The sequence below is a fragment of the Neisseria viridiae genome (assembly GCF_962747995.1).
GTDB lineage: Bacteria > Pseudomonadota > Gammaproteobacteria > Burkholderiales > Neisseriaceae > Neisseria > Neisseria viridiae.
Window position 1 is genome coordinate 115,344 of record NZ_CAUJAJ010000003.1, and the last position, 51,132, is coordinate 166,475.

A 51,132-nucleotide genomic window follows, 5' to 3' on the forward strand; every position below is an offset into this window, starting at 1 on the left:
TGGGCAAGGTGTTGCTTGAGTGCGGCGATAACGGCGGTGCGCCCCTGTTCCAGCCACGCCGTGATGCCTTCCGTATCGAGTGCCGCCCAAACGGCAATGCGTCCGTGTTCCGGATGCAGGGCGCAATGTGCGTCGGCAATCCAAGGGTGTTTCAGTAATTCGTGTTCGATTTGGTTGAGCGAAATGCGTTTGTCTGCCAATTTGATTATCCTGTCCTGCCTGCCCAGCAGGGCAAAACCGTCTTCGTGTGTTTCGATGCAGTCGGCAATGTGCTGCACGCCGCCTGTCCACGGCGAGGATATTTCCACCGATTTGCCGGTATTGCGGATGGAGACGTTGGGGAACGGTTGCCACAAGGTCTGTTTTTGGCGGGATGCAATGATGCCGGTTTCCGTACTGCCGTAAACTTCATAAGGGCGGACTGCATATTGTTCCAACAGGGCGGCAGTTTCCGGTGGGAGTTCCCCGCCTGCGGAAACGATGCCGGCCATCCTTCCGTTTAACGCCGCCCAATCCCGATTTTCGCCGAAACGGTTGAGCAGGGCGGGGCTGGCAATCCAGACATTTTGATAATTGGACGGCACGTTCAGGCTTGCCGACAGCAGCAGTTCGGGATAGGCGTTTTGCCTGCGGACCATCGCCCACCCCATCAGCAGCGGAAGCGCGAAGCGGAAGGTCAGTCCGTACATATGTTGCGGCGATACGCTGCCGAGGACGGCGGTTTTGCCGCGTCCGAACGGGATTGCCGCAGCCAGCGTGCGGGCTTCCGATTCGATTTGCGCGGCGGTTTTGACGATTGTCTTGGCTTCCCCGCCGGAACCCGAAGTACGCAAATGCACTTCGGATTCGGGCGGGATGTCCAATGCTTGCGGTATGCGGTTTTCAGACGGCATACCGCCGCAAGGGGTTGGTATTTGCCAAACGTGGATGCCGTCTGAAACAATATCGGTGTCGGTCAGCAGGATTTGTGCGGATTTCGCCCAAGTCAGGTTTCCGGGCGCGGTATTCGGCAGCAGCAGGGCTTTGCCGCCGCTATTCCAAACGGCAAGCAATGCGGCTGCGAACAGCGCGGCATCGTCAAACCACAATGCCGCCGAACGGATGTTGTTTTGCTTTAATTTTAACGACAGGGCGTGTACCGTGCGTATAAAATCGGCGCGGGTCCACAGCGGGTCGAAGGCAATCGGCGTATTGTCGGAGAAGTTGATGTCAAACATTCGGGTCATATATTCCAAATGGCAGAACGGAGGGTGTCGTGCCGGATAAAAAAACAGTATTGCAGTGCCGCCTTGCCGATGCGTCGGTCGCCGCCGCCTATCGGGAATCCTGTCTGGACGATGCGGACAGGGCACGCCTGCTGCGCGCGCCGGAATTGGCAGGGCGGACGGATTGGCGGGTCAGCCGCTTCCTGAAGCAGCAGGGCGGCAAGATATGTTCGCTTTCGCACAGCAAAGGGCGGGCGGCGGTTTTGGTCTGCGGCGGCGGCACGGTTTGCGGTGTCGATATTGAAACGGTCCGTCCGCGCAATTTTCAGGCACTTGCCGAATGGGTTTGCTCCCCTGAAGAACGGGTTCTTTTGGCACGTTCCGGTTGGCAGGCAGAGGCTTTTTATCGCCTGTGGTGCATCAAGGAAGCACTACTCAAAGCCTGCGGTTTGGGTTTTCCGCAAGATATGGCGAAAGTCGGTTATCTGACCGACGGTTCGGTAGTTTGCGGCTTGCGTGCGGATGGCGAAACCGGTTGGCACGCCGTCAGCGCAATCTGGTGCGGCGACGCGGTTGTCGCCTGCGTGTGGCGCGGTGCTGCCGAATTGGCGTGGCAGTATTGCGGAACGGATGCCGTCCGGACGGTTTGCCATATCGAGCGGATAGGCGGCAAGGAAGTCGAAGTCTGAAAGCGGCAGTTTGTTGTTTTATTCCGTTTTAAATCAATATGATGTAATCGGATTATGCGGCTTTATCCGTCCTTCCAGCGTTTGAACACCAGCGAGGTATTCACGCCGCCGAAAGCGAAATTGTTGCTCATCACATAATCCGTTTCGATTTCACGTCCGCCGCTCAAAATATAGTCCGCCTTGCCGCAGCGCGGATCGATGTCGTTCAAGTTCAGGGTCGGGGCGAACCAGCCGCCGTTCATCATTTCAATCGAGAACCACGCTTCCAGCGCGCCGCACGCGCCGAGCGTGTGCCCCAAATAGCTTTTTTGCGAACTCATCGGCACAAATCCGAACACGGCTTCGGTTGCCAGCGTTTCGGCGATGTCGCCTTTTTCGGTTGCCGTGCCGTGCCCGTTCACATAGCCGATTTTGTCGGGCGTAATGCCCGCGTCTTGCAGCGCGAGTTCCATACATTTCTGCATGGTTTCTTTTTGCGGCTGGGTAACGTGGCTGCCGTCGCTGTTGGCCCCGTAGCCGACGAGTTCGGCGTAAATTTTCGCACCGCGCCGTTTGGCGTGTTCCAACTCTTCCAGTACAAAAATCCCTGCGCCTTCGCCGATGACCAGCCCGTCGCGGTTCACGTCGTATGGGCGCGGGGTTTTTTCCGGTTCGCCGTTGCGGCGGCTGGCGGCATAAAGCGAGTCGAAAACATACACTTCGGACGGGCAAAATTCTTCGCCTCCGCCCGCCAGCATCATGTCTATCATGCCGTATTTGATGGCTTCGTAAGCATAACCTATGCCTTGGCTGCCGGACGAACACGCGCTCGATGTCGGGATGATGCGTCCTTTCAGTCCGAAAAAGATGCCGATATTGGCGGCGGTCGTATGCGGCATCATACGCACATAGGTGTTGGCACTGAAGTTGCGCGACGTGCCGGTCAGCAACAATTCGCCCACATCGCCGATGTCTTTGGTGCTGCCGCTGGAAGAGCCGCAGGCAACGCCCATCCGCCCGTCGGTAATGCTTTCGTCTCCGAGCAAACCGGCATCCGTCAAAGCCTGCTCCGCCGCATCGACGCACAAATACGATACGCGCCCCATACTTCTGAGCTGTTTGCGCGTCCAATGTTTCGGCGGCGCGTAATCCTCAATCGGCGCACCCAGTTGCGCTTCCAATTCGGGGAAACGTTCGTGCCAATCCATATATTTGACGGCGTTCTTTTCGGCTTTGAATGCTGCCTGTATGCTTTGCCAATCCCGGCCGAAGGCGGTAATGCCGCCTATGCCCGTTACTGCGACCCTTCTAGTATTCAACACAAACCTCCGTTCACCGCAATCACCTGGCGCGTGATATACGCCGCTTTTTCATCCATCAGGAAACGCACCGCGTGCGCCACTTCTTCGGGCAGTCCCATACGCGCGGCGGGGATGGCTTTCAAAATTTCTTCGACAGGTACGTTTTCATCGACAATCTCCGTATCGATCAAACCCGGCGCGACACAGTTGACGGTGATTTTGCGTTTCGCCAGTTCGACCGCCAAGGCTTTTGCCGCGCCGATAATGCCCGCTTTTGACGCGCTGTAATTGACCTGCCCGCGGTTGCCCGTCAGACCGGATACCGATGCCATGCACACAATCCGTCCGGCTTTGCGGCGGCGTATCATCGGCATAACCAGCGGATGCAATACATTGTAAAAACCGTCCAAATTAGTCCGCAGCACCACATCCCAATCGTTGTCTGAAAACGCGGGGAAGGCGTTGTCGCGCGTCAGTCCGGCGTTCAACACCACGCCGTAATACGCGCCGTTTGCTTCGATGTCGGCAGTCAAAATATCGCGGCAGGCTGCGCGGTCGGACACGTCAAACTGCAACACGCGCGCATTTCTGCCCAAAGCGCGGATTTCTTCCGCTACGGCTTCGGCTTCGTCGCGGCGGCTGCGGCAGTGGACGGCGATATCAAAGCCGTCTTCCGCCAAACCGAGTGCAGCGGCTTTGCCTATGCCCCTGTTGGAGCCGGTAATCAGGACGGTTTTGGTCATCGTTGTTCTCCGTATGTGTGTGCCTGTTCAGACGGCATTAAGTTGTTTTGACAGGGTGTTCGGGGCTGTACACGTTGAGTGAGGCGCGCGCCAAAATGCCGTCTGAAGGGAGTGTTCCGGACGAAGTTTCCGGCGCGTCTGTCCAACGCAGTTCGCAGTCGAATACACCCATCCCCCCGGCATCTTGAATAGACATATGCGCCGTTGCCAGCAGATGTGTGCCGACAGGGACGGATTGGGCGAAGATTTCAAGTTTGCGCGTGCCGAGCAGGAAGCCGAGCCGGACCGGCCGTGCGTTTTTTCGGGCTTGGATGCCGGCATATGCGCCGACAGCCTGCGCCATCAGTTCGATAAATGCCGTGTAGGGCAGCATGCCGCCGTCCAGCAGGATGTGGTCGGGTTTTATCTGCGCCCCTGCTTCGACAAAATCATCGCCGTATCGGGTAATGCGGTCTATCAGAACCATACGCCCGCTGTGCGGCAGCAGGGAGGCGGTGTCGGTAATCGGGCATTCTGGCAGTGTGTCCATATATTGCGGCGGCAGGCTGGCAAATACGGGCATTATAATGATAAATGTAAATTCAGGCTAATTCCGGAGGTTTGCCGAGGGGCGGCGTTGTCGGAGAAAGGGGGCAGAAATGCGTTTGAATTTCGGCATTGTCAGGGGGATGGGCTTTGGTTAGAATGCGGCACAGTGTAAATTTTTGAAAGAAACTATGCCGCCGATTATTTGCCGGTTCCACTTCGACATCGCCGACTGGCGGGTTTCGGGCAGCAAAATGCGCGATATGGCGCAGTGGGCAAAATGGGCGGAATGTCCGGATTTTGCCGACGGTTTGCCCGATGTCAGGCCGGAATTGCCGTTCCTGCCCGCTATGCAGCGCCGCCGTTTGAGTAAGGCGGCGCGTCTGGTGTGCGACGCGGCTTGGGACATTGCCTCCGCCCATCCCGGCAGTCCGGTAGTTTATGCCTCGCACGACGGGGAAATGGCGCGTAGTTTCGATTTGTGGTTGGAACTGTTGAAATCGCATACCGTGTCGCCGACTTCGTTCGGTTTGTCGGTGCACAATGCAACGGCTGGGCAATGGTCGATATTGCGTCAGGATATGGGCGAGCAGACGGCATTGGCCGTGTGTGCCGACGGTGTGGAAACGGCATTGGCGGAAGCGGCATCACTGTTGGAAGAGGGATGCGGGTCGGTTTTGGTTTTGGTGGCGGACGATCCGCTGCCGGAAGGATATACCGTATCGGCAACGCGCGCGCCGTTTGCTTATGCTTTGGCGATGGTTCTGACCAAAGGGACGCGTTACAGCCTGACTTTATCTGCTTCGGACGATATGCCGTCTGAAGCCGGTATGCTGCCCGAGGCATATTGGAGCGGTTTGGAATGGGTGCGCTTTCTGCTGAACGGCAGTCGGGAATGCCGCCGGGTATATCGCAATCGTGAATGGCTGTGGCAGCGGAATGGATAAATTGGATTATTGCCGCCGTTTTTTGGCGACTTGGTTAGGATTTGTGATTTTCGGTGTCGGCGGCATTATGATGAAATTGGTTTTGCTGCCTTACACTTTAAACGGCACTTCAGAGTCTGTCGCCCGCCAATTGGCGGCGCGCCGGATTATCGGAACATCTTGGCGTTTGTTTGTCGCTTATCTGAAATGGTCGGGCGTGTTGGAGGTATCGTTCAAGGGTGTTGAAAAACTCAACCGCCCGGGACAGTTGATTTTGGCAAACCATCCGTCTTTGCTGGATGTGGTGCTGCTTGTCGGCCATGTGCCCGAAATGAACTGCATCGTGAAAAAAGATTTGCGGCACAATCCGGCAATGAGCAGCCAGATTAAAGGTGCGGGCTATATTCCGAACGAAGAGTCGGAAGCAATGCTGGAAACGGTAAAGGCAGTTTTTGACAGCGGGCAGAGCCTGCTGGTGTTCCCCGAAGGAACGAGAACGGGCTGGGACGGACGGGTAAAAATGCACCGGGGCGCGGTTTCTTTGGGGCTGCGGTATGCCGAAGTGCTTACACCCGTATGTATCAAAATGAATCCGCCTAATTTTAAAAAGGGGCAGCCGTGGTACCGCATCCCCCCGAAAAGGATACGGTATGAAATTACCGTCGGAGACGACATCCTCCCCCAAGACTGGCTCGCCGAGAAACCGTTGCCGATTGCGGCGCGGCGGCTGAATGAATATCTGCAGGACTATTTTACAAGGAAAACCATATGAACGACTTGGAAAACCAAATCAAACAACTGATTATCGACAGTTTGGCTTTGGAGGATATAACCGCCGCCGACATCGGCAGCGAAGACGCGCTGTTCGGCGACGAAGGGCTGGGCTTGGATTCCGTCGATGCGTTGGAATTGGGCTTGGCGGTGCAAAAACATTTCGGTTTCCGATTGGACGGCGAACAGGAGAACTTGCGCGAACATTTTGCCAATGTCAAAACACTCGCCGCCTTTGTCAAAAGCCGCCAAGCATAAGGATGAAACATATGACCGAACAAGAAATCTACCGGTTGTTGAGCGATACCCTGACCGAGTTGTTTGAAATCGAACCGGAACGGATTACGCCCGATACCAACCTTTACGAAGATTTGGAAATCGACAGTATCGATGCCATCGACCTGATTGACCGCATCAAACGTGAAACTGGCCGTAAGCTGCAGGCTGAAGATTTCCGCAATGTCCGCACCGTCAACGACGTAGTACAGGCGGTATTGAAGATTCAGGCGGGGTAGGCGGCATCTCTGATTATTTTTCAGACGGCATATTTTAATTGGATGCCGTCTGAAAACATTTGTGCGGATTCAAAATGAAACCCGGTTTTTTCGGACATATTTTTCTGACCGTATTAAGCATTGCCTATCCGGCTTTATGGTATTACGGCAGGGAGGCGGGCTGGTTTGTCTGGCTGGCGGCGGCGATGTGCGGGTTGTGGCTGCTGCGCGCCCTGACTGCCAAACTGCCCCAACAGCGTTATGCGGCTTTGTTTATTACACTGTTTTTTGCCGCAGTATTGGTGTTCGGGCGGCGCGACTCAATGTATTGGTATCCCGTCCTCGTCAATCTGATGATGTTGGCGGTGTTCGGGGGAAGCCTGTTTGCCGGGCAGACGGTGATTGAAAAACTTGCGCGGCTGCAACAGCCCGACCTGCCTGAAAAAGCCGTGCGCTATACCCGCCGGGTAACGCAGGTTTGGTGCGTATTCTTTATAATCAACGGGACGCTTGCTGCTTTGTTGGTGTGGTTGGGGCGATATGACTGGTGGGCGGTTTATACCGGCGTGATTGCCTATGTATTGATGGGGATGCTGTTTGCCGGCGAATGGCTTTACCGCAAACTCGTTTTGAAAGTCTGAAACCTTATGTACACTTGCACTTCCTGCGGCGAAAACCACGAAGAAATGCCCGCAATAGGCTTTACCGCCCCCTATCCCTATAACCAACTCAGTGAAGAAGAACGCATTGCTTATCAAGCGGAATGCGATTCTGATTTCTGCATCATCCGCTATCCCGACCAAACCGACCGCTTTATCCGCGCGGTGCTGCCTATTCCGATTATCGGGCATCAGGAAACGCTGGAATACGGGGTGTGGGTGTCCGTCAGCGAAAAGAGTTTTAACGACTATCAAAGCCGCTTTCACGACAATCCGGAAAACGCTGTTTATTTCGGTATGATTTGCAATCGGCTGCCCCCTTACGAATCCGACACCTTCGGTTTGCATTGCAATGTCGTTACCCAACCCGATGGTCAACGTCCTTTGTTGCAACTCCATCAAGGCAGCGGACATCCGCTGGTACGCGACTTTTATCACGGCATAGAATATGCCGAAGCGCAGGCAAGGATAGGAGCGGTATCAACGGCATAATGAATCTAAAAAGCTGTTTCTCACTTATAAAAATACCTGTATCAGAGGGATTATATTGCCTCAGATACAGGTATTTGCACAAAAATTGCGGTAGGGACACTATTTTATCATCGGGTCAAACCCTGCATTAAAGGGCTTGTTTTACAGCCACATCCAGACCGGATGTCGGACGGACAAGCAATTTCTCAAGGGTTTTGTCTTCTGAGAATAATGCACCGTTTGACGCATCCACATCCCATTGTGCGATTAAGCCTGCAAAGCCTTCATCTAATCCCGCCTGCACAAGGGCTGCGGCATAATCTGCCGCAGGAATATCTACATAAGGGATATCTTTACCTGTTTGTTTGCTGATTTCTGCGGCAAGGTCAGCTAATGTCCAGCCGATTGATCCGGCAAGCTCGTAAGTTTGGTTTTCATGCCCTTCGCTTAATGCGACGTTTACCGCTGCTTCCGCAAGTTCTGCACGGAGTACGGACGAAATTTTGCCGTTTTTTGCCGAACCGTAGAAAGCATTGTTTGCTAATGCTGCCGGAATTGAAGCCGTGTAGTTTTCGGTGTACCAGCCATTGCGTAAAATGGTGTAAGTAATGCCTGAGGCTTTTAATGCGGTTTCTGTTTCAACGTGTTCGCCGGCAAGGGATTTTACGGTATTGTCATTGGTCGCGCCGAGTAAGCTGGTGTAGATAATATGTTTCACACCTGCTTTTTTCGCTGATTCAATCACGTTGTTGTGTTGTACAAAACGCTGACCGATTTCATTACTTGATACCAAAATTAAGGTATCTGCGCCTTGCAAGGCTTCTACTTGTCCTTCTGTTTTTGAATAATCAAATTTGCGGGCTTCTACACCTGAAATTTTTTCCGGAGCGCGTACAAGCGCGATGATGTTTGTTTGTTTTGCTTTTAATAAGTCTAATGCGATTACGCCAAATTGACCTGTCGCACCGGTAATTGCGATGGTTTTCGTTGTCATGATGTTTTCCTTCTCGTTAAGTTGAAATGATGTTTGAACATTTGATTGTCCGCTTGATGTGGCGTATTATATTTCAATACTTACTTTTTAGAAGTACTTACATAAACGTAAGTTTTGGAATTTTTTAAAAATATTTTTTAACTTATTAAATTTTAAGGAATTAAAAATGGAAAAAAATCTAAATCGTGGGAACGTACTGGCTTCAGCTTGCCCTTCCCGCCAAATTTTGCAACATTTGACCAGCCGTTGGGGCGTATTGGTGTTGGTGAGTTTGCATTCCGGCACCAAGCGGTTTAGCGAACTTCGCCGCGCTATAGACGGGATAAGCGAACGTATGCTGACGAAAACCTTACAGGAATTGGAAGCCGATGGGATGCTAATCCGTAAATCTTATAATACCGTACCGCCGCAAGTGGATTACACATTAACTGAATTTGGCGCACAGGCATCAAATAAGATGTTTGAGTTGGTGGATTGGTTGGAAACAAATTTGACAGGAATTTTGGCTGCAACAAAAAAACATTAAGGAAACCTGCCGTGCTTTTAAGTAGAATAGTGCGTTTTTAAAGGGATAATAAATATGAAAGCCAAATTGGTTCAAGCAAATATAAAAATAAGCAATCCACCAATCCGGCAGGTCAATTTACTTAATCAATGAAATAAAGCCTATAAGGATCAAATGGCAAATCTACCCTCTATTTAACCCGCCGTGTCAAATCGTCCGCTTGGGCAGCGTGCCTGCCGCCTTTGTGTTTGATGAGATGGCAAGTAAAACGAGGATGGGTTTCTGTTTTAAACATCGGTATTTGCCGCCCATATGGCGAATATTGGTTTTTGCCGCAAACAGAGAATGAAGATTCAGGCCGTCTGAAAGCCAGAATCCGGTTTTCAGGCGGAATCAAATAAGGATCAACATGAAATACAAAGACCTGCGCGACTTCATCGCCATGCTCGAGCAGCAGGGCAAACTCAAACGCGTCGCGCATCCCGTTTCCCCGCATTTGGAAATGACCGAAATCGCCGACCGCGTGCTGCGCGCCGAAGGGCCGGCGTTGTTGTTTGAACACCCGATTAAGCCTGATGGTACGCGCTACGATTATCCCGTGTTGGCAAACCTGTTCGGCACGCCCGAACGCGTGGCGCTGGGCATGGGCGCGGACAGCGTGTCCAAGTTGCGTGAAATCGGTAAAACTTTGGCATATCTGAAAGAACCCGAACCGCCCAAAGGCATTAAAGACGCGTTTTCCAAACTGCCGTTGCTGAAAGATATTTGGAGCATGGCGCCGAACGTGGTGAAAAACGCGCCGTGTCAGGAAATTGTGTGGGAAGGTGAAGACGTTGATTTGTATAAACTTCCGATTCAGCATTGCTGGCCGGAAGACGTTGCGCCTCTGGTAACATGGGGTTTGACCGTTACGCGCGGACCAAACAAAAAACGCCAGAACTTAGGCATTTACCGTCAGCAGTTAATCGGCAAAAACAAGCTGATTATGCGCTGGCTGTCGCATCGCGGCGGCGCGCTGGATTATCAGGAATTCCGCAAACTCAATCCCGATACGCCGTATCCCGTCGCTGTCGTGCTCGGTTGCGACCCTGCCACCATTTTGGGCGCGGTAACGCCTGTTCCCGATACCTTGAGCGAATACCAGTTTGCCGGACTGCTGCGTGGTTCGCGGACGGAACTGGTGAAATGTATCGGCAACGATTTGCAAGTGCCTGCCCGTGCCGAAATTGTATTGGAAGGCGTGATTCATCCGAACGAAACCGCGTTGGAAGGCCCATACGGCGACCACACCGGCTATTACAACGAGCAGGACCATTTCCCCGTATTCACGGTTGAACGCATTACCATGCGCGAAAATCCGATTTACCATTCCACCTACACAGGCAAACCGCCCGATGAACCCGCTGTTTTGGGCGTGGCGTTGAACGAAGTGTTCGTACCGCTCTTACAAAAGCAGTTTCCCGAAATCACCGATTTCTACCTGCCGCCCGAAGGCTGCTCCTACCGCATGGCGGTGGTCAGCATGAAAAAACAGTACGCCGGACACGCCAAGCGCGTGATGATGGGCTGCTGGTCGTTCCTGCGCCAATTTATGTACACTAAATTCATCATCGTGGTGGATGACGATGTGAACGTGCGCGACTGGAAAGAAGTCATCTGGGCGGTCACCACGCGCATGGATCCCGTACGCGACACTGTTTTGATGGAAAATACGCCTATCGACTATCTGGATTTCGCCAGCCCTGTCAGCGGACTCGGCGGCAAAATGGGTTTGGATGCGACCAACAAATGGTCGGGCGAAACCAACCGCGAATGGGGACGGGTGATCAAAAAAGACCCTGCCGTTACGGCTAAGATTGATGGGATTTGGGGGGAACTCGGCTTATAGTAGATTCAAATAGGATTCCTCGTGTCGTCATTCCCGCGCTGGCGGAAATGACGATAATTGAGTATTTTTTATTTTAAATCAATATATTGAAAGTTAGTTTGATACGCAATGCCGCCCTACGGTTGCAGGGCGGCATTGCTATGCCGCCGTTTGGATTTTTAGACGGCATTTGTGTGTTGCCTGTGTGGTTTTGTGTTGGGATGGCAATTTCGAGGCAGCCGATGCCGTCTGAAAGGCGGTTGTCTGGCGGGACAGGCGCGTTCTGTTTGTCTGTTTGGAAACGGTTGGGAAAAAGGCGTATGTCGGCGGATTTGTTGGGCGTAGCGGCTGGGCTTTTTGCGGCAAGCTGCGATTTTGTCCGTTACGGATTGCGGCGGCTGAAAATCCTGTACCGCGCCTGGAAACGAGGCGGCTGGCGGAATATGCGGCGCGTGTCGCTGCGGCGGAAGATGGCGGTCTCGGCATGGTCGGTGTTCGCCGCACTGCTTGCGGCGGCGTTGATATTCGGCCGGTGGCTGGTTTTTTGTCGGTTGGGCCGGTTTTTAGGATGGCATGAGGGGAAGACACATGGACGAACTGTTCAAATGGGCGGTCAGGATTTTGGCGGCGGTGGCGGACTGGATACTCGAGCTGATGTGTTCGGCATTCCTGTTTGCGGAACCAAGCCGTTTTTTCCATCGGACCGCACGTATCGTTGTGCCGGTTTTGAGCTTGGGTCTGTTTCGTGTCGAAGATTATGGAAACACGGAATGTTTGGACTGGCGGACGTTTTCTGCCGATATGGGCGAATGGATAGGCGGTTGGTTTTGGTTCGCGTTCTTGCTTGCCTTTTCAGTATGGGCAGCCTATGCCCTGTCGTGAAATATAACTGACATACTTTGTTTTTGATGCGCCAACGAAAAATCGCTGCGGTTTGACGAAAATATAAATGGCGGTATTGCCAGCCGACACCAAACCAAACAGATGTGGGGCTTGTGTTTCCGATGTGGTACGGTCGGAAAGGTCATGCCGTCTGAAGCTTAATGTGTTTCAGACGCATTTTTGTACGCAGGGTATTTACGGTTCTTTAGGTTTGAGCCACTGCCATTGTTCCAGCAGGGTGTCTTCGAGGATTTTCTGTTTCTCTTTGCGCGAATTGATGCCGCCGGTCAGCCTGCCGTAATCGACGGTAATGGACGGCTTGTCCACGGTACCGGTGATTTTCAGGGGAATCGGTTTGTTTTTCGGATGGACGGCGTTGCGGATAAGGACATCTTCAGACAATTCCTGCGTATCCAGATTGGTATAGCCGTTGCTGGTAACATAGAGGCTGTCGGAGAAGAGTTCGGTATCGATGTGGCGGCTGATGCCGTCTGAAATTTCGCTGTTGAGCGTGAATCGGTGGAAGGGTGTGCTGGGTGCGGCACTGTCGGCAGTTTTGCCCGAAATGCCGTTTTTCAGGATATTGTCCATGTCGATACCGTGCCACGCGCCGTTGGAAATATTCAACGACAGGCTGCCTTGAAGCGAGCGGATAAGCTCTTTTCGGGTTTCGCCGCTCGCGGTCAGGTCGATGACCGCGTCGCCGTTGCCGCTGAAGCTGTGGAAGCCGAACAGGTCTTGCAGCAGCGGTTGGATTTGGATGTTGCTTGCATTCTGTTGCAGGCGGTAAGTGGCGGGGCGGGTGTTGGCGATGCTGATGCCGCCTTCGGTATGGCCGCCGTAAAGCCCTGACTTGAAACGGCTGAGCGCGATATGGCCTTTGTCGGCGCGGAGGTAGGTTTCCATATCGTCCAGTTGCAGGCCGGGGAGTTGGACATTGCCGATTTTAAGGTGGGCCTCGATATCTCCGGACAGCCTGCCGAGGGTGTTGGGAAATATTTTGCCGTTTTGTTGCCGCACGTCGTCAAGATAGGGGGTCAGGTTTAATTTTTGCAGTGCGACGGCGGCTTCCAGGTGCGGTGCGTCTTCATGTGTGTATCTGAATTTCGCGGCAACGGTTTGGCGGTCGAACGAACCGTTGAGTTCAGCATGCCACTGATGAAGGTTTTTTATGGACATCGAACCGTCGAGCCGGCTGATGAAACGGGGTTGCGGCAGGCGGTTGACGGTATCCTGAAGGGTCGATACATGCAGGCGCGGTGCCTCCAGACCATTATTCCGGCTCCAAACCAATGGCGAGCCGAGGGAAAAGTTGGTTTGAAGGCGGGGTGTTTTGACGTTGCCGGAGATTTCGGCGTTGCCGATGTTGCCGATACCGGGGTGAAGTTTGGCCTTATCGAGTTTGAACGATCCGCCCCATTGGGAATTCCCGTCGTCGGCGGTAGCGGTAAATGTCCCGTTGACGGTTTCAATTTTAATGCTGTTGTTCCTGAGTGCCAGCGTAGGGATTTGGGCGGTCAGGTGGAGGTTACGGAAGGAAGTGTCTGCACGCAGGCCGAGGCCGGTGGCATCCGCTCCGCCGGCATTGAAGCGGATCGTGGGGCTGCCGGTGGTGGAAACGGCAATGCGGTGTCCGTTTAGGGCGGTCTCGGCTTCGAAATGGAACGGTGAGATTTCGGGCGGATTGATGCCGTCTGAAATGAAAAGCCCTTTGCTTTTCCATGAGGCAGACAGGTTTTCGCCGGTCAGTGTGCCCGAACTTTCAAACTGTTGTCCCGATGAAACGGGGGATTGCAGGTTGAGGCGGACTTCCTTCAGGGTGAACCGCTCTTGCAGGAAGTCGAGGTGGACGGTGCTGTTTTCGATAATGATGCGGTTTACCGAGGCTTTGCGTTTTGGGTTGTCGATCAGGTCTTGGATGTTCCAAACACCTTTTCCGTCGCGCGTCAGGGCAAGTTCCGCACCTGAAACCACCCATTTTTCAACCTGTATCTGATCCGACCACAGATTTTTCCAGCTCAATCCGATTTTGGTTTCTTTGACGGAAACGGCAGTCCGGTTGCTGCCGGGTTCGGTAATGGTCAGGTTTTTCAGGATGACGGTCGGCCGGGGCAGAAGCCTGCGCTGTATATCCGCATCAAACGAGATTTTCCGGTGCGTATGGGCAATGCTTTGCTGGAGGCGGCTTCGGATGTTTTCAGGTGTGAAGATGCGATATACGGAAGCGTGCAGCCCGATTGCCGCCAAAAGCAGTATCGTCAGCACGGCTACCGCATATTTCAGACGGTATTTGTGGAAGACCGATAATAAATCCATAGCCTGAAAAGTCTGTAAAACACGCCACAGTATAACACGGCTTGTGGCAATCCTATTTTGTGCGGGCGGATTATCTTGTATAAAGGGGTAATGCCCATAAGCAGGCATACCGCCGGATCAGGTATCGTGGGCGTTGCCGCGTTTGCAGGGGCAGTGTATGTTTCATACGGCGGCGGATTCTGCAAGATACTTTTTTGAAATACTGATGCCGTCTGAAACGGACAAGTTTTGTTCAGACGGTATATAATTTGCTTTTTATTCCGGAGGCACGGATATGGTCGGATGCGTTTGGCAGGCAGGACGGTTTGAAATCGGTTTGGACAAACCGAAAATCATGGGTGTCGTGAATCTCACGCCCGATTCTTTGCCCGACGGCGGCGCGTATTCGCAAAACGCCCAAACAGCTTTGGCGCATGCCGAACGGCTTTTGAAAGAGGGCGCGGACATTCTCGACATCGGCGGCGAATCGACGCGGCCGGGTGCGGGTTATGTTTCGCCTGAAGAAGAATGGGCGCGGGTTGAGTCTGTATTGGCGGAAGTGGCAGGGTGGGGCGTTCCCGTCAGTTTGGACACGCGCCGCACGGTGATTATGGAAAAAGCGTTGGCACTCGGCGGCATCGATATTATTAACGATGTGGCGGCGTTGACCGACGAAGGCGCGGTCGAATTGCTGGCGTGTCAGGCGGATACGGGCATTTGCCTGATGCACATGCAGGGTGTGCCTGAAAACATGCAGATTAATCCGAAATATCAGGATGTTGTCGGTGAAGTGGCGCGGTATTTGAAAGCGCGGGCGGCGGAATGCATCGCGGCAGGCATCGCCCCGCAACGCATCGTGCTTGACCCCGGTTTCGGCTTCGGCAAAACCTTGCAACACAATATCGCACTGATGCGGCATTTGCCCGAATTGATGGCGGAAACCGGTTTGCCGCTGCTGATCGGTGTGTCGCGCAAAACCATGATAGGCGAACTGACCGGCGAGGCAAATGCGGCGGAACGCGTACACGGCAGCGTGGCGGCAGCGTTGGCTTCCGTAGCGCGCGGCGCGCAAATCGTGCGGGTGCATGATGTGAAGGCGACGGCGGATGCGTTGAAGGCGTGGGAAGCGTTGGGCATCAATCTGTAAAGAGCGGTTCACATACTTCATGCCGTCTGAAAAGGACGGGGCGGCTTCAGACGGCATCAACGGTGCAGACAGCAAGGCACAAACTGACTGTATAATCTCGGACAACGGTTCACATTCTCGGAGCAACACATGGCAAAAAAATATTTCGGCACGGATGGTGTACGCGGTGAAGTCGGGCAGTTTCCGATTACGCCCGATTTTGTATTGAAACTCGGCTATGCGGCGGGTCAGGTTTTGGTTCAGCACGACACCGACCAGAAACCGACCGTTTTAATCGGCAAGGATACGCGTATTTCCGGTTATATGCTGGAAGCCGCTTTGGTGGCAGGTTTTACCGCCGCAGGTGTCAACGTTATCCAAACCGGTCCGCTTCCTACGCCCGGCGTGGCTTATCTGACCCGTGCGCTGCGTTTGTCCGCCGGTGTGATGATTTCCGCGTCGCACAATGCTTATTCCGACAACGGCATTAAATTCTTTGCCGAGGGCGGCGTGAAGCTTTCCGATGAAATCGAGTTGGAAATCGAAGCCAAAATCGACGAAGAAATGAAAACCCAGCCTTCTGCACGCCTCGGTCGCGCACGCCGCATCAGCGGTGCGGACGACCGCTATATCGAATTTTGCAAATCCACCTTTCCCAGCCATTCCGACCTTCGGGGTTTGAAGTTGGTTATCGATACCGCCAACGGCGCGGGGTACGGTGTCGCACCCAAGGTGTTTCACGAACTGGGAGCACAAGTCGTCAGCATCGGCGACGAACCCAACGGCTACAATATTAATGAAAAATGTGGTGCGACTTATACCAAGACACTCCAGGCCGCCGTTTTACAGCATGAAGCCGACTACGGCATCGCCTTAGACGGCGACGGCGACCGCCTGATGATGGTCGATAAAAACGGTAAGGTTTACGACGGCGACAGCCTGATTTACGTCATCGCCAAAGCCCGCGCCCGAGAAGGTATCAACATCGGCGGCGTGGTCGGCACGGTCATGACCAATATGGCGATGGAAATCGCCCTGAAAGAGCAGGGTGTCGATTTCTGCCGCGCCAAAGTCGGCGACCGCTATGTGTTGGAACAGCTGAACCAACGCGGCTGGCTCATCGGCGGCGAAGCCAGCGGCCATATTTTGTGCATGGACAAACACAACACCGGCGACGGCATTATTTCCGCGCTGCAAGTTTTGGCGGCGCTGCAAATCCTGAACCAAGACCTCGCCACCGTTTGCGCCGACTGGCAGCCGTATCCGCAAACTATGATTAACGTGCGCATCCAAAAGGGTCAGAAATGGCAAGAAGCTTCGAAAGACGTGTTGGCCGAAGTGGAAAAAGAACTCGAAGGCAAAGGAAGGGTTGTGTTGCGCGCTTCGGGAACCGAACCCGTCGTGCGCGTGATGGTTGAGGCACGACAGGCCGATTGGGCGCGCGAAGGGGCGGAACGTATTGCTTCCGCCATCGGCAGCCTTTAGGCAAAATTCAGGAAAAACCGTTTTCAGAACCGGCCGGTTTTCTGTTTAAATGCCGTCTGAACATGCGGAGGATATGCGAATCTGCCTTTTTTCCGCTTTCAGACGGCATAATCTTTGATAGAATGCCTGCTTCATGTAGAAAATGTTTCGGTTTGTTCTGACTTTTTATCTCCGACAATGGAATATCCGCCATGTTTGCTTTTTTAGAAGCCTTTTTTGTCGAATACGGCTACGCGGCCGTGTTTTTCGTTTTGGTCATCTGCGGTTTCGGCGTGCCGATTCCCGAGGATTTGACCTTGGTAACGGGCGGCGTGATTTCGGGTATGGGTTATACCAATCCGCATATTATGTTTGCGGTCGGTATGCTCGGCGTGTTGGCGGGCGACGGCGTGATGTTTGCCGCCGGACGCATTTGGGGGCAGAAAATCCTCAAGTTCAAACCGATTGCGCGCATCATGACGCCGAAACGTTACGCGCAGGTTCAGGAAAAATTCGATAAATACGGCAACTGGGTTCTGTTTGTCGCCCGTTTCCTGCCCGGTTTGAGAACGGCCGTATTTGTTACAGCCGGTATCAGCCGCAAGGTTTCATACTTGCGTTTTATCATTATGGATGGACTGGCCGCGCTGATTTCCGTCCCTATTTGGATTTATCTGGGCGAATACGGTGCGCACAACATCGATTGGCTGATGGCGAAAATGCACAGCCTGCAATCGGGCATCTTCATCGCATTGGGCGTGCTGGCGGCGGTGCTGGCGTGGTTTTGGTGGCGCAAACGCCGGCATTATCAGCTTTACCGCGCACAATTGAGCGAAAAACGCGCCAAACGCAAGGCGGAAAAGGCAGCGAAAAAAGCGGCACAGAAGCAGCAGTAAATCGGATTTTCGACCGTCCGGACGCATTTCACGTTTCAGGCGGTCTTTGCATTTTCAGGATGAGCCATGAAACAGAAAATTTTTGTCCTTTATACCGGCGGTACCATCGGCATGACGCAAAGCAGTGCGGGATTGCGCCCCGATACTGCGCTGGTCAGCCAAGCCCTTTCCCCTTTTTCAGACGGCCTCGACTTCGAGTGGCACGTCTGCAATCCCTTGATTGATTCCTCCTCCGTCACCCTGCAACACTGGCACGACTGGCTGGACATCATCGCCGACAAACTCCCTTCATGCGACGGCATCCTGATACTGCACGGCACGGACAGCATGGCGTACACCGCCAACCTCCTCGCGCTCGCCCTGCAAGGTTTGGGCAAACCGATTGTCCTGACCGGTTCCCAATGGCCTTACGCCGCCGAAAACAGCGACGCCCCGCGCAATCTCTCCACCGCCGTTGCCGCCTTCAGCCTCAAGCTCAAACAAACCGTCATTGCCTTTGACGGCAAACTGTATCCCGCCGTCGGCAGCAGCAAAGTCAGCACCGAAACCGCCGCAGGCTTCGACAATCCGCATTTCGGCGCCATCGCCGAATGGGATGAAACACAAGGCTGGCACAATCTTCGTATCCCGTCCCAAGACGCAGCAGCCGTTTCAGACGGCCTCAAAATCCGCTATCCCGATCCGCAGGCAAAAATCGCCGTCCGCACGCTTATCCCCGGCTTTGCCGTCCAAGAACTTGCGGACGGACTCGGACAGCTTCCCGCCCAAGCCCTTATCCTGCAAAGCTACGGACACGGCAACACGCCCGCAGACGAAGGTTTCATCCGCGCCGTTCGAGACTTCGCGCGGCAGGGCAAACTGCTGCTCAACATCAGCCAAGTCCGACAAGGCAAAACCGCCGCCGTTTACGCGCAAGGCAACGCGTTCCGCAACTCGGGCATCATCAACGGCGGCAAATGTAACCTCGAAACCGCCACCGCGCTGATGACCCTCGCCGTATCGCAAGGCTGGGGTAAGGAAGAGGTGGAAAAAGAGTTGGCAAGACTGCAATTATTGTGAAATCGAAATGAACTTTACCGACACCCACTGCCATCTCGCCGATCCCGCCTTACGCGAAAACCTGCCGCACGTTTTGACCGCAGCGCGGGAGGCTGGAGTAGGGCGGTTTATCGTTCCCGCCACCTGTCCGCAGGATTGGCAGGATGTGGCGGATTTGGCGGAAATGCCGTCCGAACACGGTCAAATCCGTATTGCGCTGGGCATCCATCCTTGGTTTTCAGGCGGCATTGCGGAACAGGATTTTACCGGTTTGGAAGCCGTATTGGCGCGTTACCCCCGAGCGTGGGTCGGCGAAATCGGCTTGGATTTTTACGACAAAACCCAAACGCCGCAGCAGCGCGAACGGCAAATCCAAGTCTTCAGCCGCCAGCTTGCCATCGCGCAAACCCTGCGCTGCCGCGTGATTATCCATAATCTCAAAGCCACCGCCGACATCGCCGCTGCCGTCAAACAGGCAGGCTTTACTCAAGGCGGCATCGTTCACGCCTTCTCAGGCAGCGCGGAAGAAGCGCGCGTGTTGACGAAATTGGGTTTCAAAATCGGCATCGGTTCGTTGTTGCTCAACCCGAACGCCCGCAAAATACGCGAAACCCTCAAAACCCTGAATGACACCGATTTCGTCTTGGAAACCGACAGCCCGTTTATGCTGAAAAAAGAGATTAATACGCCTGCCAATATTCCGGGTATTGCAAAGATTGCTGCGGAAATCCGCGGAACCTGTGTAGAAAAGATTGCCAAGGTAACGGAGCGCAATGCCGATGCCCTGTTGGGACGGTAGGTTATCCATCTAAGATTATCTTTTTGAATATCCGGAAAACCTATTATAATAATCCAGTGTTGATGCCGTCTGAACATTCAGGCGGCGTTTGTTATGGAAGAATTATGAAGACGTCTATCTTAGAAAAACTACAACAACTCAGCGACCGACTGGAAGAAGTCACCCACCTCCTCGGACAGCCCGAAGCCACATCCGACATGGACAATTACCGCAAACTTACCCGCGAACACGCTGAATTGACCCCCGTCGTCGAAGTATTTCAAAACTATCAACTGGCGCAAAGCGACTTGGCAGATGCCGAAGAAATGCTGTCCGACCCCGAAATGAAAGACTTTGCCGCCGAAGAAATCGAAGCGGCAAAAGCCAAAATCAACACGCTCGATACCGAACTGCAAAAACTGCTGCTGCCCAAAGATGCCGATGACGACAAAAACATCTTTATCGAAGTACGCGCCGGTACCGGTGGCGACGAAGCCGCGCTGTTTGCAGGCGATTTGCTGCGTATGTACAGCCGCTACGCCGAGCGCAACCGCTGGCAGGTCGAAATCGTGTCCGCCAACGAAAGCGAGTTGGGCGGCTATAAAGAAGTCATCGCCCGCATCGTCGGACTCGGGGCGTACAGCCGTTTGAAATTTGAATCGGGCGGACACCGCGTGCAGCGCGTTCCCGCCACTGAAAGCCAAGGCCGTATCCACACTTCAGCCTGTACCGTCGCCGTCATGCCTGAAGCGGACGAACTCGAAGACATCGAGTTGAACCCCGCCGACCTTCGTATCGACACCTTCCGTGCATCCGGTGCGGGCGGTCAGCACATCAACAAAACTGACTCCGCCGTCCGCATCACCCACCTGCCCACAGGCATGGTGGTCGAGTGCCAAGACGGACGCAGCCAACACGCCAACAAGGCGCAGGCGATGAAAGTCCTCGCCGCCCGCCTGAACGACGCGCAAAAACGCGAAGCCCAAGCCAAAGAAGCCGCCGAACGCAAATCCCTCATCGGCAGCGGCGACCGCAGCGAACGCATCCGCACCTACAACTATCCCCAAGGCAGGGTAACAGACCACCGCATCAACCTTACCCTGCACAAGCTGGATTTTGTCATGGACGGCGATTTGGAAGAAATCACCGATGCCCTGATTGCCGAACATCAGGCGGAGCTTCTGGCGGCGATGGGCGATTGAGTTTTGTGTTTTGAAATGGAAATGCCGTCTGAAATCCAAGTTTCAGACGGCATTTTGCGTCTGCCGTGCATGCAATCAATTTTAATCCGCCATATTCTACTGATTTGTTTGGATTCAGTGTATTATGCCGTTTCTCAACCATAGGCGACAACTGGACATATTGATGAAGATTGCGATTTACGGTACGAAAAGCTATGACCGCGAACATTTTACCCGCGCCAACCGGCATTTCGGCTTCGAGCTGGAGTTTTTTGATTTTATGCTGGATGCGAAAACGGCGAAAATGGCGGAAGGCGCGGAGGCGGTCTGTATTTTTGTGAACGACGACGGCAGCCGGCCCGTGTTGGAAAAATTGGCGCAAATTGGCGTGAAAACTGTGGCGTTGCGTTGTGCCGGCTTCAATAATGTGGATTTGAAGGCGGCTGAAGAGTTGGGCTTGAAAGTCGTGCGCGTGCCAGCCTATTCGCCCGAGTCGGTTGCGGAACATACGGTCGGTCTGATGCTGACTTTGAACCGCCGTATCCACAAAGCCTATCAGCGTACCCGCGATGCCAATTTTTCTTTGGAGGGGCTGACCGGTTTCAATATGTACGGCAAAACGGCGGGCGTTATCGGCACGGGGAAAATCGGTATCGCAACGATGCGGATTTTAAAGGGTTTCGGTATGAACCTGCTGGCTTACGATCCGTTTTGCAATCCTGAAGCGGAAAAAATCGGCGGCAGGTATGTGGATTTGGACGAGCTGTATGCCCGATCGGACATCATCACGCTGCATTGCCCCGCCACGCCGGAGAACCACTATATGCTGAATGAAGCGGCGTTCGACAAAATGAAAGACGGTGTGATGATTATCAACACCAGCCGTGGCGGTCTGATTGACAGTGCCGCCGCCATTGAGGCGTTGAAACGCCGGAAAATCGGCGCATTGGGCATGGATGTGTACGAGAACGAACGCGAATTGTTTTTTGAAGACAAATCCAACGATGTGATTACCGACGACGTGTTCCGCCGACTGTCGTCCTGCCATAACGTGCTGTTTACCGGACATCAGGCATTTTTGACGGAAGAGGCGTTGGGTAATATTTCGGAAGTTACGCTGTCCAATATCCGCGAGGTCGGACAGACTGGCGATTGCGGCAATGCGGTTCGTGCCGACGGTTGACGTGTTTTAAAAGTTTAAAGGAAATGCCGTCTGAAACAGGTTTCAGACGGCATTTGACGTTCAGGCAGCCTGCAAACTTATTTGACTTCCAACTTGGCAACGCCACCCATATAAGGCTGCAAAGCGGCTGGGATATTGATACTGCCGTCGGCGTTTTGATGGTTTTCCAAAACCGCGACCAGCGTTCTGCCGACAGCCAAACCGGAGCCGTTCAAAGTATGTACCAAGCGGTTTTTGCCGTTTTCGTCTTTGAAACGCGCCTTCATCCGGCGGGCTTGGAAATCTTCGCAGTTGGAACAGCTTGAGATTTCGCGGTAGGTGTTTTGCGCCGGTACCCAAACTTCCAAGTCATACGTTTTTGCCGCGCCGAAACCCATATCACCGGTACACAGGGTAATCACGCGGTAGGGCAGTTCCAAAGCCTTTAGGATGTTTTCGGCATGGCCGACCATTTCTTCCAGCGTTTCGTATGATTTTTCGGGATGAACGATTTGTACCATTTCCACTTTGTCGAACTGGTGTTGGCGGATTAGGCCGCGTGTGTCTTTGCCGTATGATCCCGCTTCACTGCGGAAACAGGGCGAATGCGCGGTCAGCTTCAGCGGCAGTTGTTCAGACGGGATAATGCTGTCGGCAACGGTATTGGTCAACGTTACTTCGGCGGTTGGAATCAGATATTGCGTGGTTTTGGTTTCGTCGCCACCACGGGTAACGTGGAACAAATCTTCCGCAAATTTAGGCAGTTGGCCCGTGCCTTGCAGCGTCGTATCGTCAACGATATAAGGCGTGTAATGCTCGGTGTAGCCGTGTTTCAGCGTGTGCGTATCCAGCATGAACTGTGCCAATGCGCGGTGCAGTCGGGCGATTTGTCCGCGCATCACGGTAAAGCGTGCGCCGGACAGCTTCGCGCCGCCTTCAAAATCCAAGCCCAAAGGCTCGCCCAAATCAACATGGTCTTTGATTTCAAAGTCAAATTCGCGCGGCGTACCGACTTTGCGGACTTCGACGTTTTCGGTTTCGTCTTTACCGGTGGGTACGCTTTCGTGCGGCAGGTTAGGTATGCTCAACAACCATGCGTCCAATTCTTTTTGAACGGCATCCAAATCGGCGGCAGCCTGTTCCAAATCGGTTTTGATTTGGGCGACTTGATCCATGGCCGCCTGCGCCTCTTCATGTTTGCCCTGACCTTTCAGTGCGCCGATTTGTTTGGAAATGCTGTTGCGCGAGGCTTGTAGTTCTTCGGTTTTCACCTGAACGGCTTTTCGCTGCTCTTCCAGCGCATTGAAACGCGCGGCATCAAACTCGTAACCGCGCGCCGCCAAGCGTTCTGCCACAGCGGCGGTGTTGCTGCGGAGCAATTGGATATCTAACATGGTCTGATTCCCGAATAATTTGAAACACATTATTGTAAACCAAATTTAAGATATTTTCCCGAATCCGTCTGTGTTTCGACATGTTTGAATCATATCGTCCGATTTGTCAAAACCGTTCGATTTGTGGGAAAATCCAAAGATTGAATTTAACGGAGGGCGACACCGTGTTGGACAGAGAAGGCTATCGCCCCAATGTCGGTATCATCTTAATCAACAACCGCAACGAGGTCTTTTGGGGCAAGCGTGTACGCGAACATTCATGGCAGTTTCCGCAAGGCGGCATCAAGCCGGGCGAAAGCCCCGAAACCGCCATGTACCGCGAGCTTTACGAAGAAGTCGGACTTCTGCCGCAACACGTCAAAATCGTCGGGCGGACGCGCGACTGGCTGCGTTACGACGTGCCGAACAACTGGGTACGCCGCGAATGGCGCGGATCCTATCGCGGACAAAAACAGATTTGGTATCTTTTGCGTTTGGTCGGCCGTGACAGCGATGTCAACCTCCGCGCCTGCCACCATCCCGAATTTGACGGCTGGCGTTGGCACCAATATTGGGCACCCGTTGACGAAGTCATCGAGTTCAAACGCGACGTTTATTTGGGGGCGTTGAAAGAACTCTCCCGCTTCCTGCGCGGTATGGAAAGTTATGAAGACTTTGCCGCCCGCCAACCTTCCGGCAACCGGTAAAACAACGGAACGCAACGCTTTCAGGCCGTCTGAAAGCGTTGTTTTTCTTACTTTCAGATTATTCCTATGGCTAAAAACAACCAATACAGCGAATCCAGCATCACCGTCCTCAAAGGCTTGGAGCCGGTCAAAGAACGTCCCGGCATGTACACCCGCACCGACAGTCCGACCCACATCTGCCAAGAAGTCATCGACAACGCGGCGGACGAGGCGTTGGGCGGTTTCGCTACTGAAATCGACGTGCGCATCCACGACGACGGTTCGCTTTCCGTGTGCGACAACGGACGCGGCATTCCCGTCGGGCTGCACCCTGTCGAAGGCGTGCCCGTGGTCGAACTTGTATTTACCCGTCTGCACGCGGGCGGCAAGTTCAATAAAAAAGACGGCAGCAGCGCGTATGCCTTTTCAGGCGGCCTGCACGGCGTGGGCGTATCCGTTACCAACGCCCTCTCCACCCGCCTTGAGGTAACCGTCAAACGCGAAGGCAAAATCCACCGCATCGTGTTTGCCGGTGGCGACGTGGTCGAACCGTTGGCACAAGTGGGCAAATGCGCCGTCAAAGACAGCGGCACCGAAGTGCGCGTCTGGCCGGACGGCAAATATTTTGAAAGTCCGAATTACAGCATTCCCGAACTCGAACGCCTGCTGCGCGCCAAAGCCGTGCTGCTGCCGGGCGTGCGCGTTTCCCTGACCCGTCCGGTCAAAGGCGAAGACGAAGCACACACCCAAACCTGGCACTATCCAGACGGTCTGAAAAGCTATCTGACCGACCTGATTGCCGACGCGCAGGAAGCCGTGCCGCTGTTCTCCTGCGAAAACTACATTTCAGACGGCCACAACGGCGATTTCAGTATCGGCGAAGGCGCCGCGTTTGCCCTGACCTGGCTGGAAGAAGGCTCGTGCGCCAACGAAAGCTACGTCAACCTCATCCCCACCCCGCTGGGCGGCACGCACGAAGCAGGCTTGAAACAGGCCGTGTTCAACGCCGTCAACAACTTCATCAATCTGCACAACCTCTTGCCGCGCGGCGTGAAAGTACAAAGTGACGACGTGTTCGGCAAAACCGCCTTCGTCCTCTCCGCCCGCGTCCTTGACCCGCAGTTCCAAGGTCAGACCAAAGACAAGCTGACCAACCGCGACGCGCTGAAACTCGTTGCCACCGTATCGGGCGACCCTTTGGAATTGTGGCTCAACCAAAACGTGGACTTCGGCAAAAAAATCGCCGAACTCGCCATCCGTCAGGCACAAGCACGGATGCGTTCGGTTAAAAAGATTGAAAAGAAAAAAGGTAGCGGCGTTGCCGTCCTGCCCGGTAAACTCACCGACTGCGAAAGCGAAGACATCCGCGAAAACGAACTCTTCCTCGTCGAAGGCGATTCCGCCGGCGGCTCCGCCAAACTCGCCCGCGACAAAGCCACCCAAGCCATCCTGCCCCTGCGCGGTAAAGTGCTCAACAGCTTCGAAGTCCACCCCGACCAACTTTTCGGCAACGCCGAAATCCACGACATTTCCGTCGCCATCGGCGTTGATCCGCACGGCATCAACGACAATCCCGACTTAAGCGGCCTGCGCTACGGCAAAATAGCCATCCTGTCCGATGCCGACGTGGATGGTTCGCATATTCAGGTTTTGCTGTTGACCCTGTTCTACCGCCACTTCCCCAAACTGGTTGCCGACGGACACATCTACGTCGCCCAGCCGCCGCTGTTCCGCGTCGATGTCAACGCACAAGGCAAAAGCAAACCCGCCCGCAAATTCTACGCCCTCGACCAAAACGAACTCGACAGCATTTTGGAGCGACTGCAAAAAGAAGGCGTCAAAGAAACCGCCTATTCCATCAGCCGTTTCAAAGGCTTGGGCGAGATGAATCCCGACCAGCTCAAAGACACCACCATGCACCCCGACACCCGCCGCCTGTTGCAGGTGCAAATCCCCGAAGGCGCGGCGGACGAGACGCGCGACATCTTCGTCAAACTGATGGGCAAAGGCGAAGCCGCCGCCCGCCGTGCCTGGATGGAGCGCGAAGGCGATACGGCGGAACTCGATATTTGAACCGTGATTGCCGCATACGAAAAAATGCCGTCTGAAACCAAATCGGTTTTCAGACGGCATTTCGTTTGGGGATTTATTCTGCTGCGGAAGATTCGGCTGCTTCGGCTTCAACAGACGGCGTTTCGGCGGCAGCTTGGGCGGACTGCTGTTGCAAAGCCTGCTGCACGAAAGGATGGTTTTGCGCGATTGCCTGTTCTTCGGGGGTAACTTCGCCTTTGAAACGGTTGTTCAAATCGAAACGTTTGCCGCCGCGCGCCAAGGCTTTCAGATAGCGCGGACGGCGGCAGTGGTTGGCGAGGACGCGTGCAATAAGTGTAGGATCGTATTGGGGCAGCGCGGTAATCAAGTCTTGGTCGATACCGAGTGCCAACGGTTTAAATCGTTTGAATACATCGTATTTGCCGTAGATATGGTCGGCAATCATTTCTGTCTGTTTCTTTTTGCTCATGGTTTGGACCGCAGATTTCAGTGCCGCGCCCAAAGCGGTTTCTTGTATCATTTCAGTTGCATTCCTCTAAACAAACCCGTGCGTCAAGGCTGCACGGCAATGCTTGGTATTCTATTATAAAGTCTGTGTTTTGGCTAAATTTTTATTTGTTTGAAAGGGTAATGTCGGGCGTATTAACCTGAACGTCGGCATTTTGCGCGCGATGGCGCAGGGCGTGGTCGATGAGGACTAATGCGAGCATGGCTTCTGCAATCGGCGCGGCGCGCAGTCCGACGCAGGGGTCGTGTCTGCCGTGGGTGGCGAGTTCGACGGGGTCGCCGTTGATGTCGATACTGCGGCGCGGTGTGGCAATGGAGCTGGTGGGTTTGATGGCGATATTGACGCGGATGTTTTGTCCGGTGCTGATGCCGCCGAGGATGCCGCCCGAATGGTTGGACAGGAAGCCTTGCGGGGTCAGTTCGTCGCCGTGTTCGCTGCCGCGTTGGACAACGCTGCCGAAGCCTGCGCCGATTTCCACGCCTTTGACGGCGTTGATGCCCATCATGGCATAGGCGATTTCGGCATCGAGGCGGTCAAAAACGGGTTCGCCCAAGCCGACGGGGACGTTGGCGGCTTCGATATGCAGCTTCGCGCCGACGGAATCCAAGGATTTGCGCACGCCGTCCATATAGTTTTCCAGCTCGGCAATTTGGCTTTGGTTGGCGGCAAAAAAAGGATTTTGGGAAATGTGTTCGTAGCCTTCAAACTGAATTTCTTTTTCGCCGACTTGGGTAACGTAGGCGGTGATTTCCGTGCCGAATTTTTCTTTCAGCCATTTTTTGGCGACGGCTCCTGCGGCAACGCGGGCGGCGGTTTCGCGGGCGGAGCTTCTGCCGCCGCCGCGGTAGTCGCGCGTGCCGTATTTGTGCCAATAGGTATAGTCGGCGTGGCCGGGGCGGAAACTTTGGGCGATGTTGCCGTAGTCTTTGCTGCGCTGGTCGGTGTTGCGGATTAAGAGGGCGATGGGGGTGCCGGTGGTTTTGCCTTCGAAGACGCCGGAGAGGATTTCGACTTGGTCGGCTTCGCGGCGTTGGGTAACGTGGCGGCTGGTGCCGGGTTTGCGCCGGTCGAGGTCGGCTTGGATGTCTGATTCGTTCAATGCCAGTCCGGGCGGGCAGCCGTCGATGATGCAGCCCAAACCTGCGCCGTGGCTTTCGCCGAAAGTGGTAACGGTGAAGAGTTGTCCGAAAGTGTTGCCTGCCATATTTTCCCTCTGTCGGCGGTATGTTGGAGACGGCGGATTTTAGCATAAAAGCCGGCGGGAAACGGTTTATATGCCGGTAAAGGGGTTGCGTATTTTGCAGTGAATCGGCTTATAATCCGGTCTGATTTTTCAGGATAGCGATATGAGCGACTACACGCAGCAGCTTCAAGATAAAAAAGACTACCTTAAAACCCTTTTTGCAGGTTTGGATGTTCCTGAGTGGGAAGTGTATGAATCTCCGGACAAACATTACCGTATGCGTGCCGAGTTCCGTATTTGGCACGAAGGCGGGGAAATGTTTTATGCCATGTTTGAAAAAGGACAAAAGGCTAGCGGGGCAAGCCTGATCCGTTGCGACCGCTTCGATGCTGCTTCAGAGGCAGTCAACTGCCTGATGCCCGAATTGATTGCCGTTGCCGCCCAATCTGCCGAACTGAGAAACCGTTGGTATGCCGTTGAATTTCTGTCCACGCTCAGTGGCGAAATGCTGGTTACCATGATTTACCACAAAAAACTCGGCGACGCATGGCAACAGGCGGCGCAAGCATTACAGCAACAGTTGGGCATCGCCGTTATCGGACGGAGCAGGGGGCAGAAAATCGTTTTAAAACAGGACTATGTAACGGAAACTTTGAAGGTCGGCAACCGGGATTTCCGTTATCGGCAAATTGAAGGCGGTTTTACCCAACCGAATGCCGCCGTGTGTCAGAAAATGCTTGAATGGGCCTGCGGTGCAGCAGAAGGATTAGATGGGGATTTGCTCGAACTATATTGCGGAAACGGCAATTTCACACTGCCGCTGTCCCGATATTTCCGACAGGTTTTGGCAACCGAGATTTCCAAAACTTCAGTAGGCGCAGCGCAATGGAATATTGAGGCAAACGGGATAGGCAACATCAAAATCGCCCGTCTGTCTGCCGAAGAATTTACCGAAGCCTATACCGGCAAACGTGAGTTTACACGCCTTAAGGAGGGCGGTATTGCTTTGACGGATTATGCATTTTCCACTATTTTCGTTGATCCGCCACGTGCCGGTATCGATGAGAAAACTTTGAAGTTGGTGTTGCAGTTTGACAATATCATCTACATTTCCTGTAATCCTGAAACGCTGCGTGCTAATTTGGACATCTTGGCGGAAACCCATACGGTCGAACGTGCCGCCCTGTTCGACCAATTTCCGTTTACGCACCATATCGAAAGCGGCGTACTGTTGAAAAAGAAAATCCTTGGAAAAAGCAAAAGGTAAGGACTATGTACCGACACATCGAATACTATCCCGGCGACCCGATTTTGAGTTTGGTCGAAACCTTCAAAAACGACCCGCGACCTGAAAAAGTCAATTTGAGCATAGGCATTTATTTCGACGACGAAGGCAAGATGCCCGTATTGGAATCCGTGAGCAGAGCCGAAACCGCCCGCGCCGTCACGCCTGCGCCGTCGCCCTATCTGCCGATGGAAGGCTTAGACACTTACCGCAGCGCGGTGCAGCATTTATTGTTCGGCAAAGACAACCCCGCGCTCGCACAAGGACGCATCGTTACCGTGCAAACTTTGGGCGGCTCGGGCGCGCTCAAAGTCGGGGCGGATTTCCTGCACCGCTGGTTTCCCGAAGCGCGCGCCTACGTCAGCGACCCGACTTGGGACAACCATCGCGGCATTTTTGAAGGCGCAGGTTTCGAGGTCGGCACTTATCCTTATTACGACCCCGCCACCGTCGGCGTGAAATTCGACGAAATGACCGCGTTTTTCAACACCCTGCCCGAAAACAGCGTCTTGATCCTACACCCCTGCTGCCACAACCCGACCGGCGTGGATATGTCGGAACAGCAATGGGACGAGGTGTTGCACATCATCAAAAGGCGCAAACTGATTCCGTTTATGGACATTGCCTACCAAGGATTCGGCGGCGATTTGGACAGCGATGCCTACGCCATCCGCAAAGCGGTGGAAATGGAATTGCCCTTGTTCGTCAGCAATTCCTTCTCGAAAAACCTGTCGCTCTACGGCGAGCGCGTCGGCGGCCTGAGCGTGGTTTGCCCGAATAAAGAAGAAGCGGAATTGGTGTTCGGACAACTCAAATTCATCGTCCGCCGCATCTACTCCAGCCCGCCCGCACACGGCGCGTATCTCACTGCCAATGTGATGAACAGCTCCGAACTTTACGCTTTGTGGCAAAACGAAGTCTATGTCATGCGCAACCGCATCCGCGCCATGCGACAGAAACTTTACGATGTCTTAACTGCGCAAATCCCCGATCGCGATTTCACTTATTTCATCAAACAGCGCGGCATGTTCAGCTACACGGGGTTGAGCGTGGAACAAGTCCGCAGGTTGCGCGACGAATTTGCCGTTTACCTGCTGGATTCGGGCAGGATGTGCGTTGCCGGACTGAATGCTTCGAATATCGCCTATGTTGCCGATGCGTTTGCCGAAGTATTGAAATAAGAATTTGAAGTAAATCAAAAGGCCGTCTGAAAAATATTTATCTTTCAGACGGCCTCTTTATAATTGGCGCACCCAACAGGGATCGAACCTGTGACCTCCAGCTTCGGAAACTGACACTCTTCCAACTGAGCTATGGGTGCGGAAAACGTAAGATTAACGTAAATTCTGCAAATTGGCAAAGTTTATCTTGAGACGTCAGGCTGATGCGCGGGGTATGAGGGATATTTGTTTGGGGATAAGCAAGTATTTTCAATGGATTATTTGCTTAAAAGAGACGCTGCCTGTGATTTTTTACATATTTTCAATGATAGTGATTGGAAAGACCCTGTGAATTCAGTATAATCCAGCAAAATATTGTTAATTGCGTTTAACATACCAAACTATAATTTACAGCACAACCTAACCTGACGGCGAGGCCTACCAAATGAAACAACTCCGCGACAATAAAGCCCAAGGCTCTGCACTGTTTACCCTTGTGAGCGGTATCGTTATTGTTATTGCAGTTCTTTATTTCCTGATTAAGCTGGCGGGCAGCGGCTCGTTCGGTGATGTCGATGCCACTACGGAGGCGGCAACGCAGACCCGTATCCAGCCCGTCGGACAATTGACGATGGGCGACGGTATTCCTGTTGGCGAACGCCAGGGCGAACAGATTTTCAATAAAATCTGTATCCAATGCCACGCGGCGGACAGCAATGTGCCGAACGCTCCGAAACTGGAACACAATGGCGACTGGGCGCCGCGTATCGCGCAAGGCTTCGATACTTTGTTCCAACATGCGCTTAACGGGTTTAATGCCATGCCGGCAAAAGGCGGCGCGGCAGACCTGACCGATCAGGAACTCAAACGGGCGATTGCCTACATGGCGAATAAAAGCGGAGGTTCTTTCCCGAATCCGGATGAGGCTGCGCCTGCCGACAATGCCGCTTCAGGAACAGCTTCTGCTCCTGCCGATAATGCAGCTCCGGCGGAAGCGAAGGCAGAAGACAAAGGTGCTGCCGCACCTGCAGCCGGTGTAGACGGCAAGAAAGTTTTTGAAGCAAACTGTCAGGCATGCCATGGCGGAGCGATTCCAGGTATCCCCGGCATAGGTAAAAAAGACGATTGGGCTCCCCGCATCAAACAAGGTAAGGAAACCTTGCATAAACACGCCCTTGAAGGCTTTAACGCGATGCCTGCCAAAGGCGGCAATGCAGGTTTGAGCGATGACGAAGTCAAAGCAGCTGTTGACTATATGGCCAACCAATCCGGTGCGAAATTCTAAATTCGGATTAAAATTTCGGATTAAATAAAAACGGGGCAGGCATCTGCTCCGTTTTTTTATGGGAATTTATAGTGAATTAAATTTAAATCAGGACAAGGCGACGAAGCCGCAGACAGTACAGATAGTACGGAAAGGCGAGGCAACGCTGTACTGGTTTAAATCTAATCCACTATATTTGTTTGCCCGTGTGGAAATGACATCAAAGGGTGCAAATAGGCTTTTCATCTTCGAAATCTGTCTGCCCAATCGGATGAATAAAAAGTAGGATGATAAAAAAGCTGGTGTATGGATATTGGTTTAACTCATTTGTTTTATAGTGGATTAAATTTAAACCAGTATAGCGTTGCCTCGCCTTTCCGTACTATCTGTACTGTCTGCGGCTTCGTCGCCTTGTCCTGATTTAAATTTAATCCACTATAAAGTTATAGTCGAGATATGTGTATCGGTGCAACCGGCCTGCCGTTGACGAAAATGCCGTCTGAAAGTGTTTCAGACGGCATTTGTGTTTCAGCCTTTCAACAGTCAGTCTTCATAATTTTCCATCGGTGGGCAGCTGCACACGAGGTTGCGGTCGCCGTACACGTCGTCCACGCGGTTGACGCTCAGCCAGAATTTGTTTTCGCGCACGAAAGGCAGCGGGAAGACGGCTTCTTCGCGGGAATACGGGTGCGCCCATTCACCGGTTACGTCGGCGGCGGTGTGCGGGGCGTTGACCAGTGGGTTGTCGTCTTTCGGCCATTCGCCGCGTTCGACTTTCAACACTTCCTGTTTGATTTGTTTCAGGGCGGCGATGAAGCGGTCGAGTTCGGCTTTGCTCTCGCTTTCGGTCGGCTCGATCATCAGCGTGCCGGCAACGGGGAAGGAGACGGTCGGGGCGTGGAAGCCGTAGTCCATCAGGCGTTTGGCGATGTCGGTTTCGGTGATGCCGCTTTCAGCTTTGAGCGGACGCAAATCGACGATGCATTCATGCGCGACGCGACCGTTTTTGCCTGTGTAGAGAACGGGATAGTCTTCGCTCAGGCGTTTGGCGACGTAGTTGGCGTTGAGCAATGCCCAGCGTGTTGCCTGCTCCATGCCTTGTTTGCCCATCATGGTCAGGTACATCCAAGTAATCGGCAGGATGGACGCAGAACCGAAGGCGGCAGCAGCAACGGCGGTTTGCCCGGCACTGGCGCTGTGCGTGTCGGTCAGGGTATGGCCTGGGGCAAACGGGGCGAGGTGGGCTTTTAGGCCGATCGGGCCCATGCCCGGGCCGCCGCCGCCGTGGGGGATACAGAAGGTTTTGTGCAGGTTCATATGCAACACGTCCGCGCCGACTTCGGCGGGCTGCATGATGCCGATTTGGGCGTTGAGGTTGGCGCCGTCCATGTAAACCTGTCCGCCGTTTTCATGGATGATGCGGCAGATGTCGCGGATGCCTTCTTCGTACACGCCGTGGGTGGACGGGTAGGTAATCATGATGGCGGACAAGGCGTCGCGGTGTTGTTCAGCTTTGGCTTTCAAATCGTCGATGTTGACGTTGCCGTGTTCATCGGTATCGACGACGACGACTTTCAAACCGAGCATAGCCGCAGTCGCAGGGTTAGTACCGTGGGCGGATTTCGGAATCAGGCAGATGTTGCGGTGTCCCTCGCCGTTGGCTTCCTGATAGCGGCGGATGGACAGCATACCGCTGTATTCGCCCTGCGCGCCGGAGTTGGGCTGGAAGGAAATCGCGTCAAAGCCGGTGATGGCTTTCAGGCTGTTTTCCATATCGGCGAGCAATTCGCGGTAGCCGGCGGTTTGCGCTTCGGGAGCGTAAGGGTGGATGTCGGAGAACTCCGCCCAAGTAATCGGCAACATTTCCGCAGTCGCGTTGAGTTTCATGGTGCAGCTGCCCAATGAAATCATGCTGCGGTTCATCGCCAAGTCGCGGTCTTCGAGTTTTTTCAGGTAGCGCAACATTTCGTGTTCGGTATGGTAACGGTTGAACACGGGATGTTGCAGAATATCGTCCTGACGCAGCAACTCGGCGTTCAGACGGCCTTTGACGTCATCGGCAAATGTAGCCGTATCCTTGCCGGTAAACGCGCGGTACAAATCAACCAAATCTTCGCATGCCGATGTTTCGTGGAATGCAGCCGCAACTTGAGTATCGTTGACACGGCGCAGGTTGTAACCCGACTCTAAAGCAGCGGCAAACACTTGGTCTGCTTTCTCTTTGTTGCCGAAATCGACGGTAACGGTATCGAAGAAGACTTTGTGAACCACATTCAGGCCGTCTGAAACCAGCGCGTCGGCAAAAGCGGAAGCCAGCGCGTGAATGCGGTTGGCAATGCGTTTCACGCCTTCGGGGCCGTGGTAAACGGCGTACATGCCCGCCAAGTTTGCCAGCAATGCTTGTGCGGTACAAATATTGGATGTCGCTTTTTCGCGGCGGATGTGTTGCTCGCGGGTGGACAAAGCCATGCGCAAGGCAGGTTTGCCCGATGCGTCTTTGGATACGCCGATGATGCGGCCTGGGGCGGAACGTTTGAACTCGTCTTTAAAGGCGAAATAAGCAGCGTGCGGACCACCAAAGCCCATCGGTACGCCGAAGCGTTGGGTGTTGCCCAAAGCAATATCTGCGCCCAATTCGGCAGGCGGTTTCAGCAAAACCAAGCTCATGATGTCGGCGGCAACGGCGACAATCGTGCCTTTGGCTTTCAGACGGCCTATGACGCTTTGCAAGTCTTGCACGTCGCCGTCTTTGCCGACGTATTGGAACAGCGCGCCGAAGTATTCGCCTTCATCCGCTTGGGCAAAATCGCCGACCACCAGCTCGAAGCCGAAATATTTGGCGCGGGTTTTCATCACGTCCAAAGTCTGCGGATAAACGCGCGCATCCACAAAGAAACGCCCGGATTTCACTTTGCCCACGCGGTGCGCCATCGCCATTGCTTCGGCGGCGGCGGTCGCTTCGTCCAACAAAGACGCGCCCGCCACGGGGAAACCGGTCAAATCGATACACACTTGTTGGAAGTTCAACAAAGCTTCCAAACGTCCCTGCGCGATTTCCGCCTGATACGGCGTGTAGGCGGTGTACCAGCCCGGATTTTCCAATACGTTGCGCAAAATCACGTTCGGCACGCGGGTTGGGTAATAGCCCAAGCCGATATAGGACTTGTTGATTACGTTTTTCGACGCAATGTTTTTCAATTTCGCCAATGCGTCCGCCTCGGTCAGGGCTTCGGGCAGGTCGAGTTCAGACGGCATACGGATGCTTTGCGGCACGGTGTTGCCGATAAAGTCGTCCATGCTTTGCTCGCCGACAGCGGCAAGCAACGCCGCTTCGTCGCCGAAACTCAAATGGCGCGCGGCAAATTCGTTGGGGTTGAACAGTTCGGACAGTTTCATTTCTACTCCTTCGGGTTTGTAGGGCTGCCATCAGGCAGAATTTTTAGACATCGGATGATTCGGGTAAGGGTAGCACAAAAGACGGGATAATGGCGGACAATGCGCCAGAATGCAGCAGGTCAGGACAAGCAGCACCGCAAGCGGCAGCGATAAGGGAAAGCCGCCGACCAAAACCATGAAACCCTCAAGCACCAGCCAAGCCAAGGGATGCGCCGGAAGCGGAAAAACAATATTGAGCAGAACCAAAATCACGACAAACAGCGGCAGCCCCGCCATCAGGTTGGCACGCCTGTATGTTGCGTACGGGTCGGATGCTTCTTCAGGTTCGCAATATTCCATGATTTCAGCCTGTCCGGGCTTTATCCGCAGCAGGTTCGGACGGTCGGTCATGCCGTCTGAACCGGCAGGCCGTCTTTTTCAAAAAACGCCATACCGCTGCAACTTCATGCGGCTGTATGGCGTAGGTTTTGCATTTCAGACGGCATATGCGTCCCGAAGCAGTTTGGTGTTCCAGTCGGTTCATGATTATATAAACAACTTGGGTGCGGATAAACCTTTGTTTATCTAAACCCCTGTTTTCTCAAAAATCGATTCAAATCTTCGGCAAATTTCCGATAGCCTTTGCCGTTGGCGTGGATTTGGTCGGATTTCAGATTATTATCGCCCAAAATTTCCGCCCACGCGCCGCCGAACAGCGGAATGCCGTATTCCTCGGACAAATCCTCATACAGCGGATGGTCGCTCAAATGCCCGAACAACGCACCCAGTGTGATGTGCGGCACGCCGACGAGGACGGCGGGGATGTTTTCCTTTTGCACGGTTTCGATGATTTTCGCGATATTGGCGCGGGTCTGCTCCTCGGGAACTTTGCGCAGAAAGTCGTTGCCGCCTATGCCGACAATCACAAGCTTGGGTTTGCGTGCCAACAGCGCGGGCAGGCGGTCGAGGGCTTGTGCGGACGTGTCGCCCGATACGCCGCCGTTGACGACGTTCCAACCCGTCAGTTTTTGCAGTTGCGCGGGGTAGGATTCGTCAGGGTTTGCGCCGTAGCCGAAGGTGAGCGAATCGCCCAAGGCAAGTACGGTGCTTCCTTCGGGAATTTTGGCGTGGGTTCGGGCGGATTTTCTGCCGCAGGCGGTAAGAAGCAACGCGCCTGCGCCGAGGAGGAAGGTTCTTCTGTTCATTGGTTTTTCAGACGGCATCGAGCCATTTCGGGTGGTATTTCAGGGTTTCACGGTAAACCGGACAGCTTTCGGCGTGCGCGCCTTTGAGGTGGCCGGTACTCATCAGAAATTCACCGACGATTTCGCCGCCGACAAATTTGAAATGTTTTTTAAAGAGTTTGACCCATTCGTCTTTGCTTCGCGGATGGTGCGCGTCGAGCCAGTTCTTGAACGAGCCGTGTTCTTGTTGCAACGCTTGGATTTGCCGTGCATTGAAAATGGCGGCATCGATTTTCAGGCGGTTGCGGACAATACCCGCATCGGTAAGCAGCCGCTTAATATCGGCTTCGCCAAATGCGGCGACCGTATCGATGTCGAAACCTTCAAATGCCGTCTGAAACGCCTGCCGCTTCTTCAGCATCAGCGTCCAGCTTAATCCTGCCTGATTGATTTCCAACACCAGCCGCTCAAACAATTCATTGTCGTCCTCAATCGGAAAACCGTATTGCGTGTCGTGGTAATGTTTGTTCGGGTTGTCGGTGTTTTTGGGAAGTGAGTCGGCAAATTCGCAATAGTTCACGGTTTACTCGATCATCTGTTGCGCCGCCTGTTTCAGTCCCTGTTCGAGTGCGGCGGTCATGGCGGCGTAGCCGTCACCCTGCTGTTCGGTTTCGATATGGAAGGGTTTGTTCGTGCCGTCGGGTAGGACGGCGTAGCCGCTGATGAGGGTTTTGCCCGTGTAGCTGCCTTGGAATGCGTCGATATAGACCGTCCATTTTTCGGTACTGCCGCTGCGTGAGGCAGGAACAAAGATGCGTGTGCTGTCCAAACGGTTGAATGCATTGCTCAACGCCGCTTCGAGCATATCGTCCAAGGTGCCTGCCCAAACGTGGTTTTGTGCGGTGTTGAGGCGGTAGGGGTCGGTTTGATAGACCAGTCCGCCGCGTTTGAGCGGTTCGGCAAGACGGACTTCGACGGCGGTTTCGCCGCCTTGCGTTGCAGGACGGATGTAGCGGCTGTCGGGCAACACGAAATATTGTGTGCTTTGCACAGTACCGCAGGCGGCAAGTGTCAGGGCGGCGGCAATCGGGAAGAGGCGCATTATCGGCTTCCTTTCGGGATAGGGTCTTTGCTGCTGCTGTTGAAAATCAGCGCGTTGGGTTTTTCTTTCAAAGTATTAATCACGGGTTGAACGTCTTTTAAGGTTTTGTCCAAACTTTGCAGCGTATTTTGTACGTCGCCGTAGATAGGCGATTGAGGCGATACGCCTTGCAGGGTTTGACGCAACTCTTTCAGGGTTTGGTTCAGCTCGTTCGGAATGTTTTGTGTCTGCGGATTGCCGGCCAGTTTGTCGATAGAGCTTAGGGCGGCATTGGCGGATTTGAGTGTGGACTTGAGCTCGGTAAGCGAACCGTTCAAGCCGGCAACGGTTTTATCCAATGGCAGATTGTTGAACTTGTCTAACAAGTCGGCTACTTTTGCCTGCAAGTCGTCCAAACCGCCGCCCCGTGTGGCGATGACGGTATCGCCTGCATAAACGGTGTGCGGTCGCAGCTTGGGCGAGGTGGAAGGCTGATCGTTCAACTCAATCATTTTGCTGCCGGTCAGCAGGTTGTTGCTGGAGATGGTGGCGGTCAGGCCTTTGTTTAAAGCCGTCTGAAATTGTTGTTTCCAATGCTCTTTGCTTTGCTCGTCGGCATTGATTTCCAAGCGGGAAGGCTCGATGCGGATGCGTACGGGTATCCAGCCGTTTTCAAACAGGTGCAGGCTGTCGTTGCGGTCGAAATAAGGAACATCGGAAACCACGCCGACATTCAGCCCTTTGTACTCGACGGGCGAACCGACGGTCAGTCCGCGCACGGATTGTTTGAAAAACGCGGTGTAGTATAGCGAGCGGTCGTCAGGCAGGTTGGCAACTTCGCTGCGGCTGTCGTAAAGCGTGAAGCTGTCTTCGCTTTTGACGTTTTTACTGTTTTTGGTTTTCGGCGAATCAAATGAAATCGCACCCGACAGCAGGACAGGCAGCGGGGCGGAATTGAGTTTGATGCCGCTGCCTGTGGTTTCGATATTGATGCCGCTTTCCAGCCAAAAACGGCTGGCGGAATGAATCAGTTTGTCGTTGGGGCTTTGGATGAAGATGGTGTAATGCACGCTTTGGTCGGACGGGTCGAAATGCGCGCTTTCGATTTGCCCGACCATAAAGTTTTCATACAAAACAGGGCTGTTGACGTTGAGGATGCGGTCGTTTTTACCAATCAAATTCAAGCGCAGCCCGCTTTGCCCGATGGCGGTAACGGGCGGAATGTCCTGCACTTGGAACACGTCTTTTGCCTCGTCGCTTTTGCCGGGTGTAAAAGCGATGTACGAACCCGAAAGCAGCGTACCCAAACCGGTTACGCCGCTTTGGTCGATACGCGGCTTGACCACCCAAAACTGGGTATCGCTGCGGATGAGGCCGGATACGTCCGCATTGAGTTGGGCGGTTACTTCCACGCCTTTTTGGTCGTCGCGCAGTTTGATTCGGGTAACGCGTCCGACATCGATGCTCAATACCTTAATGACCGTATTGTTGACCTCAATGCCTTCCGCGCTGTCCATCAAGAGCGTAACCACAGGCCCCCTGTTGCGGATTTCCTTAATCCACAGCCAGCCACCGGCAATCAGCGCAATCAGCGGGACCAGCCAGACGGCGGAGAGGAAGGTGTTGTTTTTGCGGACGCGTGCTTGAGCGTGTCCGTTTGGAGGAGGGCTGTTGTCAGTCATATTTTTCCGTTTCATTGAAAGCAATGCCGTCTGAAGCGCGTTTGTCCCAAAGCAGGCGCGGGTCGAAATAATAGGCGGACAGCATCGTCAGAATCACGACCAGGCAGAAATAGACTGCCGCACTGCCCGGAATGACGCGCGCGGCATAAGTGTGGAACGAACACATCAAAATAATAATCACAAAAATATCAATCATCGACCAGCGGCCGACCGCTTCGGTGATGCGGTAGAGGTGCGACAATTTCTTTGCGCCCACCGGCAAAGCGAAGCGGGCCGCCGCAATCAAAACCGATATTGCCGCAATCTTCAGCACCGGCACCAAAATACTCGCGCTGAAAATAACCGCCGCAATCAGCCTGTCGCCCTCGTCCCACATATAAGCGATGCCGCTAAGGATGGTGTTGGCCTCCGTGGCGGCAGGATTGGACGAAATCATAATCGGCAGGATATTGGCAGGGAAATACAAAATAACCGCCGCCGTCAGAAACGCCGACGAAATACTCAGACTTTTCGGCCGTCGGCGGTACAGTTCCGCGCCGCACACCCCGCAGGGGGATTCGGCACTGTCGCGGAAATACAGGCAGCGGCTGCAACAGGTTTTGCCTTCCGATGCCGTCTGAACCGCATTATCCCCCGTCAGCTGCCCGATTTGAAAATACACCCAATGCTGGGGAACCGATACCGAAGTCCGAATCAGCATAACCGACAGCGCGAACATCAGATAAAACGCCGACCCGAAGCGAACCTCTGCCACAGACGAGAGCTTGATATACGCCACCAGAGTGGAAACAAAAAACACATCCACCATCATTGCCTGCCTCAAGCGCACCATCACACGCGTTGCCAAACGCAGCGCAGGATACACCCGTTTCCGTATCAGCGCGGCATAGACATACAGGCACAGCAAAAGGAACAGAACCGGCGCGCCGAAGGTCAGCACAAACATCACTTCGGCCAAAAAACCATAATCCTGAAACACCATCAGGCGCATCATCTCGGGCAGCGAAAGGACGGATGCCGCACCCGGTATCCCGACCTCGATATACGTCATACCGTAAGCAAACGCCATCAAAATCAGCGAAGCCGCCGCATAGGCGGGCGGGCCGGAAAAAGGATGGCTGCCCACCCTGAAGAGTTTGTGTCCGCAACGGGGACAGAACGCCGCCTCTCCCCTGTCCAACCGGGGCACATCTGCGCGGCAGCCGCATTCCGGGCAATCTACCGTATGCGGCGGCAGGGCTTCGTCGCGGCAGCTGCCGCGAAGGCTGTGGGGGATATTTTCGGCAAACGGCTTCATCGGGAAAGTGGCAAATATAAGTGGCGGCATTATAAAGGAAAAAAGGCGATACACCCAATCAGGATGCAAAACCGGCAGGTTCGGCAGTATGAACAAACCCTTGGTGTCCGGCAAAAATATTTTTTGAGCGGCTGCCCCTCCGGCCGGCAAGCCTATTTGATAAAACCCCGATTTTGTAAATAATCGTAAAATACCCGCTTAAAAATATAACGCAAATGATATTTTTTCCAAAAATATGTGATAATAAATTTCGTTTATGATTCTTTATTATTTTTATAGTGGATTAACAAAAATCAGGACAAGGCGGCGAAGCCGCAGACAGTACAAATAGTACGGAATCGATTCACTTGGTGCTTCAGCACCTTAGAGAATCGTTCTCTTTGAGCTAAGGCGAGGCAACGCCATACTGGTTTTTGTTAATCCACTATATATGCGGGCAAGTGCGGATTTTGCCCGCCCCGCATCCTTATCCCTTACCGACAAAGGAAAACTTATGAGCGAAACCGAAAACCAAGCCCTGACGTTTGCCAAACGCCTGAAGGCGGATACCACGGCGGTTCACGACAGCGTGGACAATCTCGTTATGTCCGTCGAACCGTTTGTCAGCAAAGAAAACTACATTAAATTTTTGAAACTCCAATCCGTTTTCCACAAGGCTGTCGATCATATCTATAAAGATGCCGAATTGAACAAAGCCATTCCCGAACTGGAATATATGGCGCGATACGATGCCGTAACGCAAGACCTTGCAGATTTGGGCGACAAACCTTACGAATACGGCAAACCGCTGCCGCATGAAACCGGCAACAAAGCAATCGGCTGGCTTTATTGCGCCGAAGGATCCAATTTGGGCGCGGCGTTTTTGTTCAAACACGCCCAAAAACTCGATTACAACGGCGAACACGGCGCACGCCACCTCGCACCGCATCCCGACGGGCGCGGCAAACACTGGCGCGCCTTCGTCGAGCATCTGAACGCTTTGAACCTGACTCCCGAAGCTGAAGCGGAAGCCATCCAAGGCGCACGCGAAGCCTTTGCATTCTACAAAGTCGTGTTGCGCGAAACCTTCGGCTTGGCAGCCGATGCCGAAGCCCCCGAAGGAATGATGCCGCACAGGCACTAAAAAATAATCGAATCAAATAAACAAGGTCTCGGCATAGCTGTTTGCAGGGACCTTTAATTACACGGCGCGGCTTTGTTTGCATGGATTACTGTCTTATTAAATATTAATGATTATCAGAAAATCTATTATGCGCTAACCGACGGATGAACAATCCATACATCTTGAGTTGATAATATGAAACCATTACAAATGCTCCCTATCGCCGCGCTGGTCGGCAGTATTTTCGGCAATCCGGTCTTTGCGGCAGATGAAGCTGCAACTGAAACCACACCCGTTAAGGCAGAGGTAAAAGCAGTGCGCGTTAAAGGTCAGCACAATGCATCTACCACTGTGGAACGAGTAAAGGCTAAAACCATTCAAGAGCAAATGATTCGGGATACACGCGATTTGGTGCGTTATTCATCAGATGTCGGTGTATCCGATGATGGCCGCCGTATGAAAGGCTTTGCCATGCGCGGGGTAGAAGACAACCGTGTCGGTATCAGTATCGACGGTGTGGCATTGCCCAGTTCGGAAGAAAATTCACTTTATGCACGTTACGGCAACTTCAATAATTCCCGTTTAAGCATCGATACCGAGTTGGTTAAGGGTGTGGATATTACGAAAGGTGCGGATTCATTTGAAAGCGGCAGCGGTTCTTTAGGTGGCAATGTGAACTACCGCACGCTTGATGCACGGGATATTGTTTTGCCGGAACAAAATTTCGGCGCACTTCTACGCAGCGGTTACGCAAGTAAAAACAGAGAGTGGGCGAATACCGCAGGTTTCGGCTATGCGGGCAATGTTTTTGATGCAGTGGTTTTGTATTCCCGCCGACACGGGCATGAAATGAAAAGCGGGGGGGGGGGATGTCGTTGATCTTGTAGGGTTTGGTGAATTGGATAAGCAGGATCAGGCAGAGCGCGGATCGGCACGCATTCATCCAGATCCGTCCAAACACAATAATCGCAGTTATTTGGTGAAATTAGGCTGGCAACCGACCGACTCTCACCGTTTCGGCTTTTCTGTTAATGGACAAAATAACAGCAATTACACTTATGAAAAAACTTATTCCCTGACAAGTTATTGGCGGGAGGCGGATGATATACAGAAACGCACCAATATCAACCTGAACCACGAGTGGACACCTGCATCTTCCGTTCTTTCTTTGTTGCGTACGGATTTGGACTATCAGAAAACCCGCAATGGGGCGATAAACTATAAAGGTGATATGGTTCGTACCGGAGACTGGCGCATAGGTTATCAGTATCACAACGGCTTTATGGCTGATAGAGACGAACGGAATATGGATACCAAATACAAGCGTTTATCTTTCCGTTTGGACAGCCAGCCTTTTTCACTGTGGAAAGGGGAGCACAGATTATCGTTTAAGACTTTTGCCAGTCGCCGCGACTTTGAAAATGTAAATGATGATTTGGATTTTAATTCAACAGGCAATATAACCGACCGTAAACATTACACCATTATACGTCCGATGAAGACGGATCAAATCGGTTTTTCATTGCAGGATAAAATCGCTTTTGGCGATAAGTTCTCTGTAAATGCAGGCGTGCGCTACGACCATGAGAAGGTAAAACCGCAGGCTTTCAAGCCGGATACGCCTTGTCTGAGTACCTGTGTTAATGACGGCAATCCGGCTGCAAGAAGTTTTAATACATGGAACGGCGTTTTAGGTTTGGACTACCGCTTTAATGATACTTGGCGTGCTGCTTACCAAATCAATACGGGGCATCGCGTACCGACAGCATCGGAAATGTATTTTACTTATACCAGCGTGTATGGCCACTGGATAGCGAATCCGTCGCTGAAAGCCGAACGCAGCCTGAATCAAACATTGTCGCTGCATGGTAAAAACGACAAGGGGTCTTTGGATTTCAGCCTGTATCAAACCCGTTACCGTAATTTCCTGTTTGAAGAAGAACATACCTTCCAAGTTCCCAATCCATTTGCTGGTGATGATTATGCTTGTTATACGGATCCGACCTATTGCGGTGCTACGCTTACCCAAATCGGTCAGCAAATGGTCAATGTCGATAAAGCAAGGGTGAGGGGAATTGAATTTAAAGGCGAGATAAACCTGCATCAAGTAATGTCCGTGCCGGAAGGTTTCAAATTATCCGGCGCATTGGGTTACAGCAAAGGCAAATTGTCCGGCGATCGCGGCAGTATGCTGTCCATCCAGCCGCTGAAGTTGGTGCTTGGATTGGATTATGAATCTCCAGACGAGCGTTGGGGTATTTTCTCCCGTGTCAGCTATATGGGCAGGAAAAAAGCCAAAGATGCCCAAGTAATTGAACAAAAGAGCTATTGCACAAGCTATAAGCTCGATCCTTGGACAGGTGAGGAAACAAATGATTGTGCTGTTGCCTTGCAGTATCGTGACGATAAAATCGACTTCCGTTGGTTGAATAAAGCGGCAACTGTTGTGGATGTATTCGGCTACTACAAACCGGTAAAACGTATGACTTTACGGGCGGGCGTTTATAATCTGTTTAACCGGAAATACCATACTTGGGACAGCTTGCGCGGCATCAATCCGAGATCGACTATTAACTCTTTAAGCGTATCGAATACTAAATCAGCAAATCAGGGTTTGGAACGCTACTACGCCCCCGGCCGCAACTACGCCGTATCGCTGGAATGGAAGTTTTAATCTAGTATTATTGGATTAATTGTCTTGTTGGAAATTAAAGCCGTCCGAATTGTGTTCAGGAACTAATTCGGACGGCTTTTTACCGTAAATCTGTGTGATGGGGTTTTATATTGATACAGTATCCAAACTCGGGCAGGGGGTAATGTTGCAGGATTAAAAATGCCGTCTGAAAAATGTTTCAGACGGCATTTTTTGATTGCCGATATGTTAACGGACGACATTGGCGCGCATGACCACGCGGACGTGGAACGAGCCTGTCTGACAGTCGTATTGCCCGCCTTGCAGCGGTTGCTTGTCGAAGTAGCTGTGGAAGCCGGTAACACTGCGCCCGCCGAGTTTGCCTGCGGTCTGTTGGAATTTGCGGGCGGCATTGATTAGGGCGCGTTCGCAGGCTTCGGAGTCGGATTTGCCAACGCCGTTTGCCGCCTGACGGGTAACCAAGCCCTGACCGTTTGCAACAGGTACGCCACCGCCCCCGAAGCTGACGGGAATCCCGGATTCCAATACACCGCCTGCAATGGCTGCATTTATGGCCGCCTGACCGTTGCTGCAACGGTAAATGATGTTTTTGCCGCTTCCTGCGGTGTCTCCGCGGATGACTTTGCATGATTCTCCGGCCGGTGTGCCGGCGGATGCCGTGTGTGCGTTTTTAGGTGCGCTGCTGGATTGGCAGGCTGCCAGCATCAGGGCGGCGGCAGAGAGTATGAAGATTTTTTTCATGTCGGATGTCCTTGTTTGCTGTGGGAAATCATTAGCATTGTACCGTAAGATTCAACAAAATGCCGTCTGAAAACGGGTTTCAGACGGCATTGTGGCTCAGGGGTTCAATACGCGTGCGATAAGGGCTTTTTCTTTGCCCCGCATATTTGGGATTTTGACCTGAATGCCGTTGCCCGGGGCAACATCGACAGGTTGGTCTTTGCGGGTCATTTGTTCCAATTTGATGGTTTGGTTGCCGCTCGGGTGGATGATTTCGAGCGAATCGCCGACGGCGAAGCGGTTTTTGACTTCGATGGTCGCCCAGCCATTTTCGTCGATTTCGGTAACGTGTCCGACGTATTGGCTTTGTTTGGCGGTGGAATGGCCGCTGAGGTAGTTTTGATAGTCTTGGGTTTGGTGGCGCTCGAGGAAGCCGCTGGTGTAGCCGCGGTTGGCGAGGCCTTCGAGTTCGCTCAACAGGCTGTAATCAAACGGACGGCCTGCGACGGCATCATCAATCGCTTTGCGGTAGGACTGGGCGACGCGTGCAACATAATAGAGCGACTTGGTGCGGCCTTCGACTTTGAGGCTGTCCACGCCGATTTTGGCGAGTTTTTCGACGACTTCGATGCCGCGCAGGTCTTTGGAATTCATGATGTAGGTGCCGTGTTCGTCTTCCATAATCGGCATCATTTCGCCCGGGCGGTTGGACTCTTCAATCAGGAAAACTTTGTCGGCGTAGGGATGGCGTTTTTGACCGTTGATGCCTTCAAAGTTTTGGTTGGCTTCTTCTTGGGCTTTTTCAAAGTTGAAACCTTGCAGAAGCTGGGCGTCGCCTGCATCGCTTTCCGTGGCGTTGTGAACCTTGTAGTCCCAACGGCAGGAGTTGGTGCAAGTGCCTTGGTTGGGGTCGCGGTGGTTGAAATAACCCGACAACAGGCAGCGGCCGGAGTAGGCGATACACAATGCGCCGTGAATGAAGACTTCGAGTTCGATGTCGGGACATTCTTGGCGGATTTCGGCGATTTCTTCCATGCTCAATTCGCGCGACAGGATGATGCGTTCGACGCCGATTTTCTGCCAGAATTTCACGCCCCAGTAGTTGGTGGTGTTGGCTTGTACGGACAGGTGGATCGGCATTTCCGGCCATTTTTCGCGCACGGTCATAATCAAACCCGGATCCGCCATAATCAGCGCGTCGGGTTTCATGGCAATCAAGGGCTCCATGTCGGAAACGAAGGTTTTAAGTTTGGAATTGTGCGGCAGCGTATTGACGGTCAAAAAGAATTTTTTGTTGCGCTCGTGCGCTTCTTTAATGCCTTGTTCTAAAACATCAAGTTTGGCAAATTCGTTGTTGCGGGCGCGCAGGGAATAACGCGGGCTGCCGGCGTAAACGGCATCTGCGCCGTAGTCGTAGGCGGCGCGCATACGTTCGAGACCGCCTGCTGGCAATAAGAGTTCGGGTGCTTTCATCGTGTTTCCTTTTCGGTTGAAACCCCGCCCTTTGGGGCGGTAGAATCAGACTTTATTTGGGAGGGGCGTAACCCTTTCCGAATCAGGGCAACACATAGGGCGACGCTTTATGTGTCGTCCTGTGTGTTGAAACATGATTTGTGTGCTTTGTAAAAATGTTTCAGACGGCATTGCTGCAAATGCCGTCTGAAGGGTGTTTGAAGATGGGCGGATTATCCGCCTTTTCGTGTTCGTGGTCAATTTTGCCGGGAAATTTATAAGGATTTATCAAGTATTTGCCTGCTTGGGATACAATGCGGCAGTTTGAATGCGAGAGAGAATGTGATGAATCCCAAAATCGTGTTTTTCGACATTGACGATACGCTGTACCGAAAATATACGGATACCTTGCGCCCTTCCGTGAAAACGGCGGTGGCGGCTTTGCGCGGCAAAGGTATATTGACGGCGTTGGCAACGGGGCGGTCTTTGGCGACGATTCCCGAAAAGGTCAGGGACATGATGGCGGAAACGGGTATGGATGCCGTGGTAACGATAAACGGACAGTTTGCGCTGCTGCACGGAAAAACTGTGCGCGAAGTACCGATGGATGCCGGTTTGATGGGCAGGGTTTGCGCGCATTTGGATGGCTTGGGCATGGATTATGCGTTTGTCGGCGGAGAGGGGATCGCCGTGTCCGCGCTGTCGGAATGCGTGTGCCGCGCCTTGAAGCATATCGCCAGCGATTTTTTTGCCGATAAGGATTATTTCTCAAGCAAACCGGTGTATCAGATGCTGGTGTTTGCGGAGGAAAACGAAATGCCGCTCTGGTCGGATATTGTGGAACAGGAAGGCTTGAAAACGGTGCGCTGGCATGAGGAAGCGGTCGATCTGCTGCCTGCGGGAATGTCGAAAACAGACGGCATCAGAAGCGTGGTTGGGGCATTGGGTTTGGAAATGGCGGATGTGATGGCGTTCGGCGATGGTTTGAACGATGTGGAAATGCTGTCTGAAGTCGGGTTCGGCGTGGCAATGGGCAACGGGGAACAGGCGGCGAAAGAGGCGGCGAAATATGTTTGCCCCAGCGTTGATGAAGACGGCGTGTTGAGGGGCTTGCAAGATTTGGGCGTGATTTGAACGCATAATAACAACCCTGCCGGTTTCAGACGGCAGGGTCGGTTTTCAGCCCTTCATGCAGCCTTCGTTTTGAAGCAGGGTAAATAAGGGCGCGCCGCTTGCACGGATATTCTTGCCGCCTTGAAGGTCGGTAAATTCCAAAATGGCGGCGGCTTCGACAATTTCTCCGCCGAGTTTGCGGATCAGTTCCAGCCCGGCAAGCATCGTGCCGCCCGTGGCAACCAAATCATCGACCAACAGCACGCGCGAACCGGGTTTGACGGCATCGGTGTGGATTTCCACCGCCGCTTCCCCGTATTCGAGCGCGTAGCTTTGCGATACGGTTTCAAAAGGCAGCTTGCCTTTTTTGCGGATGGGGACGAAGCCGACGTTGAGCTGGTAGGCGAGTGCCGCGCCGATAATGAAGCCGCGCGCGTCCAAGCCGGCAACGATGTCGATTTTCTGATCCATATAGCGGTAAACCAGCAAATCGACCAAAAGGCGGAAGTATTCCGCGCTTTGCAGGACGGGCGTGATGTCGTGGAATAAGATGCCTTTTTGCGGCCAGTTTTCGATTTTGCGGATTTTGTCGGCAAGCGTGCCGACACTCATAGCTTCGGGATGAACCAGCATTGCGTGTTCCATGTTTGATGTTTTTAACGCCATATTGTAGCCGTCAGCCTGCCGCTTGCCAAATCAATCAAAACAATAGCGGCAAAATATGGGCATCGGCAAATAGGAAACCGAGTGTCCGTTGTGATACAATCGGCTGGAAAATATACAGGTAAAAAATATGTCCGCTTATCGAAAAGGCAACATCTTTATCATTTCGGCCGCTTCCGGCACGGGCAAAACCACGCTGGTGTCGCGGCTGTTGGCAAACCATAACGGTTTGCGCGTTTCCGTGTCGCACACGACGCGCCCGCCGCGTGAAGGCGAAGCAAACGGCGTACATTATCACTTTGTTTCCAAAGAAGAGTTTGAGTCGCTTATCGCGCAGGAGGCTTTTTTGGAATACGCAGACGTATTTGGCAACTATTACGGCACAAGCGCGGAGGGCGTGAATGCGTTGGCGGCGGCAGGCTATGACGTGATTTTGGAAATCGACGTTCAGGGCGCGGCTCAGGTTCGCGACGCGCTGCCCGAAGCCGTCGGCATCTTTATCCTGCCGCCTTCTTTCGACGTACTTGCCGCGCGCCTCAACGGACGCGGGACGGACAGTCGGGAAGTTATCCAAAGGAGGCTGTCGAAGGCAAGGCATGAAATCGAACAGTCCGTGTTATTCGATTATGTCGTGGTTAACGACGACTTGGCGCGGGCGGAGGAAGATTTGCTCCATATTGTGAATGCCTGCCGTCTGAAAAGGTCGCGGCAACTGGGATTTATTGCAGATTTGTTGGAAAATTCCTAAAAAACCGCGAAAATACCCGGTTTCCCATTTTAAATATTTTTGAAAGAAAGCAAATAATATGGCACGTATTACCACCGAAGACTGTACCGGAAAAATTTCCAACCATTTTGACCTGACATTGGTAGCGGCCCGCCGCGCCCGCCAGCTTGAGAACGGCAACACGCCGCTTGTGGACGATGTCCGCAATAACAAACCGACCGTTACCGCCTTAAGGGAAATCGCCGCCGGGCATATCGGTACGGAACTGCTGACGCGCAATAAATAAATCCTGCCGGAAACGCACGCCGGAACACTTTGCCGCCGTGCAGTCCGACGGTTTGAAATGAAAAACACATACATCCCGAAAGCCGTCTGAAATGCCCGCCCCCCAACCTTCCGCCCCTTATGATCCCCTGACCGCCGAAGCGCGTGCCCTGCTTTTCCATACCGCCTCCTACCTCAAGCCCGAGGAACAGGCGGAGCTTGAAAAAGCCGTCGCCTATGCGTTTCGCGCCCACGACGGGCAAACCCGAAAAAGCGGGGAGCCCTACATCACGCACCCGATTGCCGTTGCAACGCAGCTTGCCCTTTGGCATATGGACATACAGGGTCTTTGTGCAGGCGTGATGCACGACGTATTGGAAGATACGGGCGTAACAAAAGGGGAAATGGCGGCGGTGTTCGGCAATACGGTTGCCGAGATGGTGGACGGTCTGTCCAAACTCGAGAAACTCAAATTTGAAGATCATGCAGAGCATCAGGCGGAGAGTTTCCGCAAACTGATTTTGGCAATGACCAAAGATGTACGCGTGATTGTCGTCAAACTTGCCGACCGCCTGCACAATATGCGGACACTCGGTTCGATGCGTCCCGACAAGCGTCGCCGTATTGCAAAAGAAACCCTTGAAATCTACGCACAGATTGCCAACCGCATAGGTCTGAATAATGCGTATCGGGAGCTTCAGGATTTATCGTTCCAAAACCTGCATCCCAACCGCTACGAGACTTTAAAAAAAGCGATGGACAAGAGCCGGAAGAACAGGCAGGACGTTGTCGGCAAAGTCTTGCGCGCATTCGGTCAGCGGCTGGTAGGTGCGAATATAGAGGCCAAAATCAAAGGCAGGGAAAAAAACCTGTACGGTATCCATCAGAAAATGATGGCGAAAAAGCTGCGCTTTGCCGAGGTTATGGATATTTACGGTTTCCGCGTCATTGTCAACAGCATTCCCGCCTGTTATGCCGCACTCGGCGCATTGCACACCCTCTATCAGCCCAAGCCCGGGCGGTTCAAAGACTATATCGCCATTCCGAAAAGCAACGGTTATCAAAGCCTGCATACGACTTTGGTCGGGCCTTACGGCTTGCCGATTGAAGTTCAGATACGCACGCGGGAAATGGATGCCGTGGCGGAAGGCGGTATCGCCGGCCATTGGAGCTATAAATCAGATTCCCAAACGGTCGATCAGGCGGTGCTGCATACCAATCAATGGTTGAAAAACATTTTAGATTTGCAGGCAAGCAGTGCCAATGCCATTGAGTTTCTCGAACACGTCAAAGTCGATTTGTTCCCGAACGAAATCTACATCCTTACGCCAAAAGGAAAAATCCTAACTTTGCCCAAAGGGGCAACGCCTGTCGATTTTGCTTATGCGGTACATACCGACATCGGGCATAAAACCGTTGCCGCGCGTGTCAATAATGTGATGATGCCGCTGCGTACGAAGCTCAAAACCGGCGATTCTGTTGAAATCATCACATCCGAACACGCCAAACCCAATCCCGCGTGGTTGAATTTCGCCGTGTCAGGCAGGGCGCGCAGTGCCATACGCCAATATATTAAAAACCTTAACCGGCACGATGCGGTCGTTTTGGGAGAGAACCTCTTACAAAAAGCCCTGTCCAGTTTGCTGCCCAAAGATGTCCTGCTTTCAGACGGCATCAAAGAAAAATACCTTGCCGATCTCAACGATAAACAGACTTCATTTGAGGAAGTGCTGTACAACGTCGGTATGGGGCATACCCTGCCTGTTTATGTCGCCATGCATATTGCCGAACTGGCAGGAAAGCATTTCGGTAGCGAGGTCAGGCTCAGTTCCATTAAAGTCGATGGGCAGGAAAGCGGACATATCCATTTTGCAGAGTGCTGCCATCCGGTTCCCGGTGATTCCATCCGTTTGTTGTTGGTTAAGGGAAAAGGCATGATTATCCATAGGGATACATGCCCAACGTTGTTAAAGTCCGATCCCGAACAGCAGCTGGATGCAGACTGGGAAAATATGAACGGGCAGAACTACCGTGTCGGGCTTCAGGTCCAATCGGAAGACAGCCACGGCCTGTTGGCATTAATGGCGCAAGCTATTTCCGATTCCGGTGCGGACATCGAATCGGTCGAAACACCGTCCAAATCCCAGTCGGGAACGGAAGGTTTTGTCGAATTCAAATTCTTATTGAAAGTTAAAAATCTGAATCAATTGAATCAGATTATTCAAAATCTGCACAGTATCCCATATATCCGCAAAGTCATCAGAAGTTGAAGCAGGTAAAACGGGTTGAGACCTTTGCAAAATCCCCCAAAATCCCCTAAATTCCCACCAAGACATTTAGGGGATTTCCCATGAGCA

The 51,132-nt window shown here is 53.1% G+C and carries 47 protein-coding genes, 1 tRNA gene and 2 pseudogenes (1 of these 50 cut by a window edge); 30 read left to right on the plus strand and 20 right to left on the minus strand.

The genetic code is table 11. The features are described 5' to 3' along the window. Positions 1-1,226 carry the 5' portion of an ApeI family dehydratase gene (locus Q9J79_RS03345; RefSeq protein WP_301912262.1) on the minus strand. The gene continues 490 nt to the left of window position 1, outside the view, so 1,226 of the gene's 1,716 nt are visible here — the first part of the coding sequence; its start codon is at positions 1,224-1,226; the stop codon falls past the left edge of the window. A 29-nt stretch (positions 1,227-1,255) separates the two neighbouring features. Between Q9J79_RS03345 and Q9J79_RS03350 the strand changes: the two genes are divergently transcribed. Next, a complete protein-coding gene (locus tag Q9J79_RS03350; RefSeq protein WP_301912261.1) occupies positions 1,256-1,894 on the plus strand; it encodes a 4'-phosphopantetheinyl transferase family protein in 639 nt (212 codons plus the stop codon). Positions 1,895-1,956: 62 nt separating this feature from the next. On the opposite strand, the gene Q9J79_RS03355 is transcribed toward Q9J79_RS03350, so the two are convergent. From Q9J79_RS03355 to Q9J79_RS03365, 3 genes are read right to left on the minus strand one after another with little or no spacing between them, the layout of a single operon-like run. After that, complete coding sequence (locus Q9J79_RS03355) at positions 1,957-3,195, minus strand: beta-ketoacyl-ACP synthase (protein ID WP_301912260.1); 1,239 nt, start codon at positions 3,193-3,195, stop codon at positions 1,957-1,959. Then, positions 3,189-3,917, minus strand: coding sequence for a 3-oxoacyl-ACP reductase FabG (fabG, locus tag Q9J79_RS03360; protein WP_301912259.1), 729 nt, complete (start codon positions 3,915-3,917; stop codon positions 3,189-3,191). The genes Q9J79_RS03355 and fabG overlap by 7 nt, the downstream gene beginning before the upstream one ends. Before the next feature lie 37 nt (positions 3,918-3,954). Continuing rightward, positions 3,955-4,479 carry a hotdog family protein gene (locus tag Q9J79_RS03365; RefSeq protein ID WP_301912258.1) on the minus strand — a complete coding sequence of 175 codons (525 nt, stop codon included), beginning with the start codon at positions 4,477-4,479 and terminating at the stop codon, positions 3,955-3,957. Positions 4,480-4,633: 154 nt separating this feature from the next. Between Q9J79_RS03365 and Q9J79_RS03370 the strand changes: the two genes are divergently transcribed. The 6 genes from Q9J79_RS03370 to Q9J79_RS03395 all read left to right on the plus strand — a co-directional run bounded on the left by Q9J79_RS03370 (position 4,634) and on the right by Q9J79_RS03395 (position 7,784). Further along, complete coding sequence (locus Q9J79_RS03370) at positions 4,634-5,389, plus strand: beta-ketoacyl synthase chain length factor (RefSeq protein ID WP_301912257.1); 756 nt, start codon at positions 4,634-4,636, stop codon at positions 5,387-5,389. Further along, positions 5,382-6,140: a lysophospholipid acyltransferase family protein gene (locus Q9J79_RS03375; RefSeq protein ID WP_301912256.1), complete on the plus strand. Its 759-nt coding sequence runs from the start codon at positions 5,382-5,384 to the stop codon at positions 6,138-6,140. Before Q9J79_RS03370 ends, Q9J79_RS03375 begins: the two co-directional genes overlap by 8 nt. Continuing rightward, complete coding sequence (locus Q9J79_RS03380) at positions 6,137-6,397, plus strand: phosphopantetheine-binding protein (protein WP_003750043.1); 261 nt, start codon at positions 6,137-6,139, stop codon at positions 6,395-6,397. The genes Q9J79_RS03375 and Q9J79_RS03380 overlap by 4 nt, the downstream gene beginning before the upstream one ends. A gap of 11 nt (positions 6,398-6,408) precedes the next feature. Further along, the gene (locus Q9J79_RS03385) at positions 6,409-6,654 is read left to right on the plus strand and encodes an acyl carrier protein (protein WP_003714692.1); all 246 of its coding nucleotides are present in this window, start codon (positions 6,409-6,411) and stop codon (positions 6,652-6,654) included. A 74-nt stretch (positions 6,655-6,728) separates the two neighbouring features. After that, on the plus strand, positions 6,729-7,274 hold the full coding sequence (locus Q9J79_RS03390) for a COG4648 family protein (RefSeq protein WP_301912255.1): 546 nt from the start codon (positions 6,729-6,731) through the stop codon (positions 7,272-7,274). A gap of 6 nt (positions 7,275-7,280) precedes the next feature. Further along, positions 7,281-7,784: a DUF2199 domain-containing protein gene (locus Q9J79_RS03395; RefSeq protein ID WP_301912254.1), complete on the plus strand. Its 504-nt coding sequence runs from the start codon at positions 7,281-7,283 to the stop codon at positions 7,782-7,784. 127 nt (positions 7,785-7,911) lie between these two features. Here Q9J79_RS03395 and Q9J79_RS03400 read toward each other — a convergent pair whose 3' ends face one another. Further along, positions 7,912-8,757, minus strand: a complete 846-nt coding sequence (locus Q9J79_RS03400; protein WP_301912253.1) for an SDR family oxidoreductase — start codon at positions 8,755-8,757, stop codon at positions 7,912-7,914. 166 nt (positions 8,758-8,923) lie between these two features. Here Q9J79_RS03400 and Q9J79_RS03405 point away from each other — a divergent pair, with 166 nt between their 5' ends. From Q9J79_RS03405 to Q9J79_RS03415, 3 genes are all read left to right on the plus strand, one after another. Next, positions 8,924-9,283: a winged helix-turn-helix transcriptional regulator gene (locus tag Q9J79_RS03405; protein WP_301816925.1), complete on the plus strand. Its 360-nt coding sequence runs from the start codon at positions 8,924-8,926 to the stop codon at positions 9,281-9,283. A 388-nt stretch (positions 9,284-9,671) separates the two neighbouring features. Continuing rightward, positions 9,672-11,150 (plus strand): 4-hydroxy-3-polyprenylbenzoate decarboxylase, encoded by a 1,479-nt coding sequence (ubiD, locus tag Q9J79_RS03410; RefSeq protein ID WP_301912252.1) that lies wholly within the window; start codon positions 9,672-9,674, stop codon positions 11,148-11,150. A gap of 567 nt (positions 11,151-11,717) precedes the next feature. After that, positions 11,718-12,011, plus strand: a complete 294-nt coding sequence (locus tag Q9J79_RS03415; RefSeq protein ID WP_301912251.1) for a 6-aminohexanoate hydrolase — start codon at positions 11,718-11,720, stop codon at positions 12,009-12,011. 195 nt (positions 12,012-12,206) lie between these two features. Here the strand turns inward: Q9J79_RS03415 and Q9J79_RS03420 are convergent, their stop codons facing one another. Further along, positions 12,207-14,327, minus strand: a complete 2,121-nt coding sequence (locus Q9J79_RS03420) for an AsmA family protein (protein ID WP_301912250.1) — start codon at positions 14,325-14,327, stop codon at positions 12,207-12,209. Between the two features lie 274 nt (positions 14,328-14,601). Here Q9J79_RS03420 and folP point away from each other — a divergent pair, with 274 nt between their 5' ends. The 7 genes from folP to Q9J79_RS03455 all read left to right on the plus strand — a co-directional run bounded on the left by folP (position 14,602) and on the right by Q9J79_RS03455 (position 21,972). Beyond that, complete coding sequence (gene folP / locus Q9J79_RS03425) at positions 14,602-15,453, plus strand: dihydropteroate synthase (protein ID WP_301669911.1); 852 nt, start codon at positions 14,602-14,604, stop codon at positions 15,451-15,453. A gap of 129 nt (positions 15,454-15,582) precedes the next feature. Beyond that, positions 15,583-16,917 carry a phosphoglucosamine mutase gene (gene glmM / locus Q9J79_RS03430; RefSeq protein WP_002247265.1) on the plus strand — a complete coding sequence of 445 codons (1,335 nt, stop codon included), beginning with the start codon at positions 15,583-15,585 and terminating at the stop codon, positions 16,915-16,917. A gap of 191 nt (positions 16,918-17,108) precedes the next feature. Further along, positions 17,109-17,792: a DedA family protein gene (locus tag Q9J79_RS03435; protein ID WP_301912249.1), complete on the plus strand. Its 684-nt coding sequence runs from the start codon at positions 17,109-17,111 to the stop codon at positions 17,790-17,792. 66 nt (positions 17,793-17,858) lie between these two features. Beyond that, positions 17,859-18,851 carry an asparaginase gene (locus tag Q9J79_RS03440; protein ID WP_301912247.1) on the plus strand — a complete coding sequence of 331 codons (993 nt, stop codon included), beginning with the start codon at positions 17,859-17,861 and terminating at the stop codon, positions 18,849-18,851. A 7-nt stretch (positions 18,852-18,858) separates the two neighbouring features. Next, positions 18,859-19,629: a TatD family hydrolase gene (locus tag Q9J79_RS03445; protein WP_301912246.1), complete on the plus strand. Its 771-nt coding sequence runs from the start codon at positions 18,859-18,861 to the stop codon at positions 19,627-19,629. Positions 19,630-19,733: 104 nt separating this feature from the next. Next, positions 19,734-20,810, plus strand: coding sequence for a peptide chain release factor 1 (prfA, locus tag Q9J79_RS03450; RefSeq protein WP_301912245.1), 1,077 nt, complete (start codon positions 19,734-19,736; stop codon positions 20,808-20,810). A 163-nt stretch (positions 20,811-20,973) separates the two neighbouring features. After that, positions 20,974-21,972 (plus strand): 2-hydroxyacid dehydrogenase, encoded by a 999-nt coding sequence (locus tag Q9J79_RS03455; RefSeq protein WP_301912244.1) that lies wholly within the window; start codon positions 20,974-20,976, stop codon positions 21,970-21,972. Positions 21,973-22,049: 77 nt separating this feature from the next. On the opposite strand, the gene serS is transcribed toward Q9J79_RS03455, so the two are convergent. Further along, positions 22,050-23,345: a serine--tRNA ligase gene (gene serS, locus Q9J79_RS03460; RefSeq protein ID WP_301912242.1), complete on the minus strand. Its 1,296-nt coding sequence runs from the start codon at positions 23,343-23,345 to the stop codon at positions 22,050-22,052. A gap of 164 nt (positions 23,346-23,509) precedes the next feature. Here serS and Q9J79_RS03465 point away from each other — a divergent pair, with 164 nt between their 5' ends. Both Q9J79_RS03465 and Q9J79_RS03470 read left to right on the plus strand, forming a co-directional pair. Further along, positions 23,510-24,031 (plus strand): RNA pyrophosphohydrolase, encoded by a 522-nt coding sequence (locus tag Q9J79_RS03465; RefSeq protein ID WP_301912342.1) that lies wholly within the window; start codon positions 23,510-23,512, stop codon positions 24,029-24,031. Positions 24,032-24,097: 66 nt separating this feature from the next. Continuing rightward, a complete protein-coding gene (locus Q9J79_RS03470; protein WP_301912241.1) occupies positions 24,098-26,083 on the plus strand; it encodes a DNA topoisomerase IV subunit B in 1,986 nt (661 codons plus the stop codon). 73 nt (positions 26,084-26,156) lie between these two features. On the opposite strand, the gene Q9J79_RS03475 is transcribed toward Q9J79_RS03470, so the two are convergent. Both Q9J79_RS03475 and aroC read right to left on the minus strand, forming a co-directional pair. Next, entirely contained in the window at positions 26,157-26,582 is a 426-nt protein-coding gene (locus Q9J79_RS03475; protein WP_065826249.1) for a ProQ/FINO family protein, read from the minus strand. A gap of 91 nt (positions 26,583-26,673) precedes the next feature. Further along, positions 26,674-27,774, minus strand: coding sequence for a chorismate synthase (aroC, locus tag Q9J79_RS03480; RefSeq protein WP_301912240.1), 1,101 nt, complete (start codon positions 27,772-27,774; stop codon positions 26,674-26,676). 142 nt (positions 27,775-27,916) lie between these two features. On the opposite strand from aroC, the gene trmA reads away from it, so the two are divergent. Beyond that, positions 27,917-29,020, plus strand: coding sequence for a tRNA (uridine(54)-C5)-methyltransferase TrmA (gene trmA, locus Q9J79_RS03485; RefSeq protein ID WP_301912239.1), 1,104 nt, complete (start codon positions 27,917-27,919; stop codon positions 29,018-29,020). Between the two features lie 5 nt (positions 29,021-29,025). Next, positions 29,026-30,219, plus strand: a complete 1,194-nt coding sequence (locus Q9J79_RS03490) for an amino acid aminotransferase (RefSeq protein WP_301912238.1) — start codon at positions 29,026-29,028, stop codon at positions 30,217-30,219. Positions 30,220-30,283: 64 nt separating this feature from the next. Here Q9J79_RS03490 and Q9J79_RS03495 read toward each other — a convergent pair. Then, positions 30,284-30,359 (minus strand) — tRNA-Arg (locus tag Q9J79_RS03495). A gap of 284 nt (positions 30,360-30,643) precedes the next feature. Between Q9J79_RS03495 and Q9J79_RS03500 the strand changes: the two genes are divergently transcribed. Together Q9J79_RS03500 and Q9J79_RS03505 are read left to right on the plus strand one after the other, a co-directional pair. Continuing rightward, positions 30,644-31,483, plus strand: coding sequence for a c-type cytochrome (locus tag Q9J79_RS03500; RefSeq protein WP_301912237.1), 840 nt, complete (start codon positions 30,644-30,646; stop codon positions 31,481-31,483). Positions 31,484-31,550: 67 nt separating this feature from the next. Beyond that, positions 31,551-31,661: pseudogene (locus tag Q9J79_RS03505) on the plus strand (IS5/IS1182 family transposase); the annotation flags it as partial. Between the two features lie 344 nt (positions 31,662-32,005). Here Q9J79_RS03505 and gcvP read toward each other — a convergent pair. Both gcvP and Q9J79_RS03520 read right to left on the minus strand, forming a co-directional pair. Next, complete coding sequence (gene gcvP / locus Q9J79_RS03515; RefSeq protein ID WP_301912236.1) at positions 32,006-34,858, minus strand: aminomethyl-transferring glycine dehydrogenase; 2,853 nt, start codon at positions 34,856-34,858, stop codon at positions 32,006-32,008. Positions 34,859-34,888: 30 nt separating this feature from the next. Further along, positions 34,889-35,248, minus strand: a complete 360-nt coding sequence (locus tag Q9J79_RS03520; RefSeq protein ID WP_301912235.1) for a hypothetical protein — start codon at positions 35,246-35,248, stop codon at positions 34,889-34,891. On the opposite strand from Q9J79_RS03520, the gene Q9J79_RS03525 reads away from it, so the two are divergent. Further along, positions 35,247-35,426 carry a citrate (Si)-synthase gene (locus tag Q9J79_RS03525; RefSeq protein WP_257392115.1) on the plus strand — a complete coding sequence of 60 codons (180 nt, stop codon included), beginning with the start codon at positions 35,247-35,249 and terminating at the stop codon, positions 35,424-35,426. The two genes, Q9J79_RS03520 and Q9J79_RS03525, sit on opposite strands and share 2 nt — an antisense overlap. On the opposite strand, the gene Q9J79_RS03530 is transcribed toward Q9J79_RS03525, so the two are convergent. The 5 genes from Q9J79_RS03530 to Q9J79_RS03550 are packed head-to-tail and all read right to left on the minus strand — an operon-like array spanning position 35,419 to position 40,111. After that, the gene (locus Q9J79_RS03530; RefSeq protein WP_301912234.1) at positions 35,419-36,060 is read right to left on the minus strand and encodes an arylesterase; all 642 of its coding nucleotides are present in this window, start codon (positions 36,058-36,060) and stop codon (positions 35,419-35,421) included. The two genes, Q9J79_RS03525 and Q9J79_RS03530, sit on opposite strands and share 8 nt — an antisense overlap. Continuing rightward, entirely contained in the window at positions 36,050-36,601 is a 552-nt protein-coding gene (locus Q9J79_RS03535; RefSeq protein ID WP_301912233.1) for a DNA-3-methyladenine glycosylase I, read from the minus strand. Before Q9J79_RS03535 ends, Q9J79_RS03530 begins: the two co-directional genes overlap by 11 nt. A 3-nt stretch (positions 36,602-36,604) precedes the next feature. Continuing rightward, positions 36,605-37,123 (minus strand): PqiC family protein, encoded by a 519-nt coding sequence (locus Q9J79_RS03540; protein WP_301912232.1) that lies wholly within the window; start codon positions 37,121-37,123, stop codon positions 36,605-36,607. Further along, a complete protein-coding gene (gene pqiB / locus Q9J79_RS03545) occupies positions 37,123-38,784 on the minus strand; it encodes an intermembrane transport protein PqiB (protein WP_301912231.1) in 1,662 nt (553 codons plus the stop codon). Before pqiB ends, Q9J79_RS03540 begins: the two co-directional genes overlap by 1 nt. Further along, positions 38,777-40,111 carry a paraquat-inducible protein A gene (locus Q9J79_RS03550; RefSeq protein WP_301912229.1) on the minus strand — a complete coding sequence of 445 codons (1,335 nt, stop codon included), beginning with the start codon at positions 40,109-40,111 and terminating at the stop codon, positions 38,777-38,779. The genes pqiB and Q9J79_RS03550 overlap by 8 nt, the downstream gene beginning before the upstream one ends. A gap of 463 nt (positions 40,112-40,574) precedes the next feature. On the opposite strand from Q9J79_RS03550, the gene Q9J79_RS03555 reads away from it, so the two are divergent. Continuing rightward, positions 40,575-41,204, plus strand: a complete 630-nt coding sequence (locus Q9J79_RS03555) for a biliverdin-producing heme oxygenase (protein WP_118820191.1) — start codon at positions 40,575-40,577, stop codon at positions 41,202-41,204. Between the two features lie 174 nt (positions 41,205-41,378). Next, a pseudogene (locus tag Q9J79_RS03565) lies at positions 41,379-43,857 on the plus strand (TonB-dependent hemoglobin/transferrin/lactoferrin family receptor). Positions 43,858-44,064: 207 nt separating this feature from the next. Here Q9J79_RS03565 and Q9J79_RS03570 read toward each other — a convergent pair. Beyond that, positions 44,065-44,577: an excinuclease gene (locus Q9J79_RS03570; RefSeq protein ID WP_439787647.1), complete on the minus strand. Its 513-nt coding sequence runs from the start codon at positions 44,575-44,577 to the stop codon at positions 44,065-44,067. A 96-nt stretch (positions 44,578-44,673) separates the two neighbouring features. Further along, entirely contained in the window at positions 44,674-46,029 is a 1,356-nt protein-coding gene (trhP, locus tag Q9J79_RS03575; protein ID WP_301912227.1) for a prephenate-dependent tRNA uridine(34) hydroxylase TrhP, read from the minus strand. 324 nt (positions 46,030-46,353) lie between these two features. On the opposite strand from trhP, the gene Q9J79_RS03580 reads away from it, so the two are divergent. Next, entirely contained in the window at positions 46,354-47,142 is a 789-nt protein-coding gene (locus Q9J79_RS03580) for a Cof-type HAD-IIB family hydrolase (RefSeq protein ID WP_301912226.1), read from the plus strand. 45 nt (positions 47,143-47,187) lie between these two features. Here Q9J79_RS03580 and Q9J79_RS03585 read toward each other — a convergent pair whose 3' ends face one another. Beyond that, complete coding sequence (locus tag Q9J79_RS03585; protein WP_301912225.1) at positions 47,188-47,787, minus strand: adenine phosphoribosyltransferase; 600 nt, start codon at positions 47,785-47,787, stop codon at positions 47,188-47,190. Positions 47,788-47,914: 127 nt separating this feature from the next. Between Q9J79_RS03585 and gmk the strand changes: the two genes are divergently transcribed. The 3 genes from gmk (at position 47,915) to Q9J79_RS03600 (ending at position 51,045) form a co-directional block, all read left to right on the plus strand. After that, on the plus strand, positions 47,915-48,532 hold the full coding sequence (gene gmk / locus Q9J79_RS03590) for a guanylate kinase (RefSeq protein WP_301912224.1): 618 nt from the start codon (positions 47,915-47,917) through the stop codon (positions 48,530-48,532). Positions 48,533-48,590: 58 nt separating this feature from the next. After that, entirely contained in the window at positions 48,591-48,797 is a 207-nt protein-coding gene (gene rpoZ / locus Q9J79_RS03595) for a DNA-directed RNA polymerase subunit omega (protein ID WP_002212665.1), read from the plus strand. A gap of 91 nt (positions 48,798-48,888) precedes the next feature. Further along, positions 48,889-51,045: a RelA/SpoT family protein gene (locus tag Q9J79_RS03600; protein ID WP_301912223.1), complete on the plus strand. Its 2,157-nt coding sequence runs from the start codon at positions 48,889-48,891 to the stop codon at positions 51,043-51,045. The last annotated feature ends 87 nt before the right edge of the window (positions 51,046-51,132 follow it).

What these genes read in the sequence shown, in the direction of transcription:
- Q9J79_RS03600 (WP_301912223.1), top strand. Translation starts at nt 48,889, where the DNA reads ATGCCCGCCCCCCAACCTTCCGCCCCTTATGATCCCCTGACCGCCGAA.
- Q9J79_RS03420 (WP_301912250.1), bottom strand. Translation starts at nt 14,327, where the DNA reads ATGGATTTATTATCGGTCTTCCACAAATACCGTCTGAAATATGCGGTA.
- Q9J79_RS03415 (WP_301912251.1), top strand. Translation starts at nt 11,718, where the DNA reads ATGGACGAACTGTTCAAATGGGCGGTCAGGATTTTGGCGGCGGTGGCG.
- trmA (WP_301912239.1), top strand. Translation starts at nt 27,917, where the DNA reads ATGAGCGACTACACGCAGCAGCTTCAAGATAAAAAAGACTACCTTAAA.
- Q9J79_RS03530 (WP_301912234.1), bottom strand. Translation starts at nt 36,060, where the DNA reads ATGCCGTCTGAAAAACCAATGAACAGAAGAACCTTCCTCCTCGGCGCA.
- ubiD (WP_301912252.1), top strand. Translation starts at nt 9,672, where the DNA reads ATGAAATACAAAGACCTGCGCGACTTCATCGCCATGCTCGAGCAGCAG.
- pqiB (WP_301912231.1), bottom strand. Translation starts at nt 38,784, where the DNA reads ATGACTGACAACAGCCCTCCTCCAAACGGACACGCTCAAGCACGCGTC.
- Q9J79_RS03405 (WP_301816925.1), top strand. Translation starts at nt 8,924, where the DNA reads ATGGAAAAAAATCTAAATCGTGGGAACGTACTGGCTTCAGCTTGCCCT.
- Q9J79_RS03440 (WP_301912247.1), top strand. Translation starts at nt 17,859, where the DNA reads ATGAAACAGAAAATTTTTGTCCTTTATACCGGCGGTACCATCGGCATG.
- trhP (WP_301912227.1), bottom strand. Translation starts at nt 46,029, where the DNA reads ATGAAAGCACCCGAACTCTTATTGCCAGCAGGCGGTCTCGAACGTATG.
- Q9J79_RS03520 (WP_301912235.1), bottom strand. Translation starts at nt 35,248, where the DNA reads ATGACCGACCGTCCGAACCTGCTGCGGATAAAGCCCGGACAGGCTGAA.
- Q9J79_RS03380 (WP_003750043.1), top strand. Translation starts at nt 6,137, where the DNA reads ATGAACGACTTGGAAAACCAAATCAAACAACTGATTATCGACAGTTTG.
- Q9J79_RS03550 (WP_301912229.1), bottom strand. Translation starts at nt 40,111, where the DNA reads ATGCCGCCACTTATATTTGCCACTTTCCCGATGAAGCCGTTTGCCGAA.
- prfA (WP_301912245.1), top strand. Translation starts at nt 19,734, where the DNA reads ATGAAGACGTCTATCTTAGAAAAACTACAACAACTCAGCGACCGACTG.
- Q9J79_RS03390 (WP_301912255.1), top strand. Translation starts at nt 6,729, where the DNA reads ATGAAACCCGGTTTTTTCGGACATATTTTTCTGACCGTATTAAGCATT.
- fabG (WP_301912259.1), bottom strand. Translation starts at nt 3,917, where the DNA reads ATGACCAAAACCGTCCTGATTACCGGCTCCAACAGGGGCATAGGCAAA.
- Q9J79_RS03570 (WP_439787647.1), bottom strand. Translation starts at nt 44,577, where the DNA reads ATGAAAAAAATCTTCATACTCTCTGCCGCCGCCCTGATGCTGGCAGCC.
- Q9J79_RS03395 (WP_301912254.1), top strand. Translation starts at nt 7,281, where the DNA reads ATGTACACTTGCACTTCCTGCGGCGAAAACCACGAAGAAATGCCCGCA.
- Q9J79_RS03540 (WP_301912232.1), bottom strand. Translation starts at nt 37,123, where the DNA reads ATGCGCCTCTTCCCGATTGCCGCCGCCCTGACACTTGCCGCCTGCGGT.
- Q9J79_RS03490 (WP_301912238.1), top strand. Translation starts at nt 29,026, where the DNA reads ATGTACCGACACATCGAATACTATCCCGGCGACCCGATTTTGAGTTTG.
- Q9J79_RS03580 (WP_301912226.1), top strand. Translation starts at nt 46,354, where the DNA reads ATGAATCCCAAAATCGTGTTTTTCGACATTGACGATACGCTGTACCGA.
- Q9J79_RS03400 (WP_301912253.1), bottom strand. Translation starts at nt 8,757, where the DNA reads ATGACAACGAAAACCATCGCAATTACCGGTGCGACAGGTCAATTTGGC.
- Q9J79_RS03445 (WP_301912246.1), top strand. Translation starts at nt 18,859, where the DNA reads ATGAACTTTACCGACACCCACTGCCATCTCGCCGATCCCGCCTTACGC.
- folP (WP_301669911.1), top strand. Translation starts at nt 14,602, where the DNA reads ATGGTCGGATGCGTTTGGCAGGCAGGACGGTTTGAAATCGGTTTGGAC.
- rpoZ (WP_002212665.1), top strand. Translation starts at nt 48,591, where the DNA reads ATGGCACGTATTACCACCGAAGACTGTACCGGAAAAATTTCCAACCAT.
- Q9J79_RS03475 (WP_065826249.1), bottom strand. Translation starts at nt 26,582, where the DNA reads ATGATACAAGAAACCGCTTTGGGCGCGGCACTGAAATCTGCGGTCCAA.
- Q9J79_RS03470 (WP_301912241.1), top strand. Translation starts at nt 24,098, where the DNA reads ATGGCTAAAAACAACCAATACAGCGAATCCAGCATCACCGTCCTCAAA.
- Q9J79_RS03385 (WP_003714692.1), top strand. Translation starts at nt 6,409, where the DNA reads ATGACCGAACAAGAAATCTACCGGTTGTTGAGCGATACCCTGACCGAG.
- gcvP (WP_301912236.1), bottom strand. Translation starts at nt 34,858, where the DNA reads ATGAAACTGTCCGAACTGTTCAACCCCAACGAATTTGCCGCGCGCCAT.
- Q9J79_RS03435 (WP_301912249.1), top strand. Translation starts at nt 17,109, where the DNA reads ATGTTTGCTTTTTTAGAAGCCTTTTTTGTCGAATACGGCTACGCGGCC.
- serS (WP_301912242.1), bottom strand. Translation starts at nt 23,345, where the DNA reads ATGTTAGATATCCAATTGCTCCGCAGCAACACCGCCGCTGTGGCAGAA.
- Q9J79_RS03375 (WP_301912256.1), top strand. Translation starts at nt 5,382, where the DNA reads ATGGATAAATTGGATTATTGCCGCCGTTTTTTGGCGACTTGGTTAGGA.
- Q9J79_RS03555 (WP_118820191.1), top strand. Translation starts at nt 40,575, where the DNA reads ATGAGCGAAACCGAAAACCAAGCCCTGACGTTTGCCAAACGCCTGAAG.
- glmM (WP_002247265.1), top strand. Translation starts at nt 15,583, where the DNA reads ATGGCAAAAAAATATTTCGGCACGGATGGTGTACGCGGTGAAGTCGGG.
- aroC (WP_301912240.1), bottom strand. Translation starts at nt 27,774, where the DNA reads ATGGCAGGCAACACTTTCGGACAACTCTTCACCGTTACCACTTTCGGC.
- Q9J79_RS03365 (WP_301912258.1), bottom strand. Translation starts at nt 4,479, where the DNA reads ATGCCCGTATTTGCCAGCCTGCCGCCGCAATATATGGACACACTGCCA.
- Q9J79_RS03585 (WP_301912225.1), bottom strand. Translation starts at nt 47,787, where the DNA reads ATGGCGTTAAAAACATCAAACATGGAACACGCAATGCTGGTTCATCCC.
- Q9J79_RS03455 (WP_301912244.1), top strand. Translation starts at nt 20,974, where the DNA reads ATGAAGATTGCGATTTACGGTACGAAAAGCTATGACCGCGAACATTTT.
- Q9J79_RS03525 (WP_257392115.1), top strand. Translation starts at nt 35,247, where the DNA reads ATGCCGTCTGAACCGGCAGGCCGTCTTTTTCAAAAAACGCCATACCGC.
- gmk (WP_301912224.1), top strand. Translation starts at nt 47,915, where the DNA reads ATGTCCGCTTATCGAAAAGGCAACATCTTTATCATTTCGGCCGCTTCC.
- Q9J79_RS03370 (WP_301912257.1), top strand. Translation starts at nt 4,634, where the DNA reads ATGCCGCCGATTATTTGCCGGTTCCACTTCGACATCGCCGACTGGCGG.
- Q9J79_RS03500 (WP_301912237.1), top strand. Translation starts at nt 30,644, where the DNA reads ATGAAACAACTCCGCGACAATAAAGCCCAAGGCTCTGCACTGTTTACC.